Source organism: Flavobacterium xinjiangense (assembly GCF_900142885.1).
GTDB classification, from domain to species: Bacteria; Bacteroidota; Bacteroidia; order Flavobacteriales; family Flavobacteriaceae; genus Flavobacterium; species Flavobacterium xinjiangense.
On record NZ_FRCL01000006.1, the window covers coordinates 1 to 57,671 of the forward strand.

A 57,671-nucleotide genomic window follows, 5' to 3' on the forward strand; every position below is an offset into this window, starting at 1 on the left:
TACGTTGATAGGCTATAGATGTAAAGGCAGTAATGTCATAGTCGAGTAGTACTAATAACCCGTAAGCTTATGTACGCTTTTCTCTCCCGTCCAAAAGACGGGAGAGAAGAAACTTTCTAATAAAAAAAACTTTTCTTTATCTCAGTATGTTAAGATATTACTATAATTATGAATTGTAAATTATTCAATTGTTAATTGTAGATAATTGCCCAAAGCAATTATAACCTCTTAAGGTGGTTATTGCGGCGGGGCTCACCTCTTCCCATCCCGAACAGAGTAGTTAAGCCCGCCTGCGCAGATGGTACTGCAGTTATGTGGGAGAGTATGTCGTCGCCTTTCTTTGAAGACCCCATTCTAACGAATGGGGTTTTTTATTCATACTTTTCCTTATAAGAAAAGTATATTGGTACCTTAGCTCAGATGGTAGAGCAATGGACTGAAAATCCATGTGTCCCTGGTTCGATCCCTGGAGGTACCACAAAATGCTCGGATGGTGAAATTGGTAGACACGCTGGACTTAAAATCCAGTGAACAGCAATGTTCGTGCGGGTTCAAGTCCCGCTCTGAGTACTAGAAACTTCAGTTAGCTAACGCTGGCTGAAGTTTTTTATTTTTATAAAAATACTATTTACTTTATACTTTTTTTCTAAGTAAATCAGATATCGACTTTATTTTATTTAAGGTCTCTTGTATTCTATTTTCAATTTTTTTTTTTATTATGTCGAACAAGTTTTTTTGTTTATAAATATTTTTTAATGTTAAATATTGGTAGGTTTCCTCTTATAAATGTATTATTTTTAGCGTAAATATTCCATATAATGAAATTAAAAGTAGTAATAGTTGACGATGAATCACACGCACGTAGTTTTTTAAGGAAATTATGCAATCATTTGTATAGTGATAAAATTGAAATTGTCGATGAATGTGACTCTGTAAGAAAAGCAGTTACTTCCATTAAAAAATACAATCCTGATATTGTTTTTTTAGATATTCAAATGCCAGAGGAAAATGGTTTTGAACTTTTAAAAAATTTTGAATCTATTCCATTTGAAATTATTTTCACGACAGCTCATAAGGAATATGCTATAGATGCTATTAGAAATAGTGCTATAGATTATCTTGTTAAACCCATTGATATTGAAGACTTTAAAAAGGCTATTACTCGTGTTGAGAGAGTAAAATCAGAGAAAAATAATTTTGATCGTTATAAATTATTAGCTGAAAATATTGCCAATCAAAATACGGGTAAAGAGAGAATTGTTTTTCCCTCAAAAACGGGTTTTGAAGTAGTTCAAGCTAATACAATTGTCTTTTGTAAATCGGAGGGGGCTTATACTACAGTCCATACTTTGGATAAAAATTATTTTACTTCGAAATCGTTTAAAGAGACTTGTGAATTACTTCATTCCGCTAATTTTTTAAGAGTTCACAGAAGTTTTCTAATTAACATCAATTTTGTAGTTAGTTTCAGGTCTGATGAGTTTATTTTAGAAATGATTACTGGTGATAAAATTCCCGTTTCAGATAAATCATTTACTAAAAAAGAATTGATTGATGCGATTTCTAAATAATTTTCTACTTTTTTTTGGCCTATTATTTTCTCCATATTTACTTTTGGGACAATATTATTCTTCAAAAAATTATTCGACTACAGATGGATTGCCTAATAATGCTGTTCGTTCTTTATTTTTGGATTCGAAAAACATTTTATGGATCGGAACTGAAAATGGTGTTTCAAGAATGGAGAATGGTTCATTTTCAAATCTTGATGAAACTGATGGTTTGGGTCATAATAGTTGTTGGGATATTAATCAAGATATAAATGGTAACATGTGGTTTGCCAGCTATGGAGGAGGAGTTAGTAAATACGATGGTAAAAAGTTCACTGTTTTTAATGTTAAAAATGGATTGCCTGTGGATCGTGTTCGAAAGTTATTTCCATATAATAATAAAATGTTTGTTGGGACTGAATTGGGTATTTCTATTATCGACATTAATACCAATAAAGTAATTACACCTAAAGAAATTCTTCCTCATTTTGGTGTGTTTCTGGTTAGTGATTTTTTTATTTATAAAAATGTAGTTTATTTTTCGACTATTAATGAAGGTTTGTTTAAAGTTGATACTTCTACTTCTATTCCGAAAATTATTCCGGTTGTTGAATTCAAAATTACGGGTAATGACAAAGATCCGCATGTTTATAGTTTGGGAAATTTCGGTTCTACACTCTATTCAAGCAATAAAGGATTTGTCAATATTTTTGATTTGGAACATTTAAAAAACGGGATTATATCTACAAATACTTTTGGTCAATCTATTGTTTGGGACTACGTAAAAGACACCAGAAATGAAATTTTTGCTGCGGCTTGGGGCGTTTTCGACAGTGATGGCGGATTGTATCAAATCACTAATAATAAGATGGTTAATGTTTCGGATTACTATGGCATTGATTCCCGAAATTTACTCAATGTGGTCTATGATAAATCAAAAGATATCCTTTATGTAAGTTCGAAAGACAAAGGAATTTATGAAGTTCGGTTGAATAAAATGATAGATTATAACTTGTTTGATAAGAAATCGATTATTGATTTTGAAGTTTTTATTAATCAAAAAGTCATCTTGCATCACAATGGAATTTCTTTTTTTAATACTTCTAATACCCTTTTAAGTAGCATTCCCTTATCCGATTTTAAAAAGGCGGAAACCAATTTTATAAAGAAAACCAAAAAGCAATTGCCCACTCACAATGATGGTTTTTTTGAATTGAATTATGAGGTACCTGCAAGTGGTATTGACTTTTATCGTCTCGTGAAGCATGATAAAGTCCTTTGCGTTAGCAGTAATATTGGAATTTTTGAAATTAACTTTGATGGGAAGATTATAAACTATGTTCCCATTCATACCTATGAATTTGGTTTTACTCCAAACAATAAATTTTTTGAGACCAATCCTTATGGTGGTGCTCATGTATATGAGGATGTTTATAATCTGAAAGTAAAATCTTTTGATGAAAAGGTTATGGCTATCGTCAAAATCCTCAATCATAATGACAGAACCTATCTTCTATCCGTTTTTAACGGGTTGTTTGTTTATAAAAACAATCAGTTTCATTCTTATTTGGCTGAAGGAATTTGGAAAGAGAAAAAGTTCAAACATATTACAATAAACGACAAGGGCCAACTTATTTTGGCAGCTGAATTTGGGAATGTTTTTATTGTAGACGATTCAAAAAAATTTAAAATCCTAAAAACTATTTCTAAAAAAGAGATAGTGGGCAACACCATTCTATTTTTAGAATCGTATAAAGATTTTATTCTTATTGGAACCGAGAAAGGAATTAACCTCTACAAGGATGGTATTGTTCGATTAATTGACAAGGAGCAAGGATTAAAAGATGGCGCGGTTACCACCTCACAAATTTTTGAAAACCAATTGTGGTTAGGAACTAAAAAAGGATATTACACAATTGATTTAGAGCGATTAATAGCACCACAAACGACTGTGTCAGAGATGACAATTTCAGCAATTGCTATCAATAATGTTCCCATCAGTTCCGCTAATTACAAATGGTTTCGTTTTAATTCCAAAGAATTAATTTGTGATTATAAAGACAATTCCTTTTCTATTGATTTTATCCCAAAAGGACATGCTTTTCCTAATAAATTAAAATTTAGATATCGTCTAAAAAGTACCAATCGATGGAGTCCATATAGCGAAAAAACAAATCTGTTTTTACCTTATTTACCTTATGGTAAATATAATTTGGAAGTGGAAGTTTTTGATTCGAATGCAGGGAAAGCAACCATTTTTAAATTGTTAAAAATTTGCATTGAACCTCCTTTTTGGATGACTTGGTGGTTTATTGCACTTGTTGTATTGGTTCTATTTAATATTTTAGTCTATTTGATTTTTAAATCTAAAAAGAAATCAAGAGAAAAAGCAGTTATTCAAAAACGTATTGCAGAAACCAAACTGGAGGCATTGTTAAGCCAAATGAATCCTCATTTTACGTTTAATGCGATGAATGCTATACAAGATTATATTATCAGTAATGACATTGATAATTCGTTGAAATATATTGGAGAGTTTGCTAAATTAATTCGTAAAACATTGTAGAATTCATCTAAACAAACGATAACTATTGAAGAAGAAGTGGAGTATTTGAAGTCTTACATTATTATTGAAAATATGCGTTTTGATAACCGAATTGAAACTGAATTTCAAATAGGTGATGAAGTTGATGTTTATCATTCTAAAATACCAACCATGTTGTTGCAGCCTTTTGTTGAGAATGTTTTTGTTCACGCCTTTAACGCTGCGCATTCTTCTCCAAAACTGACAATCTCTTTTGAAATGTTGTCTAAAAATATTTTGGAATGCAAAATTATAGACAACGGAATGAGCTTAAATGCTGCTAAAAAAACAAAATTTCATCAGTCTAAAGGTATAAAGCTTACTAAAGAAAGACTTTCCCTTTTGCAAAATTCCAATGTCAATCCGATAGACATTCAATTAACGGAAAATAACGGAACGACAGTTACCATAAGACTGACGGTATAATAGTTGAAAATGAATAATTACAAAGGCTCCTGTCCAATTTTGGATAGGAGCCTTTTACGTTTACAAACTAATAATGCGCCTTCATAGCTTAAAAAGGTCCATTCATAAGACGATTTAATTTGGCTTTGGGTAATCCCATATTTTTGTTGCAAAGAAGATAAATCAAAGTCCAAATCGTATGCAAAAGTATTACTGTGAAAATTGTGGTTCCAAAAGCAACAGCATTTTGAGTCTAACAGAAAAATCATGTTTCCGGCATCCTCTTGGTAGCGGTAAAGGAAAGCATAAACTATACGAAGGGCCTGAAAAAGCTCAATACTTTTGTCAATATTGTGGAGCTATATCTTCTTCAATTTTGAGTTTAACGAGCTTTTTATGTCCGCAACATCCAAAAGGGAATTGTAAAGGCAGGCATATACCTTTCTTTCAAAAAATAACTGAAATTGAATAAGACAATTTTAATTATGGATTCTATTTTTTTGCATTTGCAAAATTTTACGGCTGTTTCTTATGTCGCTTTTGCGATTGTTTTGATGAGTTTCATCATAGAAGCTAAATCAAATTCGCCATACAAATCACTGCTAATTTCTAATAGTGGCTTTATTATTTATAACTTTAGCTTATTGGAATCGTCAGAAATAGATTTTCCAATATATTTTATTCTTCTCAGTTTTTTGATTTGTTCTTGGTTCTTCGTTTTAAAGAATATTGAAGAGGAAGAAGATGAGGATAGAGGATTTTTAAGAAATTATCACAATGATAGAATTATTGCTTTTAACGAAATTGAAAACAACAACAAAAACTCCTCCTTAGCTGATAGCTCTTTATTCAATTTTAAAGATTATTTAGTAAAAGAATCATCAAAATTTTTTGAAAGCAAATTGATGCTTTCTGTTATATTTTTTTTTGAAAATGATCCCATTCATTATGAACATCCACAACGAAAGTTTATACACGCGTTTACATACTTAATTTTGATTTCTATTTTGGTGTCTTTTTTTCTCGTTTAGTAATATAGTTTTAGGGAGTTAAAATTCATTTTTAAGATGAATATTTAAAGTATCAAAGAAATTCTGTTTTCACTCCAACTCTAATCTAAACTTTAACTTTTGTTCAATTTAATTATTTATTGTATTTGGCAAAAAAAAAAGTACTTTAGTTTCTTGTTTAATAAACAGTTGTCCAAATAAATTATTAATCTATGAAAAGAAGATCCTTTTTAACTAATGCAACCCTTGCATCTGCAAGTATTACCACACTTTTTATTACAGGCTGTACTTCAAGTACAAAAAAGGATGAAAATTCACAATCAGTTGAAAATTCTAATGTTTCATTTGAGCTTGATGAAGAAACCATCGGGAGTTTAAGAGAGAAATTAGCTTCTGGAAAATATACATCGGAACAATTAGTACAATTATACTGGAAACGAATTGAAGAAATTGATGCAACTGGACCTCAATTGAATTCGGTTATCGAAATTAATCCAGATGCAGTTGCGATTGCCGTTGAAATGGATAAAGAAATGAAATCTGGCAAGAGTAGAGGTCCGTTACACGGTATTCCAATTTTGATAAAAGACAATATCGACACGGCTGATAAAATGCAAACGACGGCAGGATCTTTGGCATTGGAAGGCAATATTGCGTCGAAAGATGCATTTGTTGTAAAAAAATTAAGAGAAGCCGGTGCTATAATCATTGGTAAAACTAATTTGAGCGAATGGGCTAATTTCCGTTCAACTCAATCTTGTTCTGGCTGGAGTAGTAGAGGCGGACAGACAAAAAATGCCTATATTTTAGATCACAATCCATGTGGATCAAGTGCGGGTTCAGGTGTAGCTGTTTCTGCAAATTTATGTGTTGTTGCAGTAGGAACAGAAACTGATGGATCTGTAGTTTGCCCTGCTTCAGTTAATGGTGTTGTCGGTATTAAACCAACAGTTGGCTTGGTCAGTAGATCTGGAATTATTCCAATTTCAAAAACGCAAGACACTGCAGGACCTATGGCTAGAACCGTAACCGATGCTGCTATTTTACTAGGGGCAATGTCTGCGATTGACCAAGACGATGCTGTAACACTTGAAAGCAAAGGAAAGGCTCAAAAGGATTATACTACGTTTTTAGATGTAAACGCTTTGAAAGGCAAGCGAATTGGAATTGAGAAAAAACCACAAGGAAATAATAAATATATTAACGCACTTTTAGAAGATGCTATTAATGTTTTAAAAAAACAAGGTGCTGTCATTATCGAAATCGACTATCTGGATAAAATTAATACTTTAGGTCAAGCCGAATTTGACGTTCTTCAATACGAATTTAAAGATGGGTTAAATAAATATTTGGCTACTGCTAATGCTAAAGTAAAAACTTTGAAAGAAGTAATTGCCTTTAATAAAAGCAATGAAGATAAAGCTATGCCATATTTCAAGCAAGAAACACTGGAAAGCTCTGAAATGAAAAAAGGATTGGACGACAAGATATATGTTGATGCGTTGGCAAAAAGTTTTGAGGGAAGTAAAAGTATTCTAAATTCGGTTTTCAAAGAAAATAAGTTAGATGCCATTTGCGGAATAACAATGGGGCCGGCATGCAGTATCGACGTGATTTATGGAGACCGCTGGGGATACTCCTTGACAACTCCAGCTGCGGCAAGTGGATATCCACACATTACTGTTCCCTGCGGAATGGTTTATGAATTACCTGTTGGACTATCCTTTTTTTCAACACCTTATACTGAAGGCAAATTGATAGGATTAGGCTTTGCCTATGAACAAGCTTCTAAAAAACGAATAAAACCAGCTCTTAAACGTTCTTTTTTATAAAAAAAATAGGCTAATTATTTTTTGAAGATAGGGAGTAATAATTATTACTCTCTATTTTTTTATAGTACTATTGACAATTTTGCATTACCAAAAAGGAAATTTCGTATTTTGTTTTAATTATAAGTACTAGGCGTGCATAGTATATTTCGCTATATTTGTTTTAACTAAAAATATAAATGATGATAAAGCCTACGCTAACTTCCCTTTTGAATATTAATCGCCCACTGATTATGGCGCCTATGTTTTTAGTTTCGAATACTAAAATGGTTATTGAAGGAATGAAATCGGGTGTGGCGGGTTGTATTCCTGCATTAAATTATCGCACATTGGAGGAATTGCGTGGTTCAGTCGTTGAACTCAGAGCTGCTAAAGTTGCCGGCGGGAGTTTTGGTTATAATTTGATTGTCAATAAATCAAATATTAAATACAAAGATCAATTAGCGGTATTGTGTGAAGAAAAAGTAGATTTTATAATTACCTCTTTAGGATCACCCGAGGAAACTATTAAGCAAGCTCATAAAGTCGGAATTAAAGTTTTTTGTGATGTTACCGACTTGGCTTTTGCTAAAAAAGTGGAGAGTTTGGGTGCCGATGCTTTAATAGCGGTCAATAATCTGGCTGGCGGTCATAGAGGGGATCTTGGTCCAGAGGAATTGATTAAAGAACTAAATTTAAATACCACATTGCCTGTTATTTCTGCGGGTGGTGTTAGCACTAAAAAAGAACTAGATAACATGTTAGGTTATGGTGCTGTGGGAGTATCTGTGGGAAGTCCTTTTATTGCATCGTTTGAATCTGGGGTTTCACAGGAATATAAACAGGCTTGTGTTGATTATGGTGCAAATGATATTGTTTTGACAGAGAAAATATCAGGAACACCTTGTACTGTTATTAATACGCCTTATGTTAAAAAAGCAGGAACTAAACAAACTTGGTTAGAACAAACTTTAAATAAAAATAAAACTTTAAAAAAGTGGGTAAAGATGATTCGATATATAATAGGATCAAATGCAGTTACTAAAGCTGCCACTGAAGTTACTTATAAAACAGTTTGGGTTGCTGGGCCAACAATTGAAAACACCACTGAAATAAGCTCGGTTTCTAAAATAGTTGATAAGTTATGTTTGTAATTTTTTAAGAATATTTTTTTTTCATAAATTATTTAAGAGCACATTTAATCAAAATATAATTTGAACTAAATGTGCTCTTTTTTGAAAACAGTCTTATAATAATTACAAATTTCATTAATCGGGCATTCTTCACATTTGGGTTTTGGACGGCAAATTTCTCTTCCCAGAAATGAAATAGCCATACCAATTTCGCCCCAAATTTCTCTTGGCAACACTTGCATGAGTTGTTTTTCAGCTTTAATTCCATCTTTAGTTTCTGCGATTAAACCAATTCTTGGAGCAACACGGATTACGTGCAAATCGGCTATAATTCCTTCAGCAGGAACTTTTGCTTCTCGCATGATGACATTAGCTGATTTCCGTCCGATGCCTTTTAGAGCAACTAAATCGTCCATCGTAAGCGGAATATTTTCGTCTTTCTTGACGATCTGAGCAATTTCGAGTAGCCATTTGGCTTTATTTGCAAAATTCCTAACGTCAGAGATATGAGGAATTAATGCATCGAAATTTGATACAGCCAAACTTTCCATATTAGGATAAGCTTCAAATAAAGCTGGAGCAATCTTATTTATATGGGCATCAGAGTCTCGAGCAGACAGAACTACCATCACCAAAAGTTGATACAAATTGTGATGGTCTAACGGATGTTTTCTTCCTTTGTATTTTGTTAGAATAGGCTCTAGTTTTTCAGCCCAATCAGTTGAATTTCCAAATAAATCCATAGCATTATACTTTAAAGTCCACTGATAAGGAATTTACACAATATCGTTGCCCTGTTTTAGTAGGTCCGTCATCAAATACATGCCCAAGGTGACTGCCACAATTTGCACAAAGTATTTCTGTGCGTTTCATGCCGTGTGTAACATCTGAAATATATTCTACTTTTCCAGGAATTGATTCGTCAAAAGAAGGCCAGCCGCAATGTGCATCAAACTTGGAGTTGCTTTCAAATAAAGGTTCTCCACAGGCTCCACAGCAATAGGTTCCCTTCTCGTAATGCAAATTATAGGTTCCTGTGTGAGGATATTCGGTTCCTTTTTGACGAAGAATTCTGTAGCGTTCTTCACCTAATTGCTCTTTCCATTCTTGTTCTGTTTTTTCTAAAGGATATTTCATGATTTGTTAATTTTATTAAAAAATTATTATTACTTATACTTTATCACTTGCGAATAAAATTATAAAATTCAATTTAAATATTTGGAAATCAGTCATTTGTTTTGAATGAATTGAACTGTTCTTTCAATAACTTTATGATTACCCAAAATTTTTCTATGTCCTAATCCGTCCGTTAAAAGTAACTCTCCATTTTGCAAGTATTTATGAATGTGTATTCCTGCTGTCACCGGAACTTCAGGATCATTATTATCATGTATTACCAAAACCGGAATAGCAGTTTCTTTTGCTGCTAAATAAGCAGAATAACTATTCATATCCTCTTTATATTTTTTTTCGAAAAAGAGACGTAAACGTATGCTTATTTTCGGATCCAATTCTAATTTTGCCACAAAATCATCCATGATATCCTGAACAATATCTCCACTGCCAATAACAACAGCATGATTTACTTTGAGTCCCTTTTTTATGGCATTCAAAACTGACATTCCGCCTAATGAATGCCCAACAGCAGCTTCAAAAGGTCCAAATTGCTTATCTATTTCTAAAATGGTTGCAATAAAATCAACCATTATAGTCGTTTTTCCAGGGGACTTTCCATGTGCGGGTGCATCAAAACTAACGGTTGCATATCCCGCTTTAAGTAATTCATCCGCGATTTTGAATAATTGAGTACCTCTTCCAGACCAGCCGTGAACTAATAATACTTTCTTATCACTTTTTCCATAATTATAAACCATTACCTCTTTATTGATTGCAGGAACAGGAATTAATTTTTGAATGCTTTTATGATCCATTTCTAATTCTCTTTTAGGAATTTTATGTTTTATAGGCATTGTGAATAATTTTGCTGCAAATAAAGTTACCAGTTTTGGTGAAATAATAGAGAAAAATTTACTGGTTAGTATAATAAATCTAGGAATTTTCAATGATTGAGTATGAATGGAAGTTTTTTTTGTCATTACAATAAATTTTCAACGGTGTTACTATTTTATTTTTTTTTTAGTAAATTTAGAAAAACATAAAAGTAGTATTTTTTCTAAAAAAATTAATGAATTCTTAGCGATTACTTAAAAGTTAATAAAGTAATTAAATGTACTATTGTTTAAGCAATAATTAGTGAACAAAAAATTTCATAAATGGAAATATTTCATATCAGTGCAGAATGTTACCCAGTGGCAAAAGTAGGAGGTTTAGCAGATGTTGTTGGGGCGTTACCAAAATATCAGAATAATGCGGGACATCGTGTAAGAGTTGTTATGCCTTGTTATGATACAAAATTCCGGAAAGAGAATGAGTTCGAATGTGTTCATTGGGGACACGTGAAATTAGGGAATTTTAATTTTCCGTTTAATATTCTAAAAGAGCAAACAGATAAGTTAGAATTTGAGCTTTATTTAGTAGAAATTCCTGAATTGTTTGATCGAAAAGAAGTATATGGTTATGAAGATGATATTGAACGCTTTTTGTCTTTCCAAATTGCTGCTTTAGATTGGATTATTGGTAGAAACGAGATTCCAGATGTTATCAATTGTCACGATCATCATACCGGATTAATTCCATTCATGATGTTGTATTGCGATAAATATCAAAAATTACAAAATACACCTAGTATGATTACCATCCATAATGGTTTATATCAGGGACAGTTTGGTTTTGACAAATTATATTATTTACCTGAATTTGATTTGGCACACGTCAAAGTTTTAGAATGGGATAATTGTATCAACTCATTGGCTGTAGCAATAAAGTGTGCCTGGGCTGTAACAACAGTTTCACCTAATTATTTGAATGAAATAAATTATTCGGCTAATGGATTAGAATCTTTATTCAATTTAGTAAGATATAAGTCAAAAGGAATTTTGAATGGAATCGACGTAGAAGTGTGGGATCCGGCAACTGATGCAATGTTAGAAAAAAACTATTCGCTTAAAAATTTCGAAAAAGGGAAACAGGAAAATAAAGAAAAATTGTGTAACCTCTTTAATTTAGATCCAAGTAAACCACTTTTTAGTTTCATTGGAAGATTATTAGAAGAAAAAGGGGGAGATTTATTACCACACGCTTCGGCGCTTGCACTGTCTGAAAATTTTCAAGAACTCAACATTTTGATTTTAGGATCTGGAAATGCGGTAATAGAAACTCAATTAAATAGTTTATTGTCTGATTACAAAGGGAACTACAATACTTTTATTGGTTATAATGAAGAATTAGCTCATCTGATTTACGCAGGTTCTGATTTTTTATTAATGCCTTCAAGAGTCGAACCCTGCGGCTTAAACCAAATGTATTCCCTGCGTTACGGAACAATTCCCATTGTGCGACGAACAGGCGGATTGAAAGATACGGTGATTGATTTTGGAGATGATGGAAACGGGATATGTCATGATCAGGCAAGTGTAGGTGATATTTGTTATTCTATTCAAAGAGCGGTAGATTTATATGATGATAAAAAAAGTTTAAATAAAATTAGAGAAATAGGGATGAAGACAGACCATTCTTGGGGTAGAGTTTGTCAAGAGTACATAGATATATATAATTTAATAATTAGTAAGAAATGAAAGCTAAAAAGAAAAATGTCATTGCAATTATTTTAGGTGGAGGACAAGGTTCCAGATTATATCCATTAACAGAAACGAGGTCTAAACCAGCTGTGCCAATAGGAGGGAAATATAGATTGGTTGATATTCCAATTTCTAATTGTATGAATTCAGATATTTATAGAATGTTTGTATTGACACAATTTAATTCAGCTTCCTTAAATGCTCATATAAAGAATACGTATAACTTTAGTATTTTTAGCCATGCTTTTGTTGATATCCTTGCAGCTGAACAAACTCCTGATAATCCAACTTGGTTTCAAGGTACTGCAGATGCCGTAAGACAATGTATGCCTCATTTTTTGAATCATGATTTTGATTATGCGTTGATACTTTCCGGAGATCAATTGTACCAAATGGATTTCAACGAAATGTTAGAGGAACATATAAAACATGAAGCTGATATCACAATTGCCACCCTGCCAGTAAATGCTAAAGATGCTCCTGAATTTGGAATTTTAAAAACGAATTCTGAAAGTTGTATCGAGTCCTTTATTGAAAAACCAGCCAAGGAACTTTTGCCAGATTGGGAATCAGATGTGAGTGACCAAATGAAAAGCGAAGGAAAACATTATTTGGCTTCCATGGGAATCTATATATTTAACAAAAAGTTGTTGGTAGATATTATGTCAAATAAAGAAACTAAAGACTTTGGTAAAGAAATTATTCCACAAGCCGTTGGTCATAAAAAGATATTAAGTTACCAATACGAAGGATATTGGACTGATATTGGTAATATCGATTCGTTTTTCGAAGCTAATATTGGATTAACAGATGACCTGCCAAAATTCAATCTCTTTGATAACGATAATAAAATATTCACCAGACCAAGGTTATTACCACCTTCAAAATTCCAGAAAACTATGGTAGACAGATCATTAATTTCTGAAGGTTGCATTTTGAATGCCAAAGAAATTAATCGTTCCGTGATTGGTATTCGATCTAGAATAGGGGAAGGCACCATTATTCAAAACAGCTATGTGATGGGGAATGATTTCTATCAGAATATATGTGACATGAATGAGGATATAACAGGAGGCAAGCAATTAGTGGGAATTGGCGAAAGATGCTTTATAAGTAATGCACTTGTTGATAAAAATTGTAGGATAGGAAATGATGTTTATATTCATGGGGGTAGTCATTTAGAAGACTTTTCGAATGAATTATATGCCATTAAAGACGGGATTGTTGTTATCAAAAAAGGTGCAGTTATACCGGATAATTATATCATAAAATAGACTAATAAACTGTTTTTTTATTAAAATTAATATTCTGTTTTTCGTTAAATAGAATTAGACAATTATTATATGAGTAAAGTTATCTCGCATTCCCTTTTTACAGATTTTGATATCGATTTATTTAAAGCTGGGAAACATTTCCGACTTTACGAAAAACTAGGTGCACATCTTATTGAGGTTGATGGAATCAAAGGTGTGTATTTTGCAGTTTGGGCGCCCACGGCTCATTCGGTTTCTGTAGTTGGGGACTTTAATTTTTGGAAACAAGGCGAACATCTGTTAGAAGTGCGTTGGGATTCTTCAGGAATTTGGGAGGGATTTATACCCAATATAGAAAAAGGTGCAACATATAAATATAAGATACAATCTAACAATGGAGGTATTATCACCGAAAAAGCCGATCCTTTTGCTTTTTATTGCGAAAAACCACCGCATACTGCCTCAGTTGTTTGGGATTTAGATTATAAATGGAAAGATAAAAACTGGATGGAAACGCGTCAAAACCACAATGGTTTAGACAAGCCTTATTCTGTTTATGAAGTCCATTTAGGTTCATGGAAACGCCATGCTGATGGTAATCGTTTTCTAACTTATCTGGAATTTGCGGAGGATTTGGTAAACTATATAAAAGAAACTGGATTTACTCATGTGGAGTTCATGCCCATAATGGAATATCCTTATGATCCGTCTTGGGGATATCAATTAGTTGGTTATTTTGCACCAACTTCCCGTTTTGGGAATCCACAGGAATTTATGCATTTGGTTGATAAATTACACGAAGCTGGAATTGGAGTAATCTTGGACTGGGTTCCTTCTCATTTTCCTGATGACGCGCATGGTTTAGGATTTTTTGATGGTTCAAACTTATTTGAACATCCGGATCGGAGAAAAGGCTATCATCCAGATTGGAAAAGTTTAGTTTTTAATTATGGAAGAAATGAAGTTCGATCTTTTTTGATAAGTAATGCCTTGTTTTGGTTGCAACATTACCATGCGGATGCTTTGCGAGTTGATGCTGTCGCTTCGATGTTGTATCTAGATTATTCCAGAAATGAAGGAGAATGGGAGCCAAATATTTATGGAGGAAGAGAAAATCTTGATACCATAAGTTTCTTGAAAGAATTCAATGAAGCTGTTTATTCAAATTTTGAAGGAGTTCAAACTATTGCCGAAGAAAGCACTTCTTTTCCTATGGTTTCGAGACCAACATCCATTGGTGGATTAGGCTTTGGAATGAAATGGATGATGGGTTGGATGCACGATACTTTAGAATATTTTCAAAAGGATACTGTTTATAGAAAATACCATCAAAATGATCTGACTTTTTCGATGACCTATACCTTTTCAGAAAATTTTATGTTGCCACTTTCGCATGACGAAGTGGTATATGGCAAAAAATCGATCGCAGGACGAATGCCTGGAGACGAATGGCAAAAATTCGCAAATCTAAGATTATTATACGGCTACATGTTTATGCATCCCGGAACTAAATTATTGTTCATGGGAAGTGAATTTGGTCAAAGTAGCGAATGGAATTTTGAAGGAAGTTTAGATTGGCATTTATTGCAATATCCGTTTCATGAAGGGGTGAAAAAATTGATTACTGACCTAAATAAATTGTATAAAACAGAGCCTGCTTTACATGAAAAACAATTTAGTCCTGAAGGATTTGAATGGATTAATTACTCCGATCATCAAAATGCTGTGATGTCATTTATTAGAAAAGGAAATAAACAAAAAGAAGATGTAATTGTTGTTTGTAATTTTACTCAAGTGGTTCGTCCAAATTACCGTATTGGTTTGCAAAGAAAAGGAAAACTAACTGAGATTTTTAATAGTGACGCCACAATTTATGGTGGAAGTGGAGTGTTAAATCCTAAAAAACTATTAATTGAAGCAATGCCTTATGATGGAAGAGATTATTCTACTGAATTGCTTTTGCCACCGTTGAGTATTACTGTATTTAAAATTGGATAATTTGTTTTAAACAAATACAAATTGATTTTTTAACAAAGAGAGTTACAGATTATGAGACAGTCAAAACAAATAGGTTTTTATATAAAAAACTAATTCAATAAATTCTGAACTAATTAAATAAAATTAGCTCGTAATCTCTAAAACTCATTGTTAAGAATCGAATACAAAACGATTCCTATGGTTACAAAAGATTTTGTAGATAATTTGAGCTATGAAATTTTTGCTTCAATAATTGAAGTTCACAAAAATCTTGGTCCTGGTTTGATTGAAAGTATTTATCATAAATGTTTGGCCCACGAATTAAAACTAAGAAATATTAATTTCACTTCTGAAGCTTCATTTGAATTTAACTACAAAGATTTAAATTTAACAACTGATTTTAGATGTGATTTGTTTGTAGAAAATTTTATTATGCTAGAACTAAAAGCAGTTCAAGAGGTAATTCCATATTTTAAAACAAAACTAATTAGCCAAATGAAAATCGCAAAGGCACCAAAAGGAATTCTTGTAAACTTTAATGTTAAAAATATAATGTCAGAAGGCAAATTTGTATTTCTAAACGAGCATTACAGTCAGTTATCTTAAATAAAATTAAGTCTAAATCTCAACCCTTTAAATCTATAAAATTCCATGTCAAAAAACAAAACGAACCCCCTCTTCATCTCTTAGTCTCATTGTTAAGCAACTACAACGTTTTCGTTAATAAACACCACATATACACGTGCTTACGAAGTATTTTTTGTAATTTCGAACACCAAAAACCTACTATAATTAATTCCGATAAAAAATGATTACAAACACAGAATTAGAATATAAAGGGGATTTATATCCTACAAAAATAGTCTCTTTTGAGCATGAAGTAGATTCAATATGTTTTCATACCGATAATAGTGTTATACTAAAAGTAACTGTTCTAAGAGATAGTTTAATCCGTTTTAGATTTACGACAAAAGGATATTTCAGTAATGATTTTTCCTATGCTATTGATAAAAGTCATTCTCATGGATATAACTTTCTTGAAGTTTCTGAAGTAGCGGATTATTATCAGATAAAAACCAGTAAAGTGCAATGCCGAATTCAAAAAGCAGATATGAGATTATCTATTTTTGATTTGAATGAAAATGTCATATTAGAAGATGAATTGGGTTTTCATTGGGAAGAGAGCTATGAATATGGCGGTAATATTGTCAAAATGAGTAAGGCTTCCAAAGATGGTGAATGCTTTTACGGACTTGGAGACAAAGCGACTCAACTGAATTTGAAAGGAAAAAGACTAGAGAATTTTGCTACGGATCAATATGCTTTTCAAAAGGATCAGGAACCATTATACAAAGTTGTTCCTTTTTACATTGGATTACAGAATAAACAATCTTACGGAATTTTCTTCGATAATACTTTTCGTACTTATTTTGATTTTTGTCACGAAAGAAGAAATGTTACCAGTTATTGGGCTGAAGGTGGAGAAATGAATTATTATTTCATTTACGGACCACAAATGCAGGATGTTGTAACGACTTATACCGATTTAACAGGTAAACCGGAATTGCCACCACTATGGGCACTGGGATATCACCAGTGTAAATGGAGTTATTATCCTGAAAGTAATGTAAAAGAAGTAACAGCCAAATTCCGAGAATTAAAAATTCCTTGTGATGCAATTTATTTGGATATCGATTATATGGAAGGTTTTCGTTGTTTCACTTGGAATAAAGAATATTTTCCTGATCCAAAAAGAATGGTGAGTGAGCTTATGGAAGATGGTTTCAAAACCGTCGTAATCATTGATCCGGGAATAAAAATTGACAAGGAATACTCCGTTTACAAAGAAGCTTTAGAAAAAGATTATTTCTGCAAAAGAGCAGATGGTCCTTATATGAAAGGAAAAGTGTGGCCAGGGGAATGTAACTTTCCGGATTATACAAACCCAGCAGTTAGAGAGTGGTGGGCAGGGTTATTTAAAGAATTAATTTCGGATATTGGTGTAAAAGGAGTGTGGAATGATATGAACGAGCCCGCCGTTATGGAGGTTCCCAACAAAACATTTCCAATGGATGTTCGTCATGATTATGATGGAAATCCTTGCAGCCATAGAAAAGCCCATAATATTTATGGAACACAAATGGCAAGAGCCACATATCATGGGGTAAAGAGATTTGCTTACCCAAAAAGGCCTTTTATCATAACAAGATCTGCTTATTCCGGCGCGCAACGATATACGTCCTCTTGGACAGGAGATAATGTAGCCACATGGGAACACTTATGGATAGCTAATATCCAAGTACAACGAATGTCTATTTCTGGAATGGGGTTCACAGGTTCTGATATTGGTGGATTTGCGGAACAACCTTCAGGTGAATTATATGCACGTTGGATTCAGTTAGGTGTTTTTCATCCTTTTTGCAGAACACACTCTTCTGGAGATCATGGTAACCAGGAACCTTGGGCATTTGACGAGGAAGTTATTGATATTACAAGGAAGTTTGTCAACTTACGTTACCAATTATTACCATACCTCTATACGATGTTTTGGCAATATATTGAAGAAGGAATTCCTATGTTGAAACCTTTGGTGTATTATGATCAAGAGGATATACAAACACATTATAGAAATGACGAGTTTGTTTTTGGAAACCAAATTTTAGTTTGCCCTATTTTAGAGCCAAACGCTTTAGGAAGAAGAATGTATATTCCTCGTGGACAGTGGTATAATTATTGGACAAACGAAGAAGTAAAAGGAGGGAAAGAAGTTTGGGTAGATACTAAATTCGACCAAATACCACTTTTTGTAAAAGCGGGTTCGGTTATTCCTAAATATCCTGTACAGCAGTACGTTGGGGAGCTGGAATTTGACGAGTTGACATTGGAAATTTACTATAAAGAAGGCAAAGAAAAATCCGTTGTATATGAGGATGCTCAAGATGGATATGATTATAAAAAAGGGAGATATAGTTTTTTATCATTTCAAACGACTGGAAAAGAGAAAGAATTAATCATTCAATTGCATAAAGAAGGAAAGTATGATACTCCATATTCTAAGTATAAAATAAATTTAATTGGGTTGCCTTTCAAAATAAATGCCATCGAGGTTGATAATGTCAAAATTTCATTTGATCATCAATCATTTGAAGATGATAATTATTTAATAGTAGATAAAGAATTTACGGAGTTACATATTATTGGAGAATAAACAAAAAAGTTGAAACTTTTGAATTTAATTATATAAGTGAAAAGATGATTACCATTCGTAAATTTGTATATCAATTAAACTTAAAAATTATGAAAAAACACTTATTATTAGGAGTCTGTGCGCTTGGACTAGTTTATTCTTGTGCTACAAATCCTCTTACAGGAAAGAAAAGTCTAAATTTTGTTTCAAACAGTGAGTTGTTTCCATCATCATTTCAACAATATGGTACTTTCTTGAAAGAAAACAAAGTAATTACAGGAACAGCCGATGCAAAAAGAGTTGAAACTGTAGGAATGAGGATTAAAGCAGCAGCCGAAAAATATTTGACCTATTTAGGACAAACACAATATTTGAACGACTATCGTTGGGAATACAAATTAATTGACAATAAAGAAGTAAATGCTTGGTGTATGCCAGGAGGAAAGATTGTTGTTTATTCGGGTATTTTACCAATAACGCAAAATGATACTGGACTGGCAACTGTAATGGGACATGAAGTTTCACATGCATTAGCAAATCATGGAGCACAAAGAATGAGTGCTGGTCAACTGCAACAATTAGGAGCAGTTGGAGTTGCAGTCGCAACAGGAAGCCAAAGCGCAGAGAGACAGCAAATGTGGCAACAATATTACGGATTGGGTTCTCAAGTTGGCGTAATGCTTCCATTTAGCAGAAGTCATGAAAGTGAAGCTGATAAAATAGGACTTACACTTATGGCAATTGCAGGATATAACCCAGACGAGGCTATTGTCTTTTGGCAAAGAATGTCAGCAAAATCGAATGGTCAGGCGCCACCAGAATTCTTAAGTACTCACCCGTCTGATGCTACCCGAATTGCGAATTTGAAAGCATTAATTCCTGAAGCTAAAGCAACAGCTGCAAAAGTTGGAATTATTTACAGATAATAATCATATTAATTAGTACATCTAATTTTATTCAGAAGCTATTCTTTTTCAGAATAGCTTTTTTTTGTGTTCATTTAAAACAAGTAGAACACCGGAACTGCTTAATGATTTATTAATGTACGATTTAGTACTAATTTTCATATTTCTAAACAAAAAATAAATAAATTCGTAGCATAAAAAAAATGAAATATGGCAGATTTACAAAAAGGGAGTAAAAAATTACTAAATGCTTGGGCTTTTTATGATTGGGCAAATTCAGTTTATACACTTACAATTGCATCTTCAGTTTTTCCAATTTTTTATGAAGCTTTATTTGCAGAGCGTGACCATTATATTGATATTTTTGGGTTACATCTCAAAAATTCAGCTTTAATAAGTTTTGTTACTGCCGCAGCCTTTTTGTTAGTAGCTTTTATTTCACCTCTGCTATCTGGAATTGCGGATTATGTGGGAAATAAGAAATCATTTATGAAATTCTTTTGCTACATGGGGGCATTATCATGTATGGGATTATATTGGTTCAATCTCGAAAATATATACATGGGATTAGCATTTTATTTTCTTGGACTTATTGGTTATTGGGGAAGTTTGGTATTTTACAATTCCTATTTACCTGATATTGCTTTTGTTGAACAGCAAGATAAAATTAGTGCAAAAGGCTATTCTTTAGGTTACATAGGAAGTGTAATTTTATTAGTTATCAATTTAGCGATGATCATGAAACCGCAATTTTTCGGAATAACAGGAACAGAAGGTGAGGCAGCCATGAAAGCCATGAGATATTCGTTTGTGATGGTGGGAGTTTGGTGGATTGTTTTCAGTCAATATTCTTATTATTTTTTGCCTAAAGGAAATAAAAATTCAGAACCTACCGTGACACATGCGGTTATTTTTAATGGTTTCAAAGAATTAAAAAAAGTTTGGGGTTTATTGAAGCAAAACATTCCTTTAAAACGTTATTTAGGAAGTTTCTTTGTTTACAGTATGGCCGTACAAACTGTAATGCTTGTTGCAACTTATTTTGGAGCTCAAGAAATTACATGGTCATCGAAAGCAGAAAGTACTACGGGTTTAATTATTTGTATTTTGATAATACAACTAGTCGCTGTACTTGGTGCTGTTTTAACCTCAAGAGCTTCTGAAAAATTCGGAAATATTCCAACATTGATTGTTATTAACTGTATTTGGGCAGTATTTTGCGCACTTGCATTTTTTATTACTTTACCCATACATTTTTATGCCATGGCCGGGGTGGCTGGACTTGTAATGGGAGGTATTCAAGCATTATCACGCTCAACTTATTCTAAATTATTACCTGAAACGGAAGATACGGCTTCATTCTTCAGTTTTTATGATGTAGCTGAAAAAATAGGAATCGTGATAGGAATGATGGTGTATGGAATTATTGACCAAATCACCGGTAGCCCAAGATTTGCTATTGTTTTCCTTGGCGTATTTTTCATTATTGGTATTATCCTTTTAAAAAGAGTTCCTAAAAAAGCTGTTCTAAATTAATAAATCAGTTTTATTGTGATAATTTAAAATGAAAAGCTAAGATTTAGATATTTCTCCTGAGCCATTCACTTTTGTGTCTTTTTGTTTTGGATTACCGGCATATTCAATATCACCTGAACCCGAAACTCTGGCATGAAGACTTTCGCTGCAAAATACTTTACTGTCGCCTGATCCGGATATGATAACGCTTGCATTTTTAGCTTTTAAATTTGAAGCATCAATATCTCCGGATCCATTCAATGTGCTTTTGTAATTATCTGCTTTCCCTTTTAAAACTACGTCTCCTGAACCACTTAAGTTTATCTCAAAATTATTAGCTTCAACATCTAAAGTCAAATCTCCGGAGCCTACTAATTTGGCTATAAATGATTTGGATTTAATTGTTTTTCTAGTTTTTAAATCTCCTGAACCTGAAAGTGAAACTTGATTAATGTTTTCAAAAGGGACCGTGACAATAATATTTTTGCCCATACTTGTGCTGATATATTTATTTTTATCGGCATATATTTTTAAAACGTTGTTTTCAACTTGAACTTTAATAAATGGCAATAAATTCCCTTCTCCTTTAATTGTAATAGCACCTTCTTTTCCATCGACTAGATCAACATCAAAAAAACCTGAAATCATAATTTCATCATAAGATACCGTCGTTCTTTTTTCAGACGTAATTTTACCATTTCCCTTTATTTGTTGATTAGACGACCATTGAGCGTTGGCAATTGTAGTTAATAAAAGGGTGCTGGTTACAAATAAGCAGATTGAATTTTTCATGGAATAAAGTTTTATGATTATTAAATTTTTATGATGATTTCCATAACTGGAAGTTAAAGATAGGTTATTACTTTCAAAACGAATTAATTTTTTGATGTATGATTAGCTATACACAAATGGATTAAACTATTTTGTAGGATGAAGCTTGTATTTATTTCTTTACACTTTTATAAAATTAAACTCATTTTTTTTCGTTAGCATATCTAAGAATTATTTTTTTATTTGAAAATTAATTATTGAATTTGGTTAATTTAATTTGTATCAATCATAGGGATTTTAGTAATCTTTTGGCATAATGATTGTCTCTTTTAGGGTTGCGTAAATTATTAGTGTCGTACAACGATTTTATTTAAATTAATGCTACGATATCTTATATTTGCTTGACAAATGAAAATTTTTAATGACAAAAAGACTTAAATAAATATATGTCAAATCATAAAATACTTACTATTGACAATCTGTCACTTCAAGAATTTGATACTGAAGCAGATTTAATACCATTATTAACTCCTGAAGATGAGGAGGAGATGAATAATGAGGCATTGCCTGAATCGTTGGCTATTTTGCCGTTGCGTAACATGGTTTTGTTTCCTGGTGTTGTGATTCCTATTACCGCTGGACGAGATAAATCCATAAAATTAATTAATGACGCTAATGCGGCTGGCAGAATCATAGGTGTTGTAGCTCAAAAAAATGAGCAGGATGAAGATCCTACAACTGATGACATCCATAAAATTGGAACTGTAGCTAAAATTCTGCGCGTTTTAAAAATGCCTGACGGAAACGTAACGGTTATTCTTCAAGGGAAAAAGCGTTTTGAAATTGATAGCGTACTTTCAGAAACTCCATATATTACAGCTAATATTAAAGACGTTGCTGAAAAAAGGCCTGCTAAACACGACACTGAGTTTATTGCAATTCTGGATTCAGTTAAAGAATTAGCAATTCAAATAATTAAAGAAAGCCCAAACATTCCAACAGAAGCTACTTTTGCAATAAAAAATATTGAAAGCCAATCGTTTTTGATCAATTTTGTTACTTCAAATATGAATTTGTCAGTTAAAGAAAAACAAGATTTACTGGCGATTAATGAATTGAAAGAAAGAGCATTAGAAACATTGCGTTATATGAATATCGAGTTGCAAAAACTCGAATTAAAAAACGATATTCAATCTAAAGTTCGTTTTGATTTAGACCAACAACAACGTGAATATTTCCTTCACCAACAAATGAAAACCATTCAAGAAGAATTGGGTGGTGTTTCACAGGAAGAGGAAATGGATGAGATGAGTTTGAAAGCGAAGTCAAAAAAATGGGACGAAAAAACAAAAAAGCATTTCGATAAGGAATTGGCTAAAATGCGTAAGATGAATCCGCAGGCACCTGATTTTGGCATCCAAAGGAACTATTTGGAATTGTTTTTAGATTTACCTTGGAATGAGTTTTCAAAAGATAATTTCGATTTAAAACGAGCACAAAAAATTCTTGACAGAGATCATTTTGGGTTAGAAGATGTTAAGAAAAGAATGATAGAACATTTGGCAGTTTTGAAATTGCGAAATGATATGAAATCCCCAATTATTTGTTTGACAGGACCTCCGGGAGTTGGAAAAACTTCGATAGGAAGATCAATTGCCGAAGCATTGGGTAGAAAATATGTCAGAATTTCATTGGGAGGTTTACGTGATGAAGCAGAGATTCGCGGACATAGAAAAACCTATATTGGTGCGATGCCGGGTAGAATAATTCAAAGTTTGAAAAAAGCGGGAACATCAAATCCTGTTTTTGTTTTGGATGAAATTGACAAATTGTCAAACGGCAGTCACGGAGATCCGTCTTCTGCTTTACTAGAAGTATTAGATCCGGAACAAAACAATTCGTTTTATGATAATTTCTTAGAAATGGGTTATGATTTGTCAAAAGTCATGTTTATTGCCACTTCTAATAATATGGCTACTATTCAACCTGCTTTGAAAGACAGGATGGAAATCATCAATATGTCAGGTTATACTATTGAAGAAAAAGTAGAAATAGCGCGTCAGCATTTATTTCCAAGACAATTGAAAGAACACGGTTTGACTTCTAAAGATTTGACTATTGGAAAAAAACAATTGGAAAAAATTGTAGAAGGTTATACCCGTGAATCTGGAGTTCGTGGTCTAGAAGCTAAAATTGCTCAAGTAATTCGTAATGCAGCAAAATCAGTTGCAATGGAAGAGGAATATAACAAGAAGGTTACGGATCAGGATATAATTAAATCATTGGGTGTTGCCAGATTAGAAAGAGACAAATACGAAAACAATGATGTTGCTGGAGTAGTAACAGGTTTAGCTTGGACTTCTGTTGGTGGTGATATTCTTTTCATTGAATCGTTACTTTCTCCTGGAAAAGGTGCAATGACTATTACTGGGAATTTAGGAACAGTGATGAAAGAATCGGCAACTATTGCATTGGAATATATTAAAGCCAATACCGAATTGCTAGGATTAAATTCAGAGATATTATCAAAATACAATATTCATTTGCATGTTCCGGAAGGAGCTACTCCAAAAGATGGGCCAAGTGCAGGAATTGCTATGTTGACTTCATTAGTTTCTCTTTTTACACAAAAGAGAGTGAAGAAAAACATGGCTATGACCGGAGAAATTACATTGAGAGGAAAAGTGTTGCCTGTAGGTGGAATAAAAGAAAAGATATTAGCTGCCAAAAGAGCAAACATCAAAGAAATTATTTTATGTCAGGATAATAAAAGCGATATTGATGAAATAAAACCGGAATATCTTGAAGGACTTACTTTTCATTATGTTAAGGAAATGAATGAAGTATTGAAATTTGCTTTGACGGATCAGAAAGTTAAAAACGCAAAAGTATTATAAATCCTATTTTTGTATAATTTGAATTCCAAGATCATTACTTAGTTTTTTAAGTTTTGAACTTGGAATTTTTATTTTAATTCTGTTTTAATCTAAAACTTACGCTTAAAAACAGGATTATATTTATTTTATAATTTTATCTTCGCATTTGCGTTTTACTTTACAGAAATAGCTCTTCAAGCATGCTCAAAAAACTTTTATTATTCTCTTTATTTTTAGTCTGTACTGTGTCTCACAGTCAGATAGGAGGGAAGTATATTTATCAGTTTTTAAATTTAGTTACCTCACCACGACAAGCGGCACTGGGAGGAAAAACGATTACCATTTATGACGATGATGTGAATCAGGTTAATTTTAATCCCGCAACATTGAATATAGAGATGGACAATCATTTGGCTTTGAATTATGGAAGCTACTATAAAGAAGTTACTTATGGGACTGCTTCTTACGCTTATACTTATGATCGGCATTTACAAACTTTTCAGGCCGGTGTGAATTATGTGAATTATGGGAATTTTGAGGGTTATGACGAAAACGGCCAACCTACATCTTCATTTACTGGAAGTGAAATTTCGCTGTCCCTTGGCTACGCCTATAATATCCCAAACACCACTATTCATTTAGGTGCTAATGCAAAATTAATATCTTCGACTTTAGAAAGTTATAATTCCCTTGGAGGAGCGATTGATATAGGTGCTCTTTTTATTGACGAAAGAAATGATGTGAATTGGGGTTTGGTAATCCGAAATATAGGGACACAATTTACTACTTATTCGGGTACCTCCGAAAAATTGCCATTAGAAATCATAGCGGGTGTTTCTCAGGAATTAGATAATGTGCCTATAAGATGGCATCTTAATTTAGAAAATTTGCAACAATGGAATCTTGCCTTTTCGAATCCTGTAAGAGCGCAATCTTCAATCGATGGAAGTTCAACTGAAGAAAAAGTTTCAGTTATAAATAATGCTTTGCGCCATGTAATTGTGGGAGTTGAGCTTTTTCCTAAAAAAGCATTTAATTTGCGTTTGGGATATAATTTTCGAAGAGCAGAAGAATTAAGGCTTGAAGAGCAACGTAATTTCTCCGGAGTTTCAGTTGGTTTCGGACTAAAAATGAATAAATTAAAATTTAATTATTCGTATTCCAGATATACACTAGCAGGAAATACGAGTTTGTTTGGATTAACTATTAACTTACAATAATATCATTTTGAATAAAAAAATTACTATCGCAATCGATGGATTCTCTTCAACTGGAAAAAGCACTTTAGCGAAACAACTAGCGAATCATTTAGGATATGTTTATGTAGATACCGGAGCGATGTATCGTGCAGTAACCTTTTTTGCAATGCAAAACGGATACATAAATGCTGACTTTTTTGACAAAGAATCACTAATTAATAGTTTACCATTCATAAAATTACAATTCAAATTCAATTTTGATTTGGGTTTTGCTGAAATGTATTTGAATGATGTTAATGTAGAAACGGAGATTAGAACAATAGAAGTTTCTAGTTTTGTCAGCAAAGTAGCTGAAGTTTCTGAAGTTCGTGCCAAATTAGTGGAGCAACAAAAGGAAATGGGTAAAGATAAAGGTATCGTTATGGACGGCAGGGATATCGGGACTGTTGTTTTTCCAGACGCTGAACTAAAAATCTTTATGACAGCAAGCGCAACTACAAGAGCACAACGACGTTTTGATGAATTGCAGCAAAAAGGAGATGATGTGAGTTACGAAGCAGTTTTAAAAAATGTAGAAGAGCGTGATTATATTGATACTCATAGAGTTGACTCTCCGCTAGTAAAAGCGCATGATGCCATAGAAATTGATAATTCTTATCTAAACCGCGAAGAACAATTTCAAGTTGTTTTAGATTTAGTAAATGATAATACTAAAACGTTATAATTTTTTGGAAATCTCTTTTTTAATACTAGATTTACGTCCTGTTAATTTTTAAAAATAAAAATACAACTCATCTTATGGGAATTAAAAATAGATTGGTTTTAATGAACTTTCTTCAGTTTTTTATTTGGGGATCGTGGTTGCTTACTATTGGTGCGTATTGGTTTAATAACAAACATTGGTCTGGAACTGAGTTTGGAATTATATTTTCGACAATGGGAATTTCTTCGGTTTTTATGCCCGCGTTGACAGGAATTATTTCGGACCGATTTATAAATGCTGAAAAATTATATGGTTTGCTACATTTTTTTGGTGCAATAGCGTTGTTTTATTTGCCGCAGGTAGATAACCCGACCACTTTTTTCTGGGTTATGTTAGTGAATATGTTTTTCTATATGCCAACAATTTCCCTGTCGATTACTGTTGCTTACAATGCTTTAATTGCAAAAGATATGGATGTGGTAAAAGTTTATCCACCTATTAGAATATGGGGAACCATAGGTTTTATTGTTGCACTTTGGGTAGTTAGTTTGACACATAATGAAACTTCGGCAAATCAGTTTTACATTGCAGGAATCGTTTCCATAGTATTAGGAATTTATGCATTTACACTTCCTAAATGTCCTCCAATGTGTAAAGGAGAAAAAGGTGCTTCTTTTACACAAGCTTTGGGATTGAATGCTTTTGAATTGTTTAAACAACAGAAGTTTGCGATTTTCTTTATCTTCTCTATGTTGTTAGGAGCTGCTTTGCAATTGACTAATGCATATGGAGATACCTACATTCATGATTTTGGTACTATTGATGCTTATAAAGATACAATTGCTGTTAAATATCCTGCAATAATCATGTCAATTTCTCAGGTTTCAGAGACCTTATTTATATTGGCAATTCCATTTTTTCTTAGAAAATTTGGTATTAAATATGTGATGCTTTTTAGTATGTTGGCTTGGGTATTGCGTTTTGGATTGTTTGCTTTTGGGAATCCATCAGATGGTCTTTGGATGATTATTATGTCTTGTATTGTTTACGGAATGGCATTTGACTTTTTTAATATATCAGGTTCTTTATTTGTGGAAACACAAACGGATTCAAAAATCAGAGGGAGTGCTCAAGGTATGTTTATGATGATGGTGAACGGTTTTGGCGCCTTGATTGGAAGTTTTGCGAGTGGTTATATTATTCAAAAATACTTTACTATGGCTGATGGAAGTAAAGACTGGTTTCATATCTGGATCACTTTTGCAGCGTATGCTTTAGTTCTTGCCATAATTTTTCCTTTTGTTTTTAAAGATAAATTTGGACCAAAAGTTTTAGGAGAAATTAAGCATTAAAATATCTTTTTCTTATAAATTTAACCCGATAGCTTTAAGAGTTATCGGGTTTTTTTATGCTGAAAAATCACTATGAAACCTAGCTAGCCCCGATAGAGCCGATATCCTCGTAGTCCCGATCCCGAAGCTTCGGGACGGGACGAAGAGATAAAGGCGAGAGCGGGAATTTTGGCTCCAAAAATGCCCCAATAATTCGCTTCGAATAGTTAAAAGAAGGAATGCTGATTATCAGTTAATTATCTTTTGGCTTGTTGTTTATTATCTGCACGTAAATATTTTGCAGTTTAAGATAAATGTGTTACTTTTGCAGTCCTTTTGGTGAATAAGAGTTTCCTTTAGGGTTCAACTAATTATACAAACAACTTCTGTTGTTTTCTAGCACATTAAGAAACTCGAGAGAATACAGAATACAAATTTTTAATCAGCATGTCTGAACAAGTAAAATCACAAGAAGAGTTTTTAGCAAATTTTAACTGGCACAATTTCGAAGAAGGTATTGATGCTGTTGATGAGAAAAACTTATTAGAATTCGAAGAACTAGTTTCAAAAACATTTATCGCTACAGATCAAGAAGAAGTGGTTGATGGTACAGTTGTAAGAATTACAGATAGAGACGTTATCGTTGATATCAACGCAAAATCGGAAGGTGTTATTTCATTGAACGAATTCCGTTACAACCCAGCATTAAAAGTAGGTGATACTGTTGAAGTATTAATTGACATCCGTGAGGACAAAACTGGTCAATTAGTGTTATCTCACAGAAAAGCACGTACTATCAAATCATGGGATAGAGTTATTTCGGCTAACGAAACAGGAGAAATTGTTAATGGTTTTGTAAAATGCAGAACTAAAGGTGGTATGATCGTTGATGTTTTCGGAATTGAAGCTTTCTTACCAGGATCTCAAATTGATGTTAAACCAATTAGAGACTACGATGTATATGTAAACAAAATGATGGAATTCAAAGTGGTAAAAATTAACCACGAATTCAAAAATGTTGTTGTTTCTCATAAAGCGCTTATTGAAGCGGATATCGAAATCCAGAAAAAAGAAATCATCGGTCAATTGCAAAAAGGACAAGTATTAGAAGGTGTTGTTAAAAACATTACTTCTTATGGTGTCTTTATTGACTTAGGTGGAGTTGATGGATTGATTCACATTACTGACCTTTCTTGGTCAAGAATCAACCACCCATCTGAAGTTCTTGAATTAGATCAAAAATTAAACGTTGTAATCCTTGATTTCGATGACGAAAAAACAAGAATACAATTAGGATTGAAACAATTAAACGCTCACCCTTGGGATGCTCTAGATGCTAAATTAGCAATTGGAGACAAAGTAAAAGGTAAAGTAGTTGTAATCGCTGATTACGGTGCTTTCATCGAAGTTGCTGAAGGTGTTGAAGGTTTAATCCACGTTTCTGAAATGTCTTGGTCTACTCATTTACGTTCTGCTCAAGATTTCGTAAAAGTAGGTGATGTTGTTGAAGCAGTTATCTTAACATTAGACAGAGATGACCGTAAAATGTCATTAGGTATCAAACAATTGTCTCAAGATCCTTGGACTGATATCACTTCTAAATACCCAGTAGGTTCTAAACATACAGGTATCGTTAGAAACTTTACAAACTTTGGAATTTTCGTAGAATTAGAAGAAGGAATTGATGGATTAATTTACATCTCTGACTTATCTTGGACTAAGAAAATCAAACACCCATCTGAATTTGTAAATGTTGGTGAAAAACTTGATGTAGTAGTATTAGAATTAGATGTTGAAGGACGTAAATTATCTTTAGGTCACAAACAAACTACTGCTAATCCTTGGGATCAATATGAAGATTCTTTCGCAGTTGGAACTATCCACACAGGTGAAATTTCTGAAATCGTTGACAAAGGAGCTACTGTAGAATTTGGAGATGATATCGTTGCTTTCATTCCTACTCGTCACCTTGAAAAAGAAGATGGTAAGAAATTGAAAAAAGGTGAATCAGCTGATTTCAAAGTAATTGAATTCAATAAAGAATTCAAAAGAGTAGTTGCATCTCACACTGCTATCTTCCGTGAAGAAGAAGAGAAAAATGTGAAAACAGCTACTGAAAACACTTCATCAGCTTCAACATCTACTAATGCAGCAGCTGCAACTTTAGGTGATAACAATGATGTATTAGCAGCATTGAAAGCTAAAATGGAAAAGTCAGAGAAAAAATAATTTCTTGATACTTTTTGAATATAGAAAGTCCCGCAATTTGCGGGACTTTTTTTGTTTAAAGATTTTTTTTTGGAGCTATTTCCTGCTATTCACTATATCTTTTCCTGGCTAAAGAAGCCAGAAAAAGGATGCCGTTACTATCAGGGCTAAGGCATAAGTTTTAAAAGAACTATTTTGCTTCATCAGGAGTAAACTCATTAACAATAGCATATGTTTGAATATTTTCAATTTCCATTTCATCCGAAATGTCAACTAAATTATTATAATTGCATTTACTTAGTTTTATAATTACAATGACTCCTTTGTACAGTCTTCCTTATTTGGCAGAATACTCTAGAGTGGTCCTTTTTCATTTATATAATTTCTAACTATTATTTTATTCGTTTTTCCATTCCTGAAAATCAGGTTCTACATAAAGCCACTTTACTTCGGGTCTTACACTTCTAAGTTCTTTTTCAAAATGATTAATCAATTTGCTTATGGATTCAGTGTTGAGATCTGGACTGTATTTTATTTTTACACATACTAAAACTTCTCCAGGACCTTGTTGAATGGTTCTGCAATTTATAACTTGAGTAATATTTGGTTCTTTTTCTATTATGGCTTCAATAGTTTCTACTATAATTGAATCTGCACTTTCACCTATTAGTAGTGATTTTACTTCAATAGCAAGAAAAATGGCAACTAAAATCAGTACGACTCCAATGGCCAAAGAACCCATTGCATCATACCGGCTATCTCCGGTAAAATACGAAACTAGCAAAGCAATTATTGCAATAACTAATCCGAGAACAGCCGCAGAATTTTCTCCAAAAATAACGATCAAATCGCTATCTTTCGTAGTTCGTAAATAACTGAAAAAACTGTTTTGTCCTTTTCTCTTGTTGAGTTCTACAACATTTGAGTACGTAGCATAACCTTCTAAAGCAATAGCAAATAATAAAACTCCAATTCCCCATGCGATTTCGTGAACAGGTTCAGGGTTATTGTATTTATGAACACCTTCATATATAGAAAACATTCCTCCAATAGAAAATAGGAGCATAGCCACCATAAAAGACCAAAAGTAGACAGACATTCCGTAACCAAAAGGATGTTTTTCATCCGCTCGTCTGCTGGATTGTTTGACGCCAAATAACAATAAGACCTGATTAGCGCAATCAGCAGAGGAGTGGATAGTTTCAGCCAGCATAGCACCGGAACCGGTCATGAATGCGGCAAATCCTTTAGAAATTACAATCACCACATTAACAATGAGGCTTTGAATTATATGATGCGAACCATTGTCTGCTTTGGTTTTCTCTTTCGAATTTTGATCCATTTTGTATTTAAATTTAAAATATAAAAATAGGGATATATTGACTAAGTAGATAATAGATTACTATAAAAGAATGGATTTGTGAGAAGTAATTTTAACATTTTTATTTAGTTGTAAATCAGTCGTTTACTAAAAATATTATTTTTTTTAAAACCAAAAGGAAACTAACAGCGTAAATGCTTTTATATAACTTTAATAATAGATTTTATGAAAACTAGAAAATTTTTATCGATTGCATTATTTGCATTAGTATTTGGAGCAACTTCTTTCGCTCAAAAAAGTGTTATGGTTGGTGGAGCTGCTATGTACCCAACTAAAAATATTGTTGAAAACGCTGTAAATTCAAAAGACCATACTACATTAGTTGCTGCAGTAAAAGCAGCAGGTTTAGTAGAAACTTTGCAAAGTAAAGGGCCATTCACTGTTTTTGCCCCAACAAACGCAGCGTTTAATAAGTTACCAAAAGGAACGGTAGAAACTCTATTGAAACCTGAAAATAAAAAAATGTTGCAAACTATACTTACCTATCACGTTGTTGCAGGGAAAATGAATGCTTCAGCTATTGCTAAAGCAATCAAAATGGGAAAGGGAAAAGCAATGCTGAAAACAGTTAGCGGTGGAACTTTGACTGCTTGGATGAAAGGAAAAAAATTATATATTACTGACGAAAATGGTAATTCTGCTAAAGTTACAATTGCAGATGTAAACCAATCTAACGGCGTTATTCACGTTGTTGATGCAGTAGTATTACCAAAACAATAAATTATTTGATTTAAGGTTGAGAATTGTTTATTGAAAAGGCTCTGCAATTTTGCAGGGCTTTTTATTTGTATAAAAATGTCTAGCCCTGAAGTAGCAATACACTAAAAATCATGGTAACGAGACTAAGTTGAAATTGAATCTTTAGAGAACGTTATAACAGCGTTCTATTTTGTCAATTTTACTACCAAATAGCGAGAATTTATTAATTTGTTTTTGGATATAATTATTAGTATATTTTCATCGTTTAGTGAGTAAATAGTTTAAATTTGACTAAAATTTAAGAAATTTTTATGATTTTAAAAATACTCTTCCCCTCAAAAGCTACCTTTTCAAATTATATCATTATTCTTTTGTTATTTTTTTCTGTAACAAATATTTCAGCGCAATGCGCAGGAAGTAATAATAGCATAACCATTTGTAATATTACGGATCCCAGTAGTAAATCTGTTGATCTTTTTAGTCTTTTAGGGTCTTATACGTCTGGCGGTGTTTGGAAAGATAATTTTTTTTCAGGAGGATTAAACCTTACAACGGGAATTTTAAATGCACAAATAATTAATAATAGTGGTTCTTATACATATACTTATACCGTTGATAATGGCATGGGTTGCAAAGATTCGGCCACAATAACCGTTATTATTGGTGGCTATTCCGGAATATCAAGTCCTAATGTTTCGGCTTGTAGTGATGACTTAAATTTTAATTTATTTCAAGGGTTTAATGGGAATTTTTTAAGCCCACAGTCTAATGGAACTTGGTCAGATAATGATGGAACAGGGGCATTAACGGATAATTTCCTTAATGCAAATAAGGCAGGGCTCGGTACACATTCGTTTACTTATACTATGCCCGCTATTGGAACCTGTCCAGAACAATCTTCTACTGTCAATGTAACCGTTTTTAGAGCACCAAATCCAGGAATTGGTGATGTTTTATTACTATGCGATTCTGATTACTTGTCTTTTAATACTAATTTAAACTTAAATTCGATATTAACAGGAGAAGATGCAAATGGTAAATGGACTGAGGTTTCTGGCACAGCAGAATTGTCAAGCTCTTTTGATTCTACAATTGATGTTCGTCATATCTATACTACTTTAGGTACTGGAGCGTATAACTTCATTTATTCTGTTATGCCTTCAAATCCCATTTGCGATATAAAAACATCGGCCGTAACAATCATAATAGAAAAACAGCTTGATTTAACTGGGGCTACATTAGTAGTAAATTCTGATATATGTGAAAACGAAGTTGCTACAGCAACTTATAATGCGGTTTTAAATCAAGGAATTCAAAAAATTCCAAATGGAAGTTATTTTGTAACCTATACTATTTCAGAAGTTGTAGAACCAATTACCATTATTGCGAATTTCAATAATGGAGCTTTGATCTTTGGTATTAATCGACTTTATTTTCCACAAATTGGCAATTATACAGTTCGTATAATGGATCTTGCCAGGGTAGGCAGTTTAGGAGCATGCAAAAGTATAATAGGTTCAATTTCTGATGTTTTAAATGTATTTCCATTACCAAAAATCAATAATGCTACCTTGACGATTGACCCAATTTGCAAAGGCAATGATGCTACTGTGAAAATCTCAGGGGACACAAATTTAACCGAGGGGAATTACAGTATTGTTTATAATCTATTAGACAGTAATATAGCCGTTGCGCAGCAAGCTTTTTTTAAAGTTGCAACGGGAACCGGAGCTTTTGTTATTCCTTCAAGTTTAATTCCTGTTGTTGGCAACATCACGATTTCAATTACAAATATCACGAATCTCTCTACAGGCTGTACAAATGTTGTAAATATAACTAAAGAGTTTGGTGTTAAACCTTCGCCAGATTTTACAAATCTTAAGTTAGATATAAAAGATGTTTGTCAAAATCAGCCCGTTGTTGTTTCGTTAAGTGGATTAGGGATTTTAACTAATATTACCATAAATTATAATTTAACTGGAGTAAATACTACAACAAACCAAACGGTCATAGTACCAGTAAGCGCCGGAAATGCAAGTTTTATAATCCCTGCGGGTTCTTTAAAAAATCCCGGGAATACTTCTCTGATAATTAATGATATTATTGATAATGTAGGTGGATGCGGATCAAAAATAATGAATGGAACAAAGAGTTTTATAATTAATTCCGTTCCTAATACTCCTCTAACTAAGGACGAGATATTTTGTAAAAATGATAAAAAAACAATTGCAAATTTGACTCCTAGCGGAACACAGTACCAATGGTTCAATTCAGCAACAAGTACAACTACTTTGAATATTGGTACTCTTTTAGTTTCGGGAAATTATTACGTTAAGGAGGTCAATTCAGCCACTGGCTGTGAATCTGGCAGAGTGTCAGCAGTGGTTTTGGTTAACGAGGTTACAGCTCCTGCATTAAACCATGAGGGAGATAAATTTTGTGGTTTAGATAATCCTACTTTACAAAGTTTGACAAATAATACTGTTACAAACGGGGATTTATTATGGTTTGATGCAGCGATAAATGGGAAAGAATTAAATTCGACGCAATTACTTGTTGATGGTACTACCTATTATGGTTTTGAATTTTCAAATAGTACAAATTGTTATTCTGACCCATTAGCAGTAACTGTATCACTTGCAAATTGTAATGTGACTCCAGATTTTTTTATTCCGGACGGGTTTTCGCCAAATGGAGATGCGGTAAATGATACTTTCAGAATTCCTAATATTGAGTTTATTTATCCAGATTATTCTCTGGAAATCTACAATAGATATGGTAGTTTAATGTTTACGGCTAATAAAAATAAAGCCGAATGGGATGGGAAAAATTCAGATTCAAATATGAATTTAGATGGGATTGCTCCTAATGGTATCTATTTTTATATCATCAATTTTAATAAAGGGAACAAATCTCCCAAACAAGGACGACTTTATTTGAATAGATAAGTGTTCCTCTTTATATTAAACTAAATCTCAAATGAAAAAAAGAATACTAATTATAATTTTTTTATTTTTTATAATAAGGGTCTCTGCTCAGCAAGATGCAGAATATACACAATACATGTATAATATGAATGTGTTGAACCCAGCTTATGCAACGGGGATGCAATCGATGCTGGATATAGGTACAGTATACAGAACACAATGGGTTGGCGCGGTTGGCGCGCCAAAGACATTATCCGTTTTTGCTCACATGCCCGTAAACAAAAAAATAGAAATTGGTTTTTCTTTGATTTCTGATGATATTGGAGATGGGGCAAAAAAAGAAAATAACTTCTACGTTGATTTTGCTTATGTACTTCAACTGAACGATTCGCAACGGCTTTCTTTGGGATTGAAAGCTGGTGCAACATCGATACAAACTAATTTTAATGGTTTTAAGTTTGAAAGTTCATCCCCGGATTTTGCCTTTGAAAATGTAAATATTTTAAAACCTAATATTGGAATTGGTGCCTATTATTTTAATGATGTTTATTACGTTGGATTATCTGCGCCCAATCTTCTCAATTCAAAACATATTGAAGAACGTTCTGGAATTAGCAATTATGGTTCAGAAAATGTCCATGTTTTTTTTACAGGGGGATACGTATTTACCTTGTCTGATTCATTCAAATTGAAACCAGCTTTCATGTCAAAATTTGTACAAGGAGCACCGATAGCTGTAGATGTTTCTGCTAATGTTTTGTATAACGACAAATTTGAACTTGGCGCGGCTTATAGAGTGGGAGATGCAATTAGCGCTTTGATGAATGTAAAAGTAACTCCAAGTGTCAGAGTAGGATATGCTTATGATTATACCATTTCAAATTTGGGGCAGTTCAATTCTGGAACGCATGAAATTTTTGTTCTATTTAATTTAGATTTGTTAGGCAAAGGCTATGATAAATCACCAAGATTCTTCTAAAAAAATAAATATGAAAAGAATATTTCTAATTATAATTGTATTTTCAGTACAACTAATAAATGCACAAACACAGGATTTGCAAAGAGCGAATCGCTTTTTTGAAAGAACTTTTTATAGCGAAGCCATCCCTTTGTATGAAAGTAGTATTAAAACAAATCGTTCTATTGATGTCGTAAAAAATTTAGCAGATTGCTATTACTATACAGATGATTATGAAAATGCCCAAAGACAATACCGCTTTCTAATGTCCAGATTCAAAACAGGGCTTGAGGAAGAATATTATTTCAGGTATTCTCAAACACTGAAAGCGACAGGAGATTATGAAGGATCTAAGGCAATTATCCGTGAATATCTGATTAACACAAATAACAAAGAATCCTTAAACAATTTTGAAAAAGAGAACAAGGATCTAGAAAATATAACCGCTATAGGAAATAGATTTGAAATTAAAAATTTAGCTTTAAATACGGTAAATTCCGAATTTGGAGCTGTGAAACAAGGGCAGAATCTAATTTTTTCAGGCATTAAAAAGAAAGAAGGTTTATTTGATAAGACATACAAATGGAATAATGAACTTTATCTGGATTTACTGACAGTAAGTTTAGAAAAAAGTAATTCAAAAGATTCAATGGTGAATTATTTCTCGGATGAATTAAATACATCGATGCACGAGGCGAATGCTGTTTTTACAAAAGATGGCAAAACGGTTTATTTTACCAGAAATAATTATAAAAAGGGCAAAAGAGCAAAAAATAGCAATAAAATCTCCAACTTACAGATCTTTAAAGCGCAGTTAAATAATGGTAAATGGTCCGCTGTAGAGTCGCTTCCTTTCAATAGCGATGATTATTCTACAGAACATCCTGCTTTGAGCAATGACGAAAAAACATTGTATTTTGCTTCAGATATGCCTGGTACTTTAGGCTCATTTGATATTTTTAGTGTTTCAATAAATGGCGTTGATTATGGAACTCCAAAAAATTTAGGTAATAAAATAAATACGCCTAAAAAAGAACAATTCCCTTTTGTATCAAAAGACAATAAGTTGTACTTTTCTTCCAATGGGCATTCAGGATATGGTTCTTTGGATGTTTTCGTATCTGAAATAGATAATAATAGCTTTTCAAAACCATTAAATATTGGACTTCCAGTGAATTCAGGTTTCGATGATTTTTCATTTACTATTGATTCAGAATCAAGAGATGGGTATTTCTCGTCCAACAGACCAGGAGGAAAAGGGAATGATGATATTTATGAGTTAAAAGAAACGAAACCTTTAGTAATAGAGGATTGTGCGCAATTAATCGCTGGAATAATTACAGATGTAGATACAAAGGTGCCATTAGAAAACGCTTTGGTAAGTTTACAGAATTTTGATAAAGTTGAAATCCAAAAAGTTTTAACTGCTCAAGACGGAAAATTCAGCTTTGCCGTTGGTTGTGAAACGGGTTATTCAGTTTTGGCCTCCAAAGAGGATTACACAAAAGATTCAAGATCATTCAAACTCAACAAAGAAAGAAATAAAATCAGTGACGGTTCCATGTCTTTAAAGTCTGCTTTGATGATTAAAAAAGAAGAGGAAATAGCAATTCAGAAAAAGAAAAATGAGGAAATTGCCTTAATTGAAAAAGGTAAAACAGACAAGCAAACTGCTGCTCAAAAAGAAATTGAAATTGCCCAAATTAAGAAAAAAGAAAAAATAGATAATATTATCGCTGCGGAAAAAGATGTGATAAAAGATAAAGACCGTTTAATTATCAAAACTGATCCTATATATTTCGATTATGATTTATGGTATATTCGTAAAGAATCAAAACCAATTCTAAATCGAGTTATTGAAATAATGAAAAAATATCCATTTATGGTTGTCGAAATTGGCTCTCATACTGATAATAGGGGAAATGATAATTACAATAGGAATCTTTCCACACATAGGGCTGAATCAACAAGAGCGTATTTCATAAATCAGGGAATAGTTGAAAAAAGAATCATTGCAAAAGGATATGGAGAAACTGTCCAAATCATAAAATGTGAGCCAAGTCAATCTTGTACCGAAGAACAACATGAATTGAACAGACGAAGTGAATTTGTAATTAAAAATTTATAGTTCGGATAAATGCTAAAATCCAAATTTTGTTTGTCATCGTTATTGCAAATAAAAACGCCCAATTCTGAATTAGAATTGGGCGTTTTACATTTTATAAAAACTTTTTTATCTGAGGCTTGCTCCAAGCTCGGTTTCAAAATTATTTTGCAATTTGCTCATGATTTTATCAATTTGAGCATCGGTCAATGTTTTTGAATGATCTTGAATGGTAAAGCTCAAAGCATATGATTTTTTCCCTTCAGGAAGATTTTGTCCTTCATATACATCAAACAAATTAATATCTTTTAATAGTGTTTTCTCCGTTTGTCTTGCAACGGAATAAATACTGTCATACGTTACGTTTTGATCAATCAATAAAGCTAAATCTCTGCGAACTTCAGGATATTTAGGAATCTCAGTATATTTTATTTTAGTAGAAATTAATTTTAAAATCAAAGCCCAGTTAAAATCGGCAAAAAATACTTCTTGTTTTATTCCAAAATTTTTCAAAATTGATTTTTTCACAACACCCAATTCCACTATTATTTCTTGGCCAAAGCCAATAGCAATTCCTTCAGAAAACACATCCGAAGTTACCGGTAGATTTTGTGTTTTTTGAATACCTAATCTTGAAAGTATCGCATTTGCATAACCTTTAAACAAAAAGAAATCAGAAGGTTTTTGAGCGTTGGTCCAGCTTTCCTGATTTCTGTTTCCAGAAAGGAATAAAGTCAGATGTTTACGTTCTTCATAACCTGATGGAAGATTATGGTACGTTTTTCCAAATTCAAATAATTTTAAATCGGCATTTTTACGATTGATATTATAAGAGATTGCTTCTAATCCTGAGAATAATAAAGATTGACGCATTGTTGCTAAATCATTGCTCAAAGGATTAAGCATTGTTACATTATGCGCTGCATTCAATACTTCAGAAAGTTCAACATAAGATGCTGTCGTCAATGAATTAGCCATCATTTCATTGAATCCTTGCGAATTTAATTGAGTGGCAATCGTATTTTGTATTTTATAATCTTCGTTTCTTGGAGAATTAGAAACCGTAGCATTTAGTTTTTTAGAAAAATTAATATTGTTATACCCATATACTCTAAGGATTTCTTCAATAACATCAATTTCTCTTTGTACATCAACACGGTAAGCAGGAATTGTTAATCCTAATCCGGCATCCGAAACGCTGTTTACTTTTATATCTAATGAAACCAATATTTTCTTAATGTTATCTTTAGGCAATTCCTGACCTATAATTTTAGCCACTTTGCTAAAATTTAAAAATACAGAGGAGTCTTCAATTTTCTTTGGATAGAAATTAACTACATCGGATGTTATTTCGCCACCAGCTACTTCTTGTATTAATAACGCCGCACGTTTTAACGCATATTCAGTAATAGTTGGGTCAATACCTCTTTCAAATCTAAAAGAAGCATCGGTGTTTAACTGATGTCTTTTTGCAGTTTTACGGATACTTACAGGATTGAAGTAAGCACTTTCTAAGAAAACAGAATTTGTGTTTTCAGAAACTCCTGATTTTTTTCCTCCAAAAACGCCTGCAATACATAAAGGTCCTTTCTCATCACAAATCATTAAATCTTCCTCGTGAAGGGTTCTTTCGACGTCATCAAGTGTAACAAATTTTGTTCCTGCAGGAAGAGTTTGAACGATTATTTTTCCGTTAATTTTTGAAGCGTCAAAAGCGTGTAAAGGCTGACCTAATTCATGTAAAACATAATTAGTTACATCAATAATATTATTTTTTGGATTTAATCCAATCGCTTTTAAACGGTTTTGTAACCATTCTGGTGAAGGTTTTACAGTTATTCCTGAAATAGTCACACCACAATATCTCGGTGCTAGTTTAGATTCTTTTACATCAACATCGATTTTTAAAGTTCTTTTGTCAACTCTAAAATTACTTACTGATGGTGTAATCAATTCTACATTCACGCCACTTTGTAACATTCCGGCTCTTAAATCTCTGGCTGTTCCAAGATGGCTCATGGCATCAGCACGATTAGGCGTTAATCCAATTTCGAATACTTCGTCATTTTCAATTTTGAAAACTGTTGCAGCTGGAGTTCCAGCCACTAAAGCGTCATCTAATATCATGATTCCATCATGGCTTTCGCCAAGTCCTAATTCATCTTCAGCGCAAATCATACCGTGACTTTCCTGTCCGCGAATTTTTCCTTTTTTAATCGAAAAAGCAACACCTTCTTTATCATATAATGTTGTCCCGATAGTAGCAACTGGTACTTTTTGTCCCGCAGCAACATTACTGGCACCACATACAATTTGAACAGGGACTCCATCGCCTAAATCAACCGTTGTTATTTTTAGTCTATCAGCGTCTGGATGCTGTAGGCAGGTAAGTACATGTCCTACAACAATACCTTCTAATCCGCCTTTCACCGATTGGTATTTATCAACAATTTCTACTTCCAGACCTAAATCTGTTAGCAATGCTGCTGTTTCTTCGGATTTCCAGTCTATTTTAATGAATTGTTTTAACCAGTTGTAAGATATTTTCATCTGTCAATTTTAATAAGGTTGCAAATATAAGGATTGCAGGTTGGAGAAAGAAACAATTTTTTTGGTTTTTTATAACTGATTTGTCACATTTTGGTAGTATTAAAAATAGCGATTTAACACTATTAAACATAAATAGATACGAATAAAATAATAAAATAACGTTAAAAAAACACATATGAAAATTAAATGCTACTAGTTGAACGAATTGTGCTATTCTAATGCTAAAGAGGAAGGTATATTTGATAAAATATAAATCGATAACAATATGGATAACGTAGTAAAAAGACCTGAATTTAAGGCAACATATGATAATTATATAGGAGGAAATTTCGTTGCACCAATCGGCGGACAGTATTTTGATGTGGTTTCTCCAATTGATGGAAAAGTATTTACAAGAGCTGCACATTCAACTAAAGTAGATATAGATCTGGCGGTTGACAAAGCGCATGAAGCTTTTCAAACATGGGGAAAAACATCCGTTACGGAACGCAGTAATTTATTGAATAAAATTGCACAGGTTATGGAAGATAACCTAGAATATCTAGCGACCGTTGAAACTATCGATAACGGAAAAGCGATTCGGGAAACTTTAGCTGCCGATATGCCATTAGCAATTGATCATTTTAGATATTTTGCTGGTGTAATTCGAGCCGAGGAAAGTTCGATTGCTGAACTTGATTCTCAAACCGTTTCTATTGCTTTAAGCGAACCTTTGGGGGTAATTGCCCAAATTATTCCTTGGAATTTCCCAATTTTAATGGCCGTTTGGAAATTAGCTCCGGCCTTGGCTGCAGGAAATACAGTCGTTTTGAAACCTGCAGAAAGTACGCCCATTTCTATTCTAGTTTTAATGGAATTAATAGGTGACATTCTTCCTCCCGGAGTTATAAATATAGTTAATGGTTTTGGCGCTGAACTTGGAAGAGCTTTGGTTACTAACAAAAAAGTGTCGAAAGCAGCATTTACAGGATCTACACCTACAGGTCGTTTAGTAATGCAATATGCTACTGAAAATATCATCCCCGTAACACTGGAATTGGGAGGGAAATCACCAAATATCTTTATGAAATCCGTAGGAGATGCTGATGACGATTTCTTTGACAAAGCTATTGAAGGAGCAGTAATGTTTGCCTTAAATCAAGGTGAAATTTGTACCTGTCCGTCTAGATTATTGGTTCATGAAGACATCTACGAAAAATTCATTGCCAGAGTAATCGAAAGAACAGCGGCAATCAAAATGGGAAATCCATTGGACAGAACAACTATGATGGGAGCGCAGACTTCATTAGTTCAAAAAGAAAAAATCCTTAGTTATATTAAATTAGGAAAAGAAGAAAATGCCGAAGTATTAATTGGTGGTGAAGAAAACCATATGGAAGGTGATCTTGCGGGTGGTTACTATATTAAACCAACGCTTTTCAAAGGAAATAATAAAATGCGTATTTTTCAAGAAGAAATCTTCGGGCCGGTTTTAGCGGTTACCACTTTTAAAACAACGGAAGAAGCAATTGCAATTGCAAATGATTCGATGTACGGTTTAGGCGCTGGAGTATGGACACGCGATGCGCATGAAATTTATCAGGTTCCAAGAGCCATTCAATCGGGCCGTGTTTGGATTAATCAATACCATTCTTATCCTGCAGGTGCTCCTTTTGGAGGATACAAACAATCAGGAATTGGTCGTGAAAATCACAAAATGATGCTTGGACATTACCGTCAAACAAAAAATATGTTGATTTCTTATGATAAAAAGAAATTAGGTTTCTTTTAGTAGTTACAGATTATTGGTTAATCTTAAACCTGACAGATTGTATAATTTGTCAGGTTTTATTTTAAATTTAAAAAAATGACAAAAAGAGTCGATGCCACAGAAAAAGCAGTAGAATTAATCAAAATTTTACAAGAAAAACATGGAGATTTAATGTTTTACCAAGCCGGAGGATGTTGTGAAGGAACACAGCCACAATGTTTTGAGAAAGGTGGGTTCTACCAAAGATTGGGTGATGTTTGTATTGGTTCTATAGAAAACACAGAATTTTGGGTTGACAAAGATTTGTTCGAATATTGGAAACATGCTCATTTTACTTTGGATGTAATTGATGCCTTTGGCGTTGGAGGTTTTTCATTGGAAACACCATTGAAAAAAACATTCCGAATTGAATACCGAATTTTTACTCCAGAAGAAGAGCAATCACTCGAACCTTTAAAATATATTGAATAATCTAATTTACATAGAGTAACTGATATTGTTTTGGAGTAATCCCTTCGTATTTTTTAAACAAACGAATAAAGTAATTACTGTCTTCAAATCCAGATAAATAGCAAACTTCATTGATTTGTATGGTTGGGTTTTTCAATAATTGTTTAGCGCATCTTATCTTTTCGCTTATTACAAATTCTATCGGGCTCATGCCTAATTCTCTTTTGAAAAGTCGGTAGAAAGAAGCAGTACTCATACATGCTTTTTCACTCAAATTTTTCATACTGATATTTTCTTTTAAATTCAATCGGATGAATTCGACCACTTGCGTGATAGGATTTTTTGGATCCGTAAATAAACCGTCATCAATTGCTTTAGCAGTTTGCGTCTGAATAATCCGAATCAATAATTCCTGCAAAGTCAAATCGGCCAAAGCATCTTTGGTAATAGAAGTACTCATACATTCTTTTATCAATTTGTTTATGGTTGTAGCCAGTTCTACATTGTTGTAAAAAAAATAGTTTTGGTAATTCAATTGCCAAAATTGTGAATTTCCTTCTTTTGGATAGCGTTCGTTTAAAAACTGTAAAGTATCGGTAATTTTAGTTTGGTCTATCGCCAAGGCCAAGCACTGTGTAGGATTGGTTTTTGTAGCCTCAGGAAAATCGATTTTCATTTCAACATTAGATGGAATAACAACGGTTTCACCTGGTAAGTATTCAAATGAAGGATCGTCAAAAAGATGCATTACTTTTTTACCTCTTAACATGCTCGTCACTACCAAATCATTAAACTTTAATGGAACTAAAGCAGAAGATTCATAGGTTTCGAAAAGATTCAGTTCACAATGATTTAGAGAGTAAACAGTTCTATTTTCAACTAATGTTTTCAACGATTTCTCATTCGATAAATGCGGTGGATTTATAAAAGCGCGATTATTATTCATAGTTTCAAACTTAAAAAAAGTAAAGTTTAAATCTAATAAAAATAATTAGAATTAGGACATTCTTTAACAAATATTAAATTAACTCTTCTACGTGTTTTTTTATATTTGCAGCAATCTTTTTGGTAGGTAAATCATTTTCATCATTCCCAAAAGGATCTTCAATCTCCTCTGCAATTAATTCTAAACTAGCCAAGACATAAAAAATAAAGACTACAACAGGAGCCACATAATAACCTAAACTAAAAGAATAGCCAAATGGCAAAGTCATGACATAAAAGAAGATGAATTTTTTAAGAAAAGCGCTGTAAGAGTAGGGAATAGGAGTATTTTTAATCCTTTCGCAAGCGCCACAAATTTCCGTGAAAGATAGGACTTCGGCATTTAAAATTATTAATTGATCACCCGTAATTTTTTTGGAAACATATAAATCATTTATTTTTTGAAATATTATTTTTGCAACTTGATTGGGTCTGTGTTTGTGATGATCAATTTCTAAATCTACATCATCAAATAATTGTTTGCCTGTTTCCTCATCTTTTAAATGTTTGTTTAAAATGGATGCATAGCTTGGAATAATTTTTCTAAAATAAGTTCTGTCTTTCTCATCCGTTAAAATTACAGATAATTTGATGGCTAAATTACGGCTATTATTGACTAAACTTCCCCACATTTTTCGGCCTTCCCACCAACGATCATAGGCAGTGTTAGTTCTGAAAACGAGTAATAATGAAATCACAAACCCCAACATTCCATGCATAATGGTAATGTTTTTTACATAACTGTCATCAGCAAGTTGCCAATATTCAACTTCTAAATAACCGATAATTCCAGCATAAGCACCAATGGCAAGCATAATTGGAAACAAAGTTCGAAAAGTATCTGCTTTGTGAAAACGAAATATAAAAGTAAACCAGTCCTTAGTATTGTATGAAATCATTTTAGGCTAAAATTTTATACAAATTTAAATTAAAAACTAAGACTTCCGGCTAATTCTTTCAGTGCAATTTCAGATAATTTAGCTTGGAATTGGGCATTGCTATAACGCACTTTCGCATTGACATAATTCAATTGTGCCGTTCTGAATTCTAACGTAGTTATGGTTCCAATTCTAAATTTGTCTAAAGTAATAGTTAGATTTTGTTTGGCTATAGCCTCATTTTTTTCTTCTAAAGCAATCAATTCCAGATTCGTTAAATAGGTTTGATAGGAAGTCGCTAATTCCGAATTTAGAGCCAAACTTTGCTGATCAATTACCATCTTAGAATTCTCGATTTGAATTTTAGCAATTTTTTCATTTCGGTTTTGGGCAAATCCGTCAAATAAATTTAACGAAGCACTAAAACCATAATTCAGCCCCCTGGCAGATGATTGGGTGGTGAAACCTAGACTGGATTGGCTTTCAGCAAAATTATATCCGCTATTAACTTTAACCGTTGGATATCGGGTTGCTTTTATTTGTTTCAACTGCAATTCTGAGACTCTTTTATTAATAATTTGAGCTTCCAGTTGTGGATTTTGTTTTTCTGCCAATGCATTCAATTCCGGAAGCAATAATGTATTGTCTACGGTAATTGCATCAACAACACTGAAATTAGTTTTTGCATCTCTTGCAAGTATTTGATTCAATAGAATTTTAGTATTGACATACAATTCTTTTTGTCTCAACAGCGTAACTTTGTCCGTATTTAAATCTACTTGCGCGTTTAAAACTTCCAGTTTTGAGGCTTTTCCAATCGTAAATCGGTTTTGTGCCAAATTCAATCGTTGATTTGAAATTACTATTGTAGAATCTAAAGCGGATAATTGCTGTTGCTGTTGTACCAAATCAAAATAGGTAGCATTCACATCACTTATTTTTGTGATTATGGTCAGTTTCAATTGGGCTTCACCTAATTTTTGCAATTCTTTTAATTGGTCTAGTTTTGCAAACATTTTGAAACCATCAAAAATCGTCCAATCTAAACCAACTCCGTAATTAAGACTATTGTTTTTAGCATTGTCAAGTGTAGTTACCGTTCCGTCGGATCGCGTTTGCGAAATGTTTTGAATAGCATTATTATCTGTAATTGTAGCTGTAGCTTTTGGCAGCATTCCCGCATTTCCAGAACTTACGTTGGTTTTGTCTATCAATAGATTATTCGATGCAATTTTGATTTCATAATTATTTTCCAAAGCAATTTTTACCGCATCTTCAATGGTTAATATCTCTTGGGCATTTGTTTTTGCAACAAAAAAGAGTAGCAAAATCAAACTTCGAATCAGTATTTTAGTATTTATCATAATTATATATTTTTTCCATGGATTGACAAATTTTAGATAAAAAATCTGTTTAATCCATTTCATCCGTGTTCCATTCAATTCTTAGCTGAAATAGGTTACTTACTTTCCTTTTCGTATTCTTCAATATGATCAAATTCAGGATAATGCTTTCTTGCTTTAGACCACATTAAATACATAGCAGGAATTACAAATAAAGTTAAAACCAAGGAGAAAATTGTTCCTCCTACAATGACAACTCCCATTCCAATTCTACTCGTTGAAGCAGCACCAAGCGACATTGCAATTGGTAAAGCTCCTAATGAAATAGCTAAACTGGTCATTAAAATTGGTCTCAATCGAGCTTCTGAAGCTTCGAGTATTGCATCCATTTTAGATTTTCCTTGTTCGCGGAGCTGATTGGCAAATTCGACGATCAAAATTCCATTTTTCGTTACCAAACCAATGAGCATTACCGTTCCAATTTGGCTAAAAATATTCCAAGTCTGGTCAAATAACCATAACGAGAATAATGCTCCTGCAACTGCCATTGGCACCGTTAAAATAATAATAAACGGATCGATGAAACTTTCAAATTGTGCTGACAGTATCAAAAATATAAGCAGTAAAGCCAATCCAAAAGCAAATGAAGTATTAGAACTACTTTCGACAAAATCTCTGGATTCACCACCTAAATCGGTGGTAAAAGTATCATCAAGCACCTTAGCTTTAATTTCATTCATCGCATCAATTCCATCGCTGATACTTTTGCCTGGAGCAAGACCTGCAGAAACCGTTGCCGACATATATCTATTATTATGATACAATTGTGGAGGATTACTTTTCTCTTCAATTGTAACAACATTATCCATTTGGATTAATTCACCTTTATTATTTTTGACAAACATCGAGGTCAAATCCAACGGTTTAGAACGGTCTTTTTGATCAAATTGTCCAATAACCTGGTATTGTTTTCCATTTCTCATAAAATAACCAAATCGTTGTCCGCTCAATGATAGCTGCAAAGTTTGGGCAATATCAATTACAGATATTCCTAAACTTTCCGCTTTTTCACGATCAATAGTTACATTAATTTCCGGTTTGTTGAATTTTAAATTGACATCACTAACTGCAAAAGTTTCGTTTTTCCCCACTTCATCCATAAAGACAGGAATTTTTTCACGCAATTTCTCAAAGTTAGGAGCTTGAATAATGTATTGGATAGGCAAACCACCACGTCTGTTTACTGCGATTGTTGGCTGTTCGATTACTGATGTTTTTGCATCTGGATATTTCTTGGTCCACTTGGTTAGTTTATCAGCAATTTCTTTTTGCGAATCTTTTCTTTCATTTGGTTCCACCAATGATACTCGAATAAAACCGCTATTTACAGAGGAAGACCCAAAACCGGGAGATGTGATTACCAAACTGACTTTTTTTCCTGGAATGGAATCATCTACCAATTTAGACATTTCTTGCATGAAACGATCGGTATATTCATAAGAAGAACCTTCTGGAGTTGTCATGCGCATTACAAAACCGCTTCGGTCATCGTATGGCGCCGTTTCCTTTTGAATTAAATTAAAAAATAAATAAATCAATCCAAAACAAGCAATCAAAATTGGGAAACTCAACCATTTTTTCTTCATGAAACGTCCCAAAGCCTCTGCATAACCACTGTTTAGTTTTTGAAAATAAGGTTCGGTTTTAATGTAAAACTTCGATTTTTTTTGTTCTCCGCCTTTCATCAAGTAGGCGTTTAGCATAGGCGTTAAAGTCAGGGAAACAAAAGCGGATATTAATACAGCCGCACCAATGACGACGCCAAATTCCCTAAACAGTCGACCGACAAATCCTTCGAGAAAAATTACCGGTAAAAATACTGCGGCCAAGGTTATCGAAATCGAAATTACAGCAAAAAATATTTCATTCGAACCCTTAATTGCGGCTTCGATTGGTGACATTCCTTCTTCTACTTTTTTGAAAATATTCTCGGTAACTACAATTCCGTCATCGACTACAAGTCCTGTGGCAAGAACAATGGCTAGTAAAGTCAATACATTTATCGAAAATCCAAAAAGCCACATGATAAAGAAAGTAGCAATTAAGGAAACCGGAATATCGATTAAAGGTCTAAAAGCTATAGCCCAATCTCTAAAGAATAAATAGATAATTAAAATAACCAGAATGATTGAAATCCCCAATGTTTCGGCTACTTCAATTACTGATTTTTTGACAAAAATAGTATTGTCAATTGCAATGTTTAACTTGATATCTTTAGGTAAGTCTTTTTTTAATTTTTCAAATTCTTTATAAAATGCCTTTGAAATATCCAAATAATTAGCACCGGGAAGAGGAACAATGGCCACACCAACTAACGGTGTTCCGGATTGGGTCATTTTTGTTTCGGGATTTTCAGGACCAATACTTGCCGTTCCAATATCGCTTAAACGTACTATTTTTTCTCCTTCGGAACGGATAATGATATTGTTAAATTCTTCGGCAGTAGAAAGATTTCCAACTGTTTTCACTGTCAGTTCCGTATTAGCTCCTGTCAATTTACCGGAAGGCAATTCCACATTTTGTTTGACGAGTGCTTCACGAACTTCTGAAACCGTGCATCCATAAGACGCTAATTTTACAGGATCAATCCACAAACGCATGGCATATCTTTTTTGTCCCCAAATTTGGACTCCACTTACGCCAGGAATCGTTTCTAATCGTTGTGCAATTACGTTCTCGGCATAGTCACTTAGTGCTAATGCATCTCTGGAATCACTTTGCACTGTCATCGAAATAATCGCTTCACCATTGGCATCAGCCTTAGAAACTACTGGCGGTGCATCAATATCTTGTGGTAAACTACGAACGGCTTGTGAAACTTTATCACGCACATCGTTTGCGGCTTCTTCCAGATTTTTATCCAGATTAAATTCGATTGTAATATTACTGCTTCCTTGTGCGCTGGATGAAGTTACATTTCGGATTCCGTCAATGGAATTGATTGCTTTTTCAAGAGGTTCCGTGATTTGCGATTCGATAATATCGGCATTTGCGCCGGTATAATTGGTACGAATCGAGATTTGTGCTGGATCTATCGAAGGAAATTCTCTTACGCCAAGATACGTATAGCCAATAATTCCGAATAACACGATTGCTAAATTAATAACAATAGTAAATACGGGTCTTTTTATGCTTAAAGTAGATAAACTCATGTAGATTTTAGATTTTTGATTGCCGATTTAAGAATTGAGATTACTATTGTAAATCTAATATCTGAAATCTATTTTACTTTCACTTTGACAGGTGTTTCGTCTTTTAAAGTCATAACTCCGCTAGTTAAAACGGTGTCACCGGCTTTTAAACCAGAAAGAATTAAAATTGAGGCATCTGTTCTGGTGGCAGTTTCTACCATTACTTCTTTGGCTTGGCCGTTGGAAGAAATAAAAACTTTTTTCCCGTCTTGTACTGGAATAATTGCTTCAGTTGGCACTACAATTGCATCCCTAATAATATCTAAAGGCAATTCAACATTAGCAAATGTGCCCGGTAATAACTTCCCATCTCTGTTTTCCGCGATTGCGCGAACTTGTAAGGTTCTGGTCGCTACTTCAACTCCAGGCTCAATTGCATATACTTTAGCCGTATATTTTTCAGTAGATCCTGCAACTGTAAAAGTTAACATAGTGTTGGTTTTTACTTGATTGGCATATTTTTCAGGAATTGAAAAAGTGATTTTTAGTCTACCAATATTAACCAATTTTGCAACCAAAATCGCTGGAGTAATATAAGTTCCAGGTGAAATAGAACGTAATCCTATTTTTCCTGAAAAAGGTGCTCTTACGGATGTTTTTGCAATTTGTGCTTTAATCACCTGGCTTTGTGCTTGAGCCGATTTCAAATCTGCTCTTGCTATATCATATTCCTCGCGGCTGATAGCTTCTTTTTGGAGTAAAAGTTTAGCTCTTCTTTCATTTTCTGAAGCTAATCCTTCTTTTGTGGCAGTTTGTCTCAATTGCGCTCTTAACTCTAAATCATTTACTTTAAAAAGCACTTGACCTTTACTCACATTACTTCCTTCCTGAAAATAAATGCCTTCAACAATGCCAGAAACTTCACTTCTGATTTCTACTTGTTCATTGGCTTCGATTGAACCGGAAAGTGATAGATTATTATCAAAAGTTTGAGGCTGTACAATAATTCCATTTACACTCATTGGCTTACTTTTACCATCTTTTTCTTTAGAATCTCCATTTTTGGAAGCGTTTGCTGAAATTCGATAAGCAATAAAGCCAATTATTCCGGCTAATAATAAGGTATAAACTAGGTATTTTATTTTCATATTATAGGATATAAAGTAGGATTAAGTTTCAGTAATTTTAGTTAAAAAACAAATTTAGGGTATAGAATCGGAATTAGTGGATTTGTTAATTTTTATTTAACGTTTGTACATACAAATATTAATATTAACAAAATATACAATCGTAAATCGTAGCAAATATCCAAAATACTATTAAAGTAGGACTGATAAAAAGACAAATGGTTTAACCTATGTTTGAAAATAAAAAGTATATTTTATTAATGAAAACGATGAACTTATATTTTTTAAATGATTTAAAGAATATATGAAAAGTCGCTTAACTAATATAGTTCCAGATATTCTTCTTCTTGGTCATTTCGACAAAAACAGCTCTCAAAGCTGCGTGTTCCGGTTTTTGCATCCCCGCATCTTCTTTCAGAAGTTTTAAAGCATAATTTCTGGCTAAACCCAAAGTATCTCGGTCTCGAACCAAATCGGCTATTTGAAGATTAAGTACGCCGCTTTGTTGGGTTCCCATTAAATCTCCTGGACCACGAAGCTTTAAGTCGACTTCGGCAATTTCGAAACCATCGTTCGTTTGCACCATAGTTTCCATTCGGGTTTTACTGTCTGAACTCAATTTGTGGCTCGTCATCAGGATGCAATAACTTTGCTCGGCGCCACGACCAACGCGACCGCGAAGTTGATGCAGTTGCGATAATCCAAAACGTTCCGCACTTTCGATAATCATCACACTGGCGTTAGGAACATTCACGCCAACTTCAATAACGGTTGTGGCGACCATAATATTGGTTTTTCCTTCCGAAAAACGTTTCATTTCCGCATCTTTATCTGCTGGTTTCATCTTTCCGTGCAATATGGAAATGGAATATTGCGGCAACGGAAAATCTCTGGAAATACTTTCGTAACCGTCCATTAAATCCTTGAAATCCATTTTTTCTGATTCTTGGATGAGCGGATACACAATATAGATTTGGCGGCCTAAAGCGATTTCGTCCCGAAGGAATTTCCAGACCTTCAAACGGTTGCTGTCAAATCGGTGTACAGTTTGAATCGGTTTTCGTCCCGGAGGCAGTTCATCAATCACCGAAATGTCTAAATCGCCATACAAACTCATCGCCAAAGTTCGTGGAATAGGCGTGGCGGTCATCACCAAAACGTGTGGCGGAATCAAATTTTTCTTCCACAATTTAGAGCGTTGTTCTACGCCAAAACGGTGTTGCTCATCAATTACTGCCAGTCCTAGATTCTTAAATTTTACTTTGTCTTCCAATAAAGCATGCGTTCCGATAAGAATGTGTAACGTACCGTTTTCTAGTTCTTCATGGATAATTCTGCGTTGTGCTATTTTAGTAGAACCCGTTAATATTCTGATGTTGATATTTAACGTTTCGGCCAATTCGGATAAACCAATAAAATGCTGGTTTGCCAAGATTTCCGTGGGCGCCATCAAGCACGCTTGGAAGCCATTATCAAGTGCCAAAAGCATGCTCATAAAAGCCACAATTGTTTTCCCGGAACCTACGTCGCCTTGCAGCAAACGATTCATTTGGGCGTTGCTTCCCATGTCAGTTCGTATTTCTTTGATGACTCTTTTTTGGGCATTTGTCAATTGAAACGGTAAATGATTCAGATAAAAATCATTGAAATGTTCACCTACTTTATCAAACGGATGTCCTTTTATTTTATGTTTCCTAATGAGATTTTTCGTGATTAATTGCAACTGAATAAAGAACAATTCTTCAAAAATTAAGCGGAATTTGGCTTTCGCCAAAACCTCTGCGCTTTTTGGAAAATGGATGTTGAATAAAGCCGCTTTTTTAGGAATAAGCTTCAAGTCGTTGATTAAATAATCCGGTAAAGTTTCCGTGAATAACGCTTGTGTTTCTAGAAACAATTGCTGCATCAATTTATTAATCACCCGGTTTGAAATCCCGCGATTGGTCAAGGTTTCTGTCGAAGGATAAACAGGTTGCATGGCAGAACGCAGACTTTGTTCGTGTTCGCTCATCAACTCAATTTCCGGATGCGCCATGTTGAAAGCATTCCCAAAAGACGTGCATTTACCGAAAATCACACACATTTCATTGAGCTTTAAACTCTCCCGAATCCATTTATGACCTTGAAACCAAACAAGTTCCATTTGCCCCGTATCATCCACAAAAGTAGCTACCAGTCTTTTTTGATTTCTACCAAATTCAACGGTTTTGATGTTGATGATTTTACCAATGATTTGAACTTCGGCAATGTTGTTCTGCAATTCGTTTATCTTGTAATAACGCGTTCGATCTATGTATCTGTTCGGGAAAAAATTAACCAAATCCTGATACTTATAAATCCCCAATTCCTTACGCAGCAATTCGCCCCGATTGGGACCAACGCCTTTGAGGTATTCTATGGGAGTGAGTAGGAGGTTTTGCATTTAGATTTTTTTGGACACGGATAAAACGGATTTGCAAAAGCAAAAACGCAGATTAAAACGGATTTTTAATTTGATGGAGCGAAGATAGTTTTTTGTTTGGAAATTTGGAAATGGGATCGCTTGGAAATGGAGTAGGAAAAATGATATATTTGGTATAAATAAATTGTATTAGATAGCTGACTTTCATTGTGGATGAAAATTTAGAAAATAAATGATTACAAAAATGAAATTAATAACATGGAATTGCCAAGGTGCATTTAGAAAAAAAGCAAAATTTATTTTAACACTCAATCCTGATATTCTGGTTGTTCAAGAATGCGAAAGTCCAGAAAGATTAATTTTTCAAAATTCAACAATAAAAACAAATGATTTTTTATGGTTTGGAGATAACCAGAATAGAGGACTTGGAATATTTTCATTTGGAAATTTTAAATTTGAACTTCTAGAGCAGTACAACCCTGCATTTAAAATTGTGACACCAATTAAAGTAAGTAGTAAAGATAATTCATTTGTCCTTTTTGCAATTTGGGCAAACAATACACAAGATAAAAACAATCAATATATCGAACAAGTTTGGAAAGCAATAAATCATTACGATGAAATTCTAAATAATGAGATGACTATATTAACAGGAGATTTTAATAGTAATAAAATTTGGGATAGAAAACATCGAATTGGGAATCATTCAGAAGTTGTTGAGAAATTAGCGAAGAAAAATATCTTTAGTATTTATCATAATCATTATAATGAAGAACAAGGAAAAGAAACAAAACCAACATTTTACTTACAACGAAATAAAAATAAACCATATCATATAGATTATTGTTTCGCATCAGAAAGTCTAATAGAAAAATTTAAAAATATAGAAATTGGGACTTATGAAAATTGGATTGAACATAGTGATCACGCACCGCTATCTGTAAAATTCGAACTTTAGATAAATACAAAAATGAATTCAGATTGCGACTCTCCAAAACCATATATTCACGATGTTTATTTATAAGCACTTCGAAAAAAATAATAAAAAATCCCTTCAAACACAATATCTTCGCAAAAATAAAATAGCTTAAAAATGACAACTCATCTCGCATTGCTTCGTGGTATCAATGTTTCCGGTCACAGTATGATAAAAATGGAGGCGCTAAAAACAACTTTGGAAGCCATTGGTTTTCAAAATGTGCAAACGTATATTCAATCAGGAAATGTTTTTGTGGATACCGAAGAAGAAAATGCTGCGGCTGTTGGTTTCAAAATCAAGCAGGAAATTTTCAAGGCTTTTGGTCATGAAGTGCCGGTTGTGGTTATTAGTTCCACGGATTTAGAAGCGTGTTTCAAGAATAATCCTTTCTTAAAGGAAAAGGATATCGATACGAAGAAGTTATATGTTGCGTTTATTTCGACTACGCTGCAAAGTACCAGTATGAATGATTTGAGAATTAGTCAGTTCAAACCCGATGAAGCCAGTATTGATGGCAGTAGAATTTTTATTAAATACGCAGTTGGAGCCGGAAAAACCAGATTTGATCAAAAATACATCGAGAAAAAACTGAATGTTACCGCAACTATCCGAAACTGGAATACAGTAACGCAGTTGTTGAAAATGTATGCAGAGAGATAGAGAATTATAAATGTACTATCCTTAAATATTTCTAATTCAGTTTTGCAAAAAATGCCTCCATGAAACATCTTATTATTCTTATTGCTTTCCTAACTATTTTTAGTTCCTGTTCAAAGGATACTGGAGCTATCGATAGTACTGGTTATTATGGAAAATGGACTTTGGTAAAAATGTCAGGTTCTATGGCTAATTCGGAAACGACTGGTGCAGCAATGGAATGGCAAGAATTTTATTTGTTTAACAGGAACGGAACATTTACCAAAAGTAGAGATCGAAATGGGATTAAAACAACTATTTCCGGAACCTACACCACTGCAAATCATTTAGATGGAATTTATTTTGAATTAGTGTATCCCAATGACAGCGAACTTATAGGAAGTTGTTATGGAAATTTAAAAGAGGAACTTTTTTTAATAGGAAATAATACTTTGTCAAGTACTTGGAAAAATTGCGATGGTCCCGGACTGGAATATAAAAAATAAAATATTGGTCACATAATCAGACGGGATCTAAAACCAAAAACAATCGTCCGACGAAAATGTTGGATGGTAGATACAAAATTAATTATATTTACTATTGATAATTAACTAGCAGTATTATGCTTAGTATTTTAATCCTAAACTGTAAATAGATGACTTTTAGACTTTCTTTCCTCCTCACCGTTCTTTTTGTTTGTTCTTCGATTGCTCAAAACGGAACTCCAACGGATTATTTATCCGCACAATTTCATAAAGACCGAAGAGAAGCTTTACGTAAAAAAATGCCTCAGAACAGTGTGGCAGTATTTTTTGGAAATCCTGTTCGCAATCGAGCGAATGATGTGGATTATGTATACCATCAAGATCCTGATTTTTATTACTTAACAGGATACAAAGAACCGAATTGTGTATTGGTTGTTTTTTCGAATAATCAAACGAATAAAGACGGAAAAAGCTATAATGAAATGCTTTATGTTCAGGAAAAAAATCCAAAAGCAGAACAATGGACCGGAGTACGCTTAGGAACCGAAGGCGCAAAGAAAGACTTAGGTTTTGAAGTCGCTTTGAATGGAAAAGATTTTCTGAATTCGGGTATTGATTATAAGAGTTTTAATACTGTTTTGTTTAAAGAATTTGAAAATGACAGCAGAAATTCCAAACGAGAAAAAGCGGATTTATATAAATTGACTGAAGCTTTTAAAACTCAAATTGGTTTCGATGTGAAAACTGAAAAACAGGCTGATTCTAACGTGCAAAATGAAATTAGTCCGAAAAAAAGCATCGCTGTAAAAAAGGCAACTACCGATACGAAATCGATAACAACTTACATGGCGAGTTTGCGCGAGAAAAAATCCAAGGAGGAAATGGTTTTGCTAACCAAAGCAGTTCGGATTTCGGCAATGGGGCAACGTGAAATTATGAAAGCAATGCATCCAGGAATGTCTGAAAGTGAAATACAAGGCGTGCATGAATTTGTATATAGAAAATATGGAAGTGAGTTTGAAGGCTATCCGTCCATCGTGGGAGCCGGAAATAATGGATGTGTTTTACATTATATCGAAAATAGTAAAATGAAAGTGGAAAATGATTTGGTACTAATGGATCTTGGCGCGGAATATCACGGTTATAGCGCCGATGTAACCCGAACTATTCCTGCTAATGGGAAATTCTCTACCGAGCAAAAACTGATTTATGATTTAGTTTATGATGCGCAAGAAGCAGGGATTGCCACTGTCAAAATAGGAAATGACTTTAGTGCACCTGATGTTGCTGCGCGAAAAGTAATCACTGATGGTTTAATGAAATTAGGAATTATTAAAACGGCGGATGATTCACGAAAGTATTTCCCACATGGTACTTCACATCATATTGGTTTAGATGTTCATGATCCGGGTTTATACAATAATTTTGAGGAAAATATGGTGCTCACAGTAGAACCTGGAATCTATATTCCTACCGGAAGTGATTGTGATAAAAAATGGTGGGGAATCGCAGTACGAATTGAAGATGATATTTTGGTAACGGCAAACGGGCCAATGAATTTATCTGGAGAAGCACCAAGAAAATCAAACGAAATTGAAGCTCTTATGAAAGAAAAAAGTGTTTTTGATGGTTTAAATTTACCAAAACTAGATTAGAACCTTCTTTAGGATTATCCATAAAAAATAAAAACTCCGTTGTCTCAGGACATCGGAGTTTTTTATTGAAAATTATTTAGCTATTAAATCACAATACCAAAATCCAAAATCATACGCATCGGAAGCACTCGTATCACAAGCGGTATTCGATGAATCTTGTTCTTTTGGTTTTTCGTATTTTCGGTATACGATTTCACCAATTTCAAAATCTATGGGTTTAGAAAAAATGGGGCCATCGAAAGTGAAGGTGTGAAACTCACCGTTTTCGCCACAAACATCTACGTTTTCAGGTAAATCGTTGATAAAATCCTGGTCTATAACGCGACCCACAAAGCTTTTATCTAAAAAGCGTTCGTTGACGCAAACGACAATAGTTTTAAATCCTAAACTAATAAATTCTTGAATCAAATCTTGAGTTGGAATTTTCCAAAGCGGAAAAACACCTTCAAAACCTATTTCGGCTAGTTTGTCTTGTCTGTATTTTCGCAAATCTTCCAGAAATATATCTCCAAAAATAGAATGCGTTACACCTTGGTCTTTTAGTTTTGCCAATGTTTCCTGCATGACTTTTTCATAGACTTCCATTGTAGGCATTTCGGGAATTTGCATAATTTCAAGTGGTAACCCAATACTTTGGGATTGTTGTTGCAATAATTCTACCCGAACGCCGTGCATGGAAATGCGTTGAAATTGTTGATTTACACTCGTAAGCAAACAGCTTATTTCAAATTCGGGATTTTGTAATGTTTTGTATAGGGCAAGGGCAGAATCTTTTCCGCTGCTCCAATTAAATAGGGCTTTCTTTTTCAATGGGATTTTCTTGAGGTTTTCTGCGGGTAAACTTACAAAATTTATAATATTAGTTTGGTAAACCTTTGTAACTTTGGAAATCTCAGTTTTAACCTTTGGAATCCATGAAATACTTTTTCCTCTTACTATCTGCCATTGTATTCGCCCAACAAACCAAATCTGTCGATTTTAAATCGGTTCGTGGACAAATAACAATTAATCCTCAAGATAAATCGGTTAAAGGGGCGGTTAGTTATTGGTTTGATGTATT

At 33.4% G+C, this 57,671-nt stretch carries 42 protein-coding genes, 2 tRNA genes and 1 rRNA gene (1 of these 45 running past the window's edge); 32 read left to right on the forward strand and 13 right to left on the reverse strand.

Annotation, left to right across the window (positions count from 1 at the left end; translation table 11 throughout):
• The first annotated feature begins 229 nt into the window (after positions 1-229).
• The 9 genes from rrf to BUC23_RS08560 all read left to right on the forward strand — a co-directional run bounded on the left by rrf (position 230) and on the right by BUC23_RS08560 (position 8,511).
• A 5S ribosomal RNA gene (rrf, locus tag BUC23_RS08520) occupies positions 230-339 on the forward strand.
• Between the two features lie 66 nt (positions 340-405).
• Positions 406-478: transfer RNA gene (locus BUC23_RS08525), tRNA-Phe, on the forward strand.
• Between the two features lie 6 nt (positions 479-484).
• Positions 485-570: transfer RNA gene (locus BUC23_RS08530), tRNA-Leu, on the forward strand.
• 248 nt (positions 571-818) lie between these two features.
• Positions 819-1,571 (forward strand): LytR/AlgR family response regulator transcription factor, encoded by a 753-nt coding sequence (locus BUC23_RS08535; protein ID WP_073208476.1) that lies wholly within the window; start codon positions 819-821, stop codon positions 1,569-1,571.
• Entirely contained in the window at positions 1,555-4,116 is a 2,562-nt protein-coding gene (locus BUC23_RS08540; RefSeq protein ID WP_244153793.1) for a sensor histidine kinase, read from the forward strand. The genes BUC23_RS08535 and BUC23_RS08540 overlap by 17 nt, the downstream gene beginning before the upstream one ends.
• A gap of 45 nt (positions 4,117-4,161) precedes the next feature.
• Positions 4,162-4,560: a LytS family sensor histidine kinase gene (locus tag BUC23_RS17710; protein WP_244153791.1), complete on the forward strand. Its 399-nt coding sequence runs from the start codon at positions 4,162-4,164 to the stop codon at positions 4,558-4,560.
• Between the two features lie 443 nt (positions 4,561-5,003).
• On the forward strand, positions 5,004-5,570 hold the full coding sequence (locus BUC23_RS08550; protein ID WP_139259805.1) for a hypothetical protein: 567 nt from the start codon (positions 5,004-5,006) through the stop codon (positions 5,568-5,570).
• Between the two features lie 191 nt (positions 5,571-5,761).
• Complete coding sequence (locus tag BUC23_RS08555; RefSeq protein ID WP_073208482.1) at positions 5,762-7,381, forward strand: amidase; 1,620 nt, start codon at positions 5,762-5,764, stop codon at positions 7,379-7,381.
• Between the two features lie 179 nt (positions 7,382-7,560).
• Positions 7,561-8,511 carry an NAD(P)H-dependent flavin oxidoreductase gene (locus BUC23_RS08560; protein ID WP_073208879.1) on the forward strand — a complete coding sequence of 317 codons (951 nt, stop codon included), beginning with the start codon at positions 7,561-7,563 and terminating at the stop codon, positions 8,509-8,511.
• 65 nt (positions 8,512-8,576) lie between these two features.
• Here the strand turns inward: BUC23_RS08560 and BUC23_RS08565 are convergent, their stop codons facing one another.
• The 3 genes from BUC23_RS08565 to BUC23_RS08575 form a co-directional block, all read right to left on the reverse strand.
• Positions 8,577-9,233, reverse strand: coding sequence for an endonuclease III domain-containing protein (locus BUC23_RS08565; RefSeq protein ID WP_073208484.1), 657 nt, complete (start codon positions 9,231-9,233; stop codon positions 8,577-8,579).
• 4 nt (positions 9,234-9,237) lie between these two features.
• A complete protein-coding gene (gene msrB / locus BUC23_RS08570) occupies positions 9,238-9,627 on the reverse strand; it encodes a peptide-methionine (R)-S-oxide reductase MsrB (RefSeq protein WP_073208487.1) in 390 nt (129 codons plus the stop codon).
• 92 nt (positions 9,628-9,719) lie between these two features.
• Positions 9,720-10,586 carry an alpha/beta hydrolase gene (locus BUC23_RS08575; RefSeq protein ID WP_073208489.1) on the reverse strand — a complete coding sequence of 289 codons (867 nt, stop codon included), beginning with the start codon at positions 10,584-10,586 and terminating at the stop codon, positions 9,720-9,722.
• A 177-nt stretch (positions 10,587-10,763) separates the two neighbouring features.
• Between BUC23_RS08575 and BUC23_RS08580 the strand changes: the two genes are divergently transcribed.
• The 7 genes from BUC23_RS08580 (at position 10,764) to BUC23_RS08610 (ending at position 21,046) form a co-directional block, all read left to right on the forward strand.
• Positions 10,764-12,185, forward strand: a complete 1,422-nt coding sequence (locus BUC23_RS08580) for a glycogen synthase (protein ID WP_073208492.1) — start codon at positions 10,764-10,766, stop codon at positions 12,183-12,185.
• On the forward strand, positions 12,182-13,462 hold the full coding sequence (locus BUC23_RS08585; RefSeq protein WP_073208494.1) for a glucose-1-phosphate adenylyltransferase: 1,281 nt from the start codon (positions 12,182-12,184) through the stop codon (positions 13,460-13,462). Before BUC23_RS08580 ends, BUC23_RS08585 begins: the two co-directional genes overlap by 4 nt.
• A gap of 69 nt (positions 13,463-13,531) precedes the next feature.
• On the forward strand, positions 13,532-15,439 hold the full coding sequence (gene glgB / locus BUC23_RS08590; RefSeq protein WP_073208496.1) for a 1,4-alpha-glucan branching protein GlgB: 1,908 nt from the start codon (positions 13,532-13,534) through the stop codon (positions 15,437-15,439).
• 177 nt (positions 15,440-15,616) lie between these two features.
• Positions 15,617-16,024, forward strand: coding sequence for a GxxExxY protein (locus BUC23_RS08595; protein ID WP_073208498.1), 408 nt, complete (start codon positions 15,617-15,619; stop codon positions 16,022-16,024).
• A gap of 202 nt (positions 16,025-16,226) precedes the next feature.
• On the forward strand, positions 16,227-18,626 hold the full coding sequence (locus BUC23_RS08600; protein WP_073208500.1) for a glycoside hydrolase family 31 protein: 2,400 nt from the start codon (positions 16,227-16,229) through the stop codon (positions 18,624-18,626).
• Between the two features lie 89 nt (positions 18,627-18,715).
• On the forward strand, positions 18,716-19,531 hold the full coding sequence (locus BUC23_RS08605; RefSeq protein WP_073208881.1) for a M48 family metallopeptidase: 816 nt from the start codon (positions 18,716-18,718) through the stop codon (positions 19,529-19,531).
• Between the two features lie 189 nt (positions 19,532-19,720).
• Complete coding sequence (locus BUC23_RS08610) at positions 19,721-21,046, forward strand: MFS transporter (protein WP_073208502.1); 1,326 nt, start codon at positions 19,721-19,723, stop codon at positions 21,044-21,046.
• 36 nt (positions 21,047-21,082) lie between these two features.
• On the opposite strand, the gene BUC23_RS08615 is transcribed toward BUC23_RS08610, so the two are convergent.
• Positions 21,083-21,817: a head GIN domain-containing protein gene (locus BUC23_RS08615; RefSeq protein ID WP_073208504.1), complete on the reverse strand. Its 735-nt coding sequence runs from the start codon at positions 21,815-21,817 to the stop codon at positions 21,083-21,085.
• A 425-nt stretch (positions 21,818-22,242) separates the two neighbouring features.
• On the opposite strand from BUC23_RS08615, the gene lon reads away from it, so the two are divergent.
• The 5 genes from lon to rpsA all read left to right on the forward strand — a co-directional run bounded on the left by lon (position 22,243) and on the right by rpsA (position 30,134).
• Positions 22,243-24,693, forward strand: a complete 2,451-nt coding sequence (gene lon, locus BUC23_RS08620) for an endopeptidase La (protein WP_073208506.1) — start codon at positions 22,243-22,245, stop codon at positions 24,691-24,693.
• Positions 24,694-24,872: 179 nt separating this feature from the next.
• Positions 24,873-25,892, forward strand: a complete 1,020-nt coding sequence (gene porQ, locus BUC23_RS08625; RefSeq protein ID WP_073208508.1) for a type IX secretion system protein PorQ — start codon at positions 24,873-24,875, stop codon at positions 25,890-25,892.
• A 7-nt stretch (positions 25,893-25,899) separates the two neighbouring features.
• Positions 25,900-26,595 (forward strand): (d)CMP kinase, encoded by a 696-nt coding sequence (cmk, locus tag BUC23_RS08630; protein WP_073208511.1) that lies wholly within the window; start codon positions 25,900-25,902, stop codon positions 26,593-26,595.
• 74 nt (positions 26,596-26,669) lie between these two features.
• Complete coding sequence (locus tag BUC23_RS08635; protein ID WP_073208515.1) at positions 26,670-27,926, forward strand: nucleoside permease; 1,257 nt, start codon at positions 26,670-26,672, stop codon at positions 27,924-27,926.
• A 426-nt stretch (positions 27,927-28,352) separates the two neighbouring features.
• Positions 28,353-30,134: a 30S ribosomal protein S1 gene (gene rpsA / locus BUC23_RS08640; protein ID WP_073208518.1), complete on the forward strand. Its 1,782-nt coding sequence runs from the start codon at positions 28,353-28,355 to the stop codon at positions 30,132-30,134.
• Positions 30,135-30,510: 376 nt separating this feature from the next.
• Here rpsA and BUC23_RS08645 read toward each other — a convergent pair whose 3' ends face one another.
• Entirely contained in the window at positions 30,511-31,455 is a 945-nt protein-coding gene (locus tag BUC23_RS08645) for a cation diffusion facilitator family transporter (RefSeq protein WP_073208521.1), read from the reverse strand.
• 204 nt (positions 31,456-31,659) lie between these two features.
• Here BUC23_RS08645 and BUC23_RS08650 point away from each other — a divergent pair, with 204 nt between their 5' ends.
• The 4 genes from BUC23_RS08650 (at position 31,660) to BUC23_RS08665 (ending at position 38,206) form a co-directional block, all read left to right on the forward strand.
• Positions 31,660-32,214, forward strand: a complete 555-nt coding sequence (locus tag BUC23_RS08650) for a fasciclin domain-containing protein (RefSeq protein WP_073208524.1) — start codon at positions 31,660-31,662, stop codon at positions 32,212-32,214.
• Positions 32,215-32,504: 290 nt separating this feature from the next.
• On the forward strand, positions 32,505-35,141 hold the full coding sequence (locus tag BUC23_RS08655; protein ID WP_073208527.1) for a T9SS type B sorting domain-containing protein: 2,637 nt from the start codon (positions 32,505-32,507) through the stop codon (positions 35,139-35,141).
• 31 nt (positions 35,142-35,172) lie between these two features.
• Entirely contained in the window at positions 35,173-36,099 is a 927-nt protein-coding gene (locus tag BUC23_RS08660) for a PorP/SprF family type IX secretion system membrane protein (RefSeq protein WP_073208530.1), read from the forward strand.
• A 10-nt stretch (positions 36,100-36,109) separates the two neighbouring features.
• Complete coding sequence (locus BUC23_RS08665) at positions 36,110-38,206, forward strand: OmpA family protein (RefSeq protein ID WP_073208883.1); 2,097 nt, start codon at positions 36,110-36,112, stop codon at positions 38,204-38,206.
• Positions 38,207-38,311: 105 nt separating this feature from the next.
• On the opposite strand, the gene pheT is transcribed toward BUC23_RS08665, so the two are convergent.
• Entirely contained in the window at positions 38,312-40,732 is a 2,421-nt protein-coding gene (gene pheT, locus BUC23_RS08670; protein WP_073208533.1) for a phenylalanine--tRNA ligase subunit beta, read from the reverse strand.
• Positions 40,733-40,997: 265 nt separating this feature from the next.
• On the opposite strand from pheT, the gene BUC23_RS08675 reads away from it, so the two are divergent.
• Positions 40,998-42,503: an aldehyde dehydrogenase family protein gene (locus BUC23_RS08675; RefSeq protein ID WP_073208536.1), complete on the forward strand. Its 1,506-nt coding sequence runs from the start codon at positions 40,998-41,000 to the stop codon at positions 42,501-42,503.
• Positions 42,504-42,578: 75 nt separating this feature from the next.
• Entirely contained in the window at positions 42,579-42,953 is a 375-nt protein-coding gene (locus tag BUC23_RS08680; RefSeq protein WP_073208539.1) for a DUF779 domain-containing protein, read from the forward strand.
• 1 nt (position 42,954) lies between these two features.
• Here BUC23_RS08680 and BUC23_RS08685 read toward each other — a convergent pair whose 3' ends face one another.
• The 6 genes from BUC23_RS08685 to recG form a co-directional block, all read right to left on the reverse strand.
• A complete protein-coding gene (locus BUC23_RS08685; RefSeq protein ID WP_073208541.1) occupies positions 42,955-43,878 on the reverse strand; it encodes an AraC family transcriptional regulator in 924 nt (307 codons plus the stop codon).
• A gap of 73 nt (positions 43,879-43,951) precedes the next feature.
• Positions 43,952-44,815, reverse strand: a complete 864-nt coding sequence (locus tag BUC23_RS08690) for a bestrophin family protein (RefSeq protein WP_073208544.1) — start codon at positions 44,813-44,815, stop codon at positions 43,952-43,954.
• Positions 44,816-44,844: 29 nt separating this feature from the next.
• The gene (locus tag BUC23_RS08695) at positions 44,845-46,158 is read right to left on the reverse strand and encodes a TolC family protein (RefSeq protein ID WP_407918678.1); all 1,314 of its coding nucleotides are present in this window, start codon (positions 46,156-46,158) and stop codon (positions 44,845-44,847) included.
• A 95-nt stretch (positions 46,159-46,253) separates the two neighbouring features.
• A complete protein-coding gene (locus BUC23_RS08700) occupies positions 46,254-49,349 on the reverse strand; it encodes an efflux RND transporter permease subunit (RefSeq protein ID WP_073208547.1) in 3,096 nt (1,031 codons plus the stop codon).
• A 68-nt stretch (positions 49,350-49,417) separates the two neighbouring features.
• The gene (locus tag BUC23_RS08705) at positions 49,418-50,476 is read right to left on the reverse strand and encodes an efflux RND transporter periplasmic adaptor subunit (RefSeq protein ID WP_073208550.1); all 1,059 of its coding nucleotides are present in this window, start codon (positions 50,474-50,476) and stop codon (positions 49,418-49,420) included.
• A gap of 295 nt (positions 50,477-50,771) precedes the next feature.
• Complete coding sequence (recG, locus tag BUC23_RS08710; protein WP_073208553.1) at positions 50,772-52,877, reverse strand: ATP-dependent DNA helicase RecG; 2,106 nt, start codon at positions 52,875-52,877, stop codon at positions 50,772-50,774.
• 223 nt (positions 52,878-53,100) lie between these two features.
• On the opposite strand from recG, the gene BUC23_RS08715 reads away from it, so the two are divergent.
• The 4 genes from BUC23_RS08715 (at position 53,101) to BUC23_RS08730 (ending at position 56,611) form a co-directional block, all read left to right on the forward strand.
• Positions 53,101-53,814, forward strand: a complete 714-nt coding sequence (locus BUC23_RS08715; RefSeq protein ID WP_073208887.1) for an endonuclease/exonuclease/phosphatase family protein — start codon at positions 53,101-53,103, stop codon at positions 53,812-53,814.
• 135 nt (positions 53,815-53,949) lie between these two features.
• Complete coding sequence (locus BUC23_RS08720; RefSeq protein WP_073208555.1) at positions 53,950-54,495, forward strand: DUF1697 domain-containing protein; 546 nt, start codon at positions 53,950-53,952, stop codon at positions 54,493-54,495.
• Between the two features lie 59 nt (positions 54,496-54,554).
• Complete coding sequence (locus tag BUC23_RS08725) at positions 54,555-54,977, forward strand: hypothetical protein (protein WP_073208557.1); 423 nt, start codon at positions 54,555-54,557, stop codon at positions 54,975-54,977.
• A gap of 149 nt (positions 54,978-55,126) precedes the next feature.
• Positions 55,127-56,611, forward strand: coding sequence for an aminopeptidase P N-terminal domain-containing protein (locus BUC23_RS08730; protein WP_073208559.1), 1,485 nt, complete (start codon positions 55,127-55,129; stop codon positions 56,609-56,611).
• A gap of 72 nt (positions 56,612-56,683) precedes the next feature.
• On the opposite strand, the gene BUC23_RS08735 is transcribed toward BUC23_RS08730, so the two are convergent.
• A complete protein-coding gene (locus BUC23_RS08735) occupies positions 56,684-57,421 on the reverse strand; it encodes a Dph6-related ATP pyrophosphatase (protein WP_073208561.1) in 738 nt (245 codons plus the stop codon).
• Positions 57,422-57,525: 104 nt separating this feature from the next.
• Here BUC23_RS08735 and BUC23_RS08740 point away from each other — a divergent pair, with 104 nt between their 5' ends.
• A protein-coding gene (locus BUC23_RS08740; RefSeq protein ID WP_073208563.1) for a M1 family metallopeptidase crosses the window boundary here: on the forward strand, positions 57,526-57,671 show its 5' portion. 1,918 nt of this gene lie beyond the right edge of the window; 146 of the gene's 2,064 nt are visible here — the first part of the coding sequence; the start codon lies at positions 57,526-57,528; the stop codon falls past the right edge of the window.

What these genes read in the sequence shown, in the direction of transcription:
- BUC23_RS08615 (WP_073208504.1), bottom strand. Translation starts at nt 21,817, where the DNA reads ATGAAAAATTCAATCTGCTTATTTGTAACCAGCACCCTTTTATTAACT.
- BUC23_RS08665 (WP_073208883.1), top strand. Translation starts at nt 36,110, where the DNA reads ATGAAAAGAATATTTCTAATTATAATTGTATTTTCAGTACAACTAATA.
- BUC23_RS08635 (WP_073208515.1), top strand. Translation starts at nt 26,670, where the DNA reads ATGGGAATTAAAAATAGATTGGTTTTAATGAACTTTCTTCAGTTTTTT.
- BUC23_RS08720 (WP_073208555.1), top strand. Translation starts at nt 53,950, where the DNA reads ATGACAACTCATCTCGCATTGCTTCGTGGTATCAATGTTTCCGGTCAC.
- BUC23_RS08700 (WP_073208547.1), bottom strand. Translation starts at nt 49,349, where the DNA reads ATGAGTTTATCTACTTTAAGCATAAAAAGACCCGTATTTACTATTGTT.
- recG (WP_073208553.1), bottom strand. Translation starts at nt 52,877, where the DNA reads ATGCAAAACCTCCTACTCACTCCCATAGAATACCTCAAAGGCGTTGGT.
- BUC23_RS08650 (WP_073208524.1), top strand. Translation starts at nt 31,660, where the DNA reads ATGAAAACTAGAAAATTTTTATCGATTGCATTATTTGCATTAGTATTT.
- BUC23_RS08715 (WP_073208887.1), top strand. Translation starts at nt 53,101, where the DNA reads ATGAAATTAATAACATGGAATTGCCAAGGTGCATTTAGAAAAAAAGCA.
- BUC23_RS08565 (WP_073208484.1), bottom strand. Translation starts at nt 9,233, where the DNA reads ATGGATTTATTTGGAAATTCAACTGATTGGGCTGAAAAACTAGAGCCT.
- BUC23_RS08730 (WP_073208559.1), top strand. Translation starts at nt 55,127, where the DNA reads ATGACTTTTAGACTTTCTTTCCTCCTCACCGTTCTTTTTGTTTGTTCT.
- msrB (WP_073208487.1), bottom strand. Translation starts at nt 9,627, where the DNA reads ATGAAATATCCTTTAGAAAAAACAGAACAAGAATGGAAAGAGCAATTA.
- BUC23_RS08580 (WP_073208492.1), top strand. Translation starts at nt 10,764, where the DNA reads ATGGAAATATTTCATATCAGTGCAGAATGTTACCCAGTGGCAAAAGTA.
- BUC23_RS08610 (WP_073208502.1), top strand. Translation starts at nt 19,721, where the DNA reads ATGGCAGATTTACAAAAAGGGAGTAAAAAATTACTAAATGCTTGGGCT.
- porQ (WP_073208508.1), top strand. Translation starts at nt 24,873, where the DNA reads ATGCTCAAAAAACTTTTATTATTCTCTTTATTTTTAGTCTGTACTGTG.
- BUC23_RS08600 (WP_073208500.1), top strand. Translation starts at nt 16,227, where the DNA reads ATGATTACAAACACAGAATTAGAATATAAAGGGGATTTATATCCTACA.
- BUC23_RS08585 (WP_073208494.1), top strand. Translation starts at nt 12,182, where the DNA reads ATGAAAGCTAAAAAGAAAAATGTCATTGCAATTATTTTAGGTGGAGGA.
- BUC23_RS08605 (WP_073208881.1), top strand. Translation starts at nt 18,716, where the DNA reads ATGAAAAAACACTTATTATTAGGAGTCTGTGCGCTTGGACTAGTTTAT.
- pheT (WP_073208533.1), bottom strand. Translation starts at nt 40,732, where the DNA reads ATGAAAATATCTTACAACTGGTTAAAACAATTCATTAAAATAGACTGG.
- BUC23_RS08660 (WP_073208530.1), top strand. Translation starts at nt 35,173, where the DNA reads ATGAAAAAAAGAATACTAATTATAATTTTTTTATTTTTTATAATAAGG.
- glgB (WP_073208496.1), top strand. Translation starts at nt 13,532, where the DNA reads ATGAGTAAAGTTATCTCGCATTCCCTTTTTACAGATTTTGATATCGAT.
- BUC23_RS08560 (WP_073208879.1), top strand. Translation starts at nt 7,561, where the DNA reads ATGATAAAGCCTACGCTAACTTCCCTTTTGAATATTAATCGCCCACTG.
- lon (WP_073208506.1), top strand. Translation starts at nt 22,243, where the DNA reads ATGTCAAATCATAAAATACTTACTATTGACAATCTGTCACTTCAAGAA.
- BUC23_RS08655 (WP_073208527.1), top strand. Translation starts at nt 32,505, where the DNA reads ATGATTTTAAAAATACTCTTCCCCTCAAAAGCTACCTTTTCAAATTAT.
- rpsA (WP_073208518.1), top strand. Translation starts at nt 28,353, where the DNA reads ATGTCTGAACAAGTAAAATCACAAGAAGAGTTTTTAGCAAATTTTAAC.
- BUC23_RS08690 (WP_073208544.1), bottom strand. Translation starts at nt 44,815, where the DNA reads ATGATTTCATACAATACTAAGGACTGGTTTACTTTTATATTTCGTTTT.
- BUC23_RS08675 (WP_073208536.1), top strand. Translation starts at nt 40,998, where the DNA reads ATGGATAACGTAGTAAAAAGACCTGAATTTAAGGCAACATATGATAAT.
- BUC23_RS08645 (WP_073208521.1), bottom strand. Translation starts at nt 31,455, where the DNA reads ATGGATCAAAATTCGAAAGAGAAAACCAAAGCAGACAATGGTTCGCAT.
- BUC23_RS08705 (WP_073208550.1), bottom strand. Translation starts at nt 50,476, where the DNA reads ATGAAAATAAAATACCTAGTTTATACCTTATTATTAGCCGGAATAATT.
- BUC23_RS08695 (WP_407918678.1), bottom strand. Translation starts at nt 46,158, where the DNA reads ATGATAAATACTAAAATACTGATTCGAAGTTTGATTTTGCTACTCTTT.
- BUC23_RS08725 (WP_073208557.1), top strand. Translation starts at nt 54,555, where the DNA reads ATGAAACATCTTATTATTCTTATTGCTTTCCTAACTATTTTTAGTTCC.
- BUC23_RS08575 (WP_073208489.1), bottom strand. Translation starts at nt 10,586, where the DNA reads ATGACAAAAAAAACTTCCATTCATACTCAATCATTGAAAATTCCTAGA.
- BUC23_RS08685 (WP_073208541.1), bottom strand. Translation starts at nt 43,878, where the DNA reads ATGAATAATAATCGCGCTTTTATAAATCCACCGCATTTATCGAATGAG.
- BUC23_RS08535 (WP_073208476.1), top strand. Translation starts at nt 819, where the DNA reads ATGAAATTAAAAGTAGTAATAGTTGACGATGAATCACACGCACGTAGT.
- BUC23_RS08555 (WP_073208482.1), top strand. Translation starts at nt 5,762, where the DNA reads ATGAAAAGAAGATCCTTTTTAACTAATGCAACCCTTGCATCTGCAAGT.
- BUC23_RS08540 (WP_244153793.1), top strand. Translation starts at nt 1,555, where the DNA reads ATGCGATTTCTAAATAATTTTCTACTTTTTTTTGGCCTATTATTTTCT.
- BUC23_RS08680 (WP_073208539.1), top strand. Translation starts at nt 42,579, where the DNA reads ATGACAAAAAGAGTCGATGCCACAGAAAAAGCAGTAGAATTAATCAAA.
- BUC23_RS08595 (WP_073208498.1), top strand. Translation starts at nt 15,617, where the DNA reads ATGGTTACAAAAGATTTTGTAGATAATTTGAGCTATGAAATTTTTGCT.